At 42.0% G+C, this 57,671-nt stretch carries 40 protein-coding genes and 2 pseudogenes (1 of these 42 only partly in view); 29 read left to right on the top strand and 13 right to left on the bottom strand.

Going from position 1 to position 57,671, the window contains the following annotated elements; genetic code table 11:
• Positions 1-295, top strand: partial view of an RNA polymerase sigma factor SigC gene (gene sigC / locus AACU32_RS38120; protein ID WP_096607412.1) — the 3' end only. 956 nt of this gene lie to the left of the window's left edge; only the last 295 of its 1,251 coding nucleotides appear in the window; its start codon lies beyond the left edge, outside the window; the stop codon is at positions 293-295.
• A gap of 360 nt (positions 296-655) precedes the next feature.
• Complete coding sequence (locus AACU32_RS38115) at positions 656-1,111, top strand: Fur family transcriptional regulator (RefSeq protein ID WP_096607411.1); 456 nt, start codon at positions 656-658, stop codon at positions 1,109-1,111.
• Positions 1,112-1,236: 125 nt separating this feature from the next.
• Here AACU32_RS38115 and AACU32_RS38110 read toward each other — a convergent pair whose 3' ends face one another.
• A complete protein-coding gene (locus AACU32_RS38110) occupies positions 1,237-2,421 on the bottom strand; it encodes a peptidoglycan-binding domain-containing protein (protein WP_096607410.1) in 1,185 nt (394 codons plus the stop codon).
• Between the two features lie 9 nt (positions 2,422-2,430).
• On the bottom strand, positions 2,431-6,564 hold the full coding sequence (gene cobN, locus AACU32_RS38105; RefSeq protein WP_096607409.1) for a cobaltochelatase subunit CobN: 4,134 nt from the start codon (positions 6,562-6,564) through the stop codon (positions 2,431-2,433).
• Positions 6,565-6,653: 89 nt separating this feature from the next.
• Here cobN and AACU32_RS38100 point away from each other — a divergent pair, with 89 nt between their 5' ends.
• The 5 genes from AACU32_RS38100 to ftsH3 all read left to right on the top strand — a co-directional run bounded on the left by AACU32_RS38100 (position 6,654) and on the right by ftsH3 (position 14,160).
• Positions 6,654-8,750 carry a GAF domain-containing sensor histidine kinase gene (locus AACU32_RS38100; protein ID WP_096607408.1) on the top strand — a complete coding sequence of 699 codons (2,097 nt, stop codon included), beginning with the start codon at positions 6,654-6,656 and terminating at the stop codon, positions 8,748-8,750.
• A 207-nt stretch (positions 8,751-8,957) separates the two neighbouring features.
• A complete protein-coding gene (locus tag AACU32_RS38095) occupies positions 8,958-10,172 on the top strand; it encodes an acetate kinase (protein ID WP_096607407.1) in 1,215 nt (404 codons plus the stop codon).
• Positions 10,173-10,541: 369 nt separating this feature from the next.
• Positions 10,542-11,327 carry a hypothetical protein gene (locus AACU32_RS38090; RefSeq protein WP_096607406.1) on the top strand — a complete coding sequence of 262 codons (786 nt, stop codon included), beginning with the start codon at positions 10,542-10,544 and terminating at the stop codon, positions 11,325-11,327.
• A 92-nt stretch (positions 11,328-11,419) separates the two neighbouring features.
• Positions 11,420-12,241 (top strand): aminotransferase class IV, encoded by an 822-nt coding sequence (locus tag AACU32_RS38085; RefSeq protein ID WP_096608354.1) that lies wholly within the window; start codon positions 11,420-11,422, stop codon positions 12,239-12,241.
• Positions 12,242-12,321: 80 nt separating this feature from the next.
• On the top strand, positions 12,322-14,160 hold the full coding sequence (ftsH3, locus tag AACU32_RS38080) for an ATP-dependent zinc metalloprotease FtsH3 (RefSeq protein ID WP_096607405.1): 1,839 nt from the start codon (positions 12,322-12,324) through the stop codon (positions 14,158-14,160).
• A gap of 172 nt (positions 14,161-14,332) precedes the next feature.
• On the opposite strand, the gene AACU32_RS38075 is transcribed toward ftsH3, so the two are convergent.
• Complete coding sequence (locus tag AACU32_RS38075; protein ID WP_339378608.1) at positions 14,333-14,917, bottom strand: Uma2 family endonuclease; 585 nt, start codon at positions 14,915-14,917, stop codon at positions 14,333-14,335.
• 660 nt (positions 14,918-15,577) lie between these two features.
• On the opposite strand from AACU32_RS38075, the gene AACU32_RS38070 reads away from it, so the two are divergent.
• The 5 genes from AACU32_RS38070 to AACU32_RS38050 all read left to right on the top strand — a co-directional run bounded on the left by AACU32_RS38070 (position 15,578) and on the right by AACU32_RS38050 (position 22,277).
• Positions 15,578-17,767, top strand: coding sequence for an Hsp70 family protein (locus AACU32_RS38070; RefSeq protein WP_096607403.1), 2,190 nt, complete (start codon positions 15,578-15,580; stop codon positions 17,765-17,767).
• Entirely contained in the window at positions 17,764-18,270 is a 507-nt protein-coding gene (locus AACU32_RS38065) for a LysM peptidoglycan-binding domain-containing protein (RefSeq protein ID WP_096607402.1), read from the top strand. The genes AACU32_RS38070 and AACU32_RS38065 overlap by 4 nt, the downstream gene beginning before the upstream one ends.
• The gene (locus AACU32_RS38060; RefSeq protein WP_096607401.1) at positions 18,267-20,996 is read left to right on the top strand and encodes a peptidase M, neutral zinc metallopeptidase site; all 2,730 of its coding nucleotides are present in this window, start codon (positions 18,267-18,269) and stop codon (positions 20,994-20,996) included. The genes AACU32_RS38065 and AACU32_RS38060 overlap by 4 nt, the downstream gene beginning before the upstream one ends.
• A 95-nt stretch (positions 20,997-21,091) precedes the next feature.
• Positions 21,092-21,706, top strand: a complete 615-nt coding sequence (gene bamD, locus AACU32_RS38055) for an outer membrane protein assembly factor BamD (protein ID WP_096607400.1) — start codon at positions 21,092-21,094, stop codon at positions 21,704-21,706.
• The gene (locus AACU32_RS38050) at positions 21,699-22,277 is read left to right on the top strand and encodes a nucleotide exchange factor GrpE (RefSeq protein WP_096607399.1); all 579 of its coding nucleotides are present in this window, start codon (positions 21,699-21,701) and stop codon (positions 22,275-22,277) included. The genes bamD and AACU32_RS38050 overlap by 8 nt, the downstream gene beginning before the upstream one ends.
• Positions 22,278-22,559: 282 nt before the next feature.
• Here AACU32_RS38050 and AACU32_RS38045 read toward each other — a convergent pair whose 3' ends face one another.
• The 7 genes from AACU32_RS38045 to hoxE all read right to left on the bottom strand — a co-directional run bounded on the left by AACU32_RS38045 (position 22,560) and on the right by hoxE (position 32,197).
• Positions 22,560-24,146, bottom strand: a complete 1,587-nt coding sequence (locus tag AACU32_RS38045) for a GMC oxidoreductase (protein WP_096607398.1) — start codon at positions 24,144-24,146, stop codon at positions 22,560-22,562.
• A 123-nt stretch (positions 24,147-24,269) separates the two neighbouring features.
• The gene (locus tag AACU32_RS38040) at positions 24,270-25,262 is read right to left on the bottom strand and encodes an aldo/keto reductase (protein WP_096607397.1); all 993 of its coding nucleotides are present in this window, start codon (positions 25,260-25,262) and stop codon (positions 24,270-24,272) included.
• A gap of 647 nt (positions 25,263-25,909) precedes the next feature.
• Positions 25,910-26,251 carry a DUF4342 domain-containing protein gene (locus AACU32_RS38035; protein ID WP_096607396.1) on the bottom strand — a complete coding sequence of 114 codons (342 nt, stop codon included), beginning with the start codon at positions 26,249-26,251 and terminating at the stop codon, positions 25,910-25,912.
• Between the two features lie 108 nt (positions 26,252-26,359).
• Positions 26,360-26,779 carry a hypothetical protein gene (locus AACU32_RS38030; RefSeq protein WP_096607395.1) on the bottom strand — a complete coding sequence of 140 codons (420 nt, stop codon included), beginning with the start codon at positions 26,777-26,779 and terminating at the stop codon, positions 26,360-26,362.
• 39 nt (positions 26,780-26,818) lie between these two features.
• The gene (locus tag AACU32_RS38025) at positions 26,819-28,477 is read right to left on the bottom strand and encodes a NuoF family protein (RefSeq protein ID WP_096607394.1); all 1,659 of its coding nucleotides are present in this window, start codon (positions 28,475-28,477) and stop codon (positions 26,819-26,821) included.
• Positions 28,478-28,673: 196 nt separating this feature from the next.
• Positions 28,674-31,508: a tetratricopeptide repeat protein gene (locus AACU32_RS38020; protein WP_339378607.1), complete on the bottom strand. Its 2,835-nt coding sequence runs from the start codon at positions 31,506-31,508 to the stop codon at positions 28,674-28,676.
• A gap of 164 nt (positions 31,509-31,672) precedes the next feature.
• Positions 31,673-32,197 (bottom strand): bidirectional hydrogenase complex protein HoxE, encoded by a 525-nt coding sequence (hoxE, locus tag AACU32_RS38015; RefSeq protein WP_096607392.1) that lies wholly within the window; start codon positions 32,195-32,197, stop codon positions 31,673-31,675.
• Positions 32,198-32,699: 502 nt separating this feature from the next.
• On the opposite strand from hoxE, the gene AACU32_RS38010 reads away from it, so the two are divergent.
• The 15 genes and pseudogenes from AACU32_RS38010 to AACU32_RS37940 all read left to right on the top strand — a co-directional run bounded on the left by AACU32_RS38010 (position 32,700) and on the right by AACU32_RS37940 (position 50,511).
• Positions 32,700-32,873 (top strand): hypothetical protein, encoded by a 174-nt coding sequence (locus tag AACU32_RS38010; RefSeq protein WP_339378606.1) that lies wholly within the window; start codon positions 32,700-32,702, stop codon positions 32,871-32,873.
• Positions 32,874-32,930: 57 nt separating this feature from the next.
• On the top strand, positions 32,931-33,110 hold the full coding sequence (locus AACU32_RS38005) for a hypothetical protein (RefSeq protein WP_096607391.1): 180 nt from the start codon (positions 32,931-32,933) through the stop codon (positions 33,108-33,110).
• 170 nt (positions 33,111-33,280) lie between these two features.
• On the top strand, positions 33,281-33,688 hold the full coding sequence (locus AACU32_RS38000) for a beta-lactamase hydrolase domain-containing protein (protein WP_096607390.1): 408 nt from the start codon (positions 33,281-33,283) through the stop codon (positions 33,686-33,688).
• 21 nt (positions 33,689-33,709) lie between these two features.
• On the top strand, positions 33,710-33,844 hold the full coding sequence (locus AACU32_RS37995; RefSeq protein WP_339378605.1) for a hypothetical protein: 135 nt from the start codon (positions 33,710-33,712) through the stop codon (positions 33,842-33,844).
• Positions 33,845-34,006: 162 nt separating this feature from the next.
• On the top strand, positions 34,007-37,054 hold the full coding sequence (locus AACU32_RS37990; protein WP_096607389.1) for a cation-translocating P-type ATPase: 3,048 nt from the start codon (positions 34,007-34,009) through the stop codon (positions 37,052-37,054).
• Positions 37,055-37,119: 65 nt separating this feature from the next.
• Positions 37,120-37,308, top strand: a pseudogene (locus AACU32_RS37985) (transposase); the annotation flags it as partial.
• A 277-nt stretch (positions 37,309-37,585) separates the two neighbouring features.
• Positions 37,586-38,137: pseudogene (locus AACU32_RS37980) on the top strand (AAA family ATPase); the annotation flags it as partial.
• Between the two features lie 80 nt (positions 38,138-38,217).
• Positions 38,218-38,391 (top strand): GvpL/GvpF family gas vesicle protein, encoded by a 174-nt coding sequence (locus AACU32_RS37975; protein ID WP_339378604.1) that lies wholly within the window; start codon positions 38,218-38,220, stop codon positions 38,389-38,391.
• 318 nt (positions 38,392-38,709) lie between these two features.
• Positions 38,710-38,928: a gas vesicle structural protein GvpA gene (gvpA, locus tag AACU32_RS37970; RefSeq protein WP_096607388.1), complete on the top strand. Its 219-nt coding sequence runs from the start codon at positions 38,710-38,712 to the stop codon at positions 38,926-38,928.
• Positions 38,929-39,060: 132 nt separating this feature from the next.
• Positions 39,061-40,413 (top strand): response regulator, encoded by a 1,353-nt coding sequence (locus AACU32_RS37965; protein WP_096607387.1) that lies wholly within the window; start codon positions 39,061-39,063, stop codon positions 40,411-40,413.
• Between the two features lie 124 nt (positions 40,414-40,537).
• On the top strand, positions 40,538-40,900 hold the full coding sequence (locus AACU32_RS37960) for a response regulator transcription factor (protein WP_096607386.1): 363 nt from the start codon (positions 40,538-40,540) through the stop codon (positions 40,898-40,900).
• A gap of 14 nt (positions 40,901-40,914) precedes the next feature.
• Complete coding sequence (locus AACU32_RS37955) at positions 40,915-41,451, top strand: chemotaxis protein CheW (protein ID WP_096607385.1); 537 nt, start codon at positions 40,915-40,917, stop codon at positions 41,449-41,451.
• 155 nt (positions 41,452-41,606) lie between these two features.
• Entirely contained in the window at positions 41,607-46,301 is a 4,695-nt protein-coding gene (locus AACU32_RS37950) for a GAF domain-containing protein (RefSeq protein WP_096607384.1), read from the top strand.
• Between the two features lie 15 nt (positions 46,302-46,316).
• Positions 46,317-49,466, top strand: coding sequence for a hybrid sensor histidine kinase/response regulator (locus AACU32_RS37945; protein ID WP_096607383.1), 3,150 nt, complete (start codon positions 46,317-46,319; stop codon positions 49,464-49,466).
• A 19-nt stretch (positions 49,467-49,485) separates the two neighbouring features.
• Positions 49,486-50,511 (top strand): chemotaxis protein CheW, encoded by a 1,026-nt coding sequence (locus AACU32_RS37940; RefSeq protein ID WP_096607382.1) that lies wholly within the window; start codon positions 49,486-49,488, stop codon positions 50,509-50,511.
• A 439-nt stretch (positions 50,512-50,950) separates the two neighbouring features.
• Here AACU32_RS37940 and AACU32_RS37935 read toward each other — a convergent pair whose 3' ends face one another.
• On the bottom strand, positions 50,951-51,466 hold the full coding sequence (locus AACU32_RS37935; protein ID WP_096607381.1) for a hypothetical protein: 516 nt from the start codon (positions 51,464-51,466) through the stop codon (positions 50,951-50,953).
• Positions 51,467-51,894: 428 nt separating this feature from the next.
• On the opposite strand from AACU32_RS37935, the gene AACU32_RS37930 reads away from it, so the two are divergent.
• Entirely contained in the window at positions 51,895-52,368 is a 474-nt protein-coding gene (locus AACU32_RS37930; protein WP_096607380.1) for a hypothetical protein, read from the top strand.
• A 4-nt stretch (positions 52,369-52,372) separates the two neighbouring features.
• Here the strand turns inward: AACU32_RS37930 and AACU32_RS37925 are convergent, their stop codons facing one another.
• Both AACU32_RS37925 and AACU32_RS37920 read right to left on the bottom strand, forming a co-directional pair.
• Positions 52,373-53,446 (bottom strand): ATP-dependent 6-phosphofructokinase, encoded by a 1,074-nt coding sequence (locus tag AACU32_RS37925; protein ID WP_096607379.1) that lies wholly within the window; start codon positions 53,444-53,446, stop codon positions 52,373-52,375.
• A 10-nt stretch (positions 53,447-53,456) separates the two neighbouring features.
• Positions 53,457-53,651: a DUF2949 domain-containing protein gene (locus AACU32_RS37920; protein WP_096607378.1), complete on the bottom strand. Its 195-nt coding sequence runs from the start codon at positions 53,649-53,651 to the stop codon at positions 53,457-53,459.
• 1,159 nt (positions 53,652-54,810) lie between these two features.
• Here AACU32_RS37920 and AACU32_RS37915 point away from each other — a divergent pair.
• A complete protein-coding gene (locus AACU32_RS37915; protein ID WP_096607377.1) occupies positions 54,811-57,447 on the top strand; it encodes a DUF4114 domain-containing protein in 2,637 nt (878 codons plus the stop codon).
• The last annotated feature ends 224 nt before the right edge of the window (positions 57,448-57,671 follow it).

The raw sequence follows: 57,671 nt of genomic DNA, 5'->3' as shown, positions 1-57,671 counted from the left end.
AGAGTTGGGGGAATTACTCGAAACTGATAGTGTCACTCCTGAAGAATTACTAATGCGAGAATCTTTACAAAGAGACTTGCAACATCTGTTGTCAGATTTAACTAGCCGCGAACGTGATGTAATTCTCATGCGGTTTGGTTTGGCAGATGGTCATCCTTACTCTTTAGCAGAAATTGGCCGCGCTCTTGATTTATCTCGCGAACGAGTACGGCAAATCGAATCCAAGGCTTTACAAAAACTACGCCAACCCAAGCGACGTAACTTGATCCGCGACTACTTGGAATCTCTGAGCTAGTGCTTGTGCGCATTAATTAAGTTCGTAGTCAGGACTTGAGTCCTGTCCTGGATTTTTAAGCACACTTTGTGCTGACTACGAACTCACCAAACTGATCAATAACCGAGTTGCTTGATCCCCGTTGCCAAAATCTCTCTTTTAGTTTATGGCAAATTATTTTCACTTAGGTAGGCTAGAACTTTGCTCACTCTAACCTCAAAATGCTTTGATAGCGGGGATCATCTATTACTTTGGTTCTTCAAGATTTGAAAAATTATTCTTTCTTCCTTAGCAAATATTCGCAATAAGCTATGGTTGTTGCAAATTCAGCAAAAAATTTGCTATATTCTCAACTATCAGGCTTTGTTGAGAAAAATTAGTATGACTGTTTACACATCTAGTTCACTCAAAGCAGAATTAAACGATCGTGGCTGGCGTTTAACTCCTCAACGTGAAACAATTCTACACATTTTCCAAGAACTTCCGCAAGGTGAACACCTCAGTGCTGAGGATCTTTACCATCGACTAGAGACTGACGGTGAAGGAATAAGTCTGTCAACTATTTATCGGACTTTAAAGTTGATGGCCAGGATGGGTATTTTGCGGGAATTAGAACTGGGGGAAGGACATAAACATTACGAACTTAATCAGCCTTACCCTCATCACCACCATCACCTCATCTGTGTGAGATGTAACAGCACAATTGAGTTTAAAAATGACTCAATTTTAAAAATTGGTGCGAAAACTGCTCAAAAAGAAGGTTTTCATCTTCTTGATTGTCAGCTAACTATCCATGCTGTCTGTCCCAAGTGCCAAAGGGCACTAATGCCTTTATAGCACTTGGGTGGGATAACAAGGCGGAGTCTCAAACTAACCAAACAATGGCATTTTGAGCAGTTAATTATTCGCTGTTATCGGAGGTAGCAACTAGTTGAAACTTACTCTCAGTTTCTGTGCGGATGCTAAAAGCGTCCGCTCCTTATATCGCTGAGGCTGATCCCGTAAAATTCTTGGGCTTGCTTAATTGCTCTTTTGGTATCATCAGCCATGACACCGTTGAGTTCACCTTTGTAAAAACCCTTTTCTTGTAGTCGCCGTTGAATTTCCAAAACGCTAAACTCACTTTTGGGAGTATTAGTCACTAAGCTATATAACTTAGCTCTGGTAGTTGGGCCGGCGATCCCACTGGGTGCTAAATAACTAGCTGCTTGAAATCGGCGAACAGCATCTGCGGTATTGGGGCCGTAATAGCCATTGGGTTCTCCCTGTAAGTATCCGGCTTTGATCAAATGTGCTTGCAGAATCCGAACTGCTTCACCGCGATCGCCTATACGCAGTTTATCGCGATCGACCACTGCTTTAGGAGTATCTTCGCCACCACCAACACCAGCTGGCGGTAGTTTTCTCAGAGTTGCAGGACCAACAACGCCATCAGCTTCTAAATTGTAAGCTTGTTGAAATCGCTTGACTGCTTCTTCAGTAATCGGTCCGAATATCCCTGTGGCGTTACCGTAATAAAAATTAGCAACACGCAAACGTTCTTGCAGAACTCTTACCTCTTCACCTTCATCTCCTCTCGACAGGTAATTAGGATTGTTACGCTTGCTCGTTGATGCAGTAGCAACAGTAGTTTTTTTCGCGGTTGTATTTGTGCTATTTGGCTTGGTAGTTTGTGTACTGACAACAGTTGGCTTAGTAGCTTGGTTGCTAGTAGGTTTTTTTGGCTGTGTAGTTGTAGCATTTACAGCCTTGGGTCGCCAACTGTCTAATTTTTGCAGCGTAGTGGCTCCCACGACACCATCTACAGGTAAACCAGCGGCTTTTTGAAAACGCCGCACAGCATCTTCTGTGGGGAAGTCATAGATTTGAGTAATGGGAGCTTGATAAAAGCCTACTCTTTGCAACTTTTGTTGTAGATTCCTGACAGAAGGGCCTTGATCGCCGCGTTCCAGTGCCATGACGCTACTAACAGCACTGAGAATAGATAAAGTGAGGGCTAGAGGTAACATATACCGCCAAGCCTTACCCGAAAGCCGTTTCCAGTCTGGTGTTGCTGCTGTGTTTAACAGAGCACTCAGGGAAACCAATTCACTGGGTTGGCTGTCTTCGTAAGCAAAAGCTGAATGGAAATACGCTAGGTTGTCCATATTCGGTTCCTACACCACTGTTTGTTCTTCTATCGCTGCTTCGGCTTGATGTACAAGGTTTCGTAACATTTCTAATGTTTGTATATTTACATCCTGCCATAAACCGCGCTTATATGATTCTAATAATCTCTCAGCAATATCACGCAATGCCCAAGGATTCTTTTTGTAAATAAACTCTGACACACTGGGATCAAGTAAATAAGCTTGTAATACGCCCTGATACATATAGTCTTCCACACATTGAGCGGTTGCATCATAGGCAAATAAAAAATCCATTGTCGCCGCCATTTCAAATGCTCCTTTATAACCGTGGCGCATCATGCCGGTGATCCATTTAGGATTAACTACACGAGAACGATATACCCTAGCAATTTCCTCTTTGAGCAGGCGGACTCGTGGTTGAGCGGTAATTGAATTATCACCAAAATAAGTTTGGGGATTTTTTCCTTGAAGCGATCGCACTGCGGCTGTTAAACCTCCTTGAAATTGGTAATAATCATCGGAATCAAGCAAGTCGTGTTCGCGGTTATCTTGGTTGTGCAATACAACTTGTGTCTGCATTAAGCGTTGTTTCAAGGCTTCAGGATCGGCGATAGGGGATGTGGAAGATGAGGAGGAATAGGCGTAGGAACTCCAGTTGATAAAAGCGGTGGCTAAATCGTTGTCATCTTGCCAATTTTGCGATTCAATTAAGCCTTGTAATCCAGCACCGTAAGCACCTGGTTTAGAACCAAAAATGCGATAACGCGATCGCTCAATTGCTTCCTCTGAAGTTAAACCTTGTGCTGTCCAAAAATCAGTATCTTGGCGAACTTGATCTGCTAGGGGATTTTCCTCTGGTGCTTCATTTAATGCTGCTACGGCTTGGACGGCTGAATCAAATAAATCAATTAAGTTGGGAAAAGCATCGCGGAAAAATCCCGAAATTCTTAAGGTGACATCTACACGCGGCCTTCCCAAAACTGACACTGGTAAAATTTCAAAATCTACTACACGCCTAGCTGCACCATCCCATACAGGTTGCACACCCAACAACGCCAAAGCTTCGGCAATATCATCACCCCCAGTCCGCATTGTGGCAGTGCCCCATACAGATAATGCTAGTGTTTTAGGATACTCTCCATTATCTTGAGTGTAACGCTCAATTAAAGTTTCCGCTGCTCTTCTGCCTATATCCCAAGCTGTTTCTGTGGGTAGGGCACGAATATCGACAGAGTAAAAGTTTTTACCAGTTGGCAGGACTTCCGGGCGACCGCGTGTAGGTGCGCCAGATGCAGCACTTTGGATATATTTACCATCGAGTCCGCGTAGCAAGTTGGTAATTTCTTGCTGAGTTTGTTGTAATGCGGGGAGGAGTTTTGCAGCTATCCAGTTGAGAACTTTGAAGGCAGAAGGCAGAGGGCAGGAGGCAGAAGGAGTAATATTTTTTACTGTAGGCTGTAACCCCGTAGAGCAAAGGTTTAAGATATCTATTGAACTCTTGTTCAGTCTTTTTAACTCATCTGGATGAGAGTCCGCTTCTAACTGTTCCCTTCTGCCATTTGCCTCCTGCCATCTGCCTTCTTCAATAGTTATCAGTTGTTCGACTAGGAAAGCGGCGTATTCTTCTAGGACTTCAACAACATCACCGAGAGTGTAACATTTTTTGCCATTGACTACTGACCACTGACCACTGACCCCTTCGGGGTTCGCCAGTCGCTCATGGGGGAAACCCCCAAGATCGCGCTGGCTCACCATTGAAAAATCTGCTGTCAGGGGATCGAAATCTAAACCCCAATCTTGAGCTAGGGCGCGGGTGATACCGATGGAATGGCGATTAGGGATGCGGGCGATGGCGACTATTAAATCGCGTAACTGTCGTCCTTGGGGACATTGCCCAAAAATGTGCAATCCGTCACGAATTTGCGCTTCTTTGAGTTCGCAAAGATAACCATTGATGGAATTTAAAATTAAATTTTCAAAATTTAAAATGTCTTGTTCATTCGTAATTCCTAAATCCTGATGTAAATTTTCTTGAAGCAGAAGTTCGCGGATGCGATCGCGAATCATTGGTAATCGCACTGGATCTAAACTTTCAGCTTCGTAGTATTCATCAATTAAATTCTCCAGTTGTTGCAGCGATCCATAGAGTTCTGCACGAGTCATGGGGGGTGTTAAATGGTCGATAATTACCGCTTGGGTGCGCCGTTTAGCTTGTGAACCTTCACCAGGATCATTAACAATAAACGGGTATAAATGAGGCATTGCCCCCAAAGCCACTTCTGGATAACAATTACTCGATAAAGCTAGACTTTTACCGGGAAGCCATTCGAGATTGCCATGTTTTCCCACATGCACCACAGCATCCGCCCCAAAACATTCCCGCACCCAATAATAAAAAGCTAAATAGGCGTGGGTGGGTTCTAAATCTGGCGCATGGTAACTCAAACTCGGGTCAAGATCATAGCCTCTTGCTGGCTGAATTCCTACGAAGATGTTACCGAGTTGGATACCGGGAATGGGGAAGGAGGACAAGGGGACAAGGGGACGCGGGGACGCGGGGAAAAATTGATTCTCCGCGTCTCCCTGTCTCACCATCGCCGCGTCCTCTTCTAAACCCCAGCGTTGAGAGATACCTTGTTGTACTGGTTCTGGTAAAGTAGCGAAATAATCTTGATATTCTGACAAAGAAAGACTTTGCGTTACTGGACGCCAATCTCTGCCTTCTGGATCGTTCGTTACTCCAGCCGTGAGACGTTGAATTAATTCATCGCTATCAGCAGGTAAATTTTCCACCAGATAGCCAGCTAACTGCAAAGCTTGGAGAATTTCAATACAACTAGCGGGAGTATCTAAACCTACACCATTAGCTAAACGTCCATCACGGTTGGGGTAATTGGCGACAATTAAGGCAATACGCCGTTCTTGGGGTGGCTTGGAACGCAGGCGTACCCAATTAGCTGCGAGTTGGGTGACGAATTCAATGCGATCGCTTACTGGCTCATAAACTACCACATCGGTTTCTAAATCTTGATTTCGCGTTTGCACTGTTTTAAAAGACACAGCGCGACTAATAATCCGCCCATCCACCTCTGGTAGTGCCACATTCATAGCAATATCGCGGGGAGAAAGTCCTGATAACTGTGACTCCCACTGCTCAACTGCTCCGCCACTGAGAATAACTTGTAACACTGGCACATCCAAGTTTTCCCATAATTCAACCTGGGGTGTTTCTGTTTCCAACCGCGCCAGAGAGAAACTTGTAGTATTTAACAGCAGTGCAATTGGTTCTGAGTCTTTTGGCTGGAAAAACTCGCTCAACTCAACTTGAATATCCGGTTCGCGCAATGAAGACACAAACACAGGTACAGGTTGTAAATTTTTCTGTATCAATGATTGACATAAAGCATCAATTACCTTGGTATTTCCTGATAGATGATGGGCGCGGTAGAAGAGAATGCCGACTTTGGGCATGGGGCATTGGGCATTGGGCATTGGGCATTGGGCATTGGGCATGGGGCATTGGGCATTGGGCATTGGGCATGGGTAATTGTTCTTCTCCCCTTGTCCCCCTTGTCCCCCTTGTCCCCTTCCTCCCTTTTCCCCATTCCCCATTCCCCACTCATACAACCCCATACGCGGAACTAACTGCGGGGAAGGGGGAGCGAAAGAAGTTGACAAGCAAGTATCAGCAATAAACTTGAGTGCGTTAACAAAATTTTCAACTCCACCCTGGTTAAAGTATTGCCAGACTTGGTTAACAATATCTAAAGGCACGTTAGACTGAGAAATTAACAGGGGATCAAAAGCATCGTCCCCTGGCATTACAATGAGGTTTATATTATTTCGTTGAACAATTTCTTGTACAACTTCTAAGCCGTAAGTCCAGTAAGAACGTCCGCCTAAGAGGCGGATAATAATTACCTGGGCAAATTCTAAAACTTGCTCACAGTAAGTGTCTATACTAATTTGTTGCTGTAATTGCAATAAGTTGGCGACTCTTAGAGCCGGGAATATTGCAGGTAGTTTAGGAACCGCAGCTGCCAAAGTTTGAATGTCGGTATCAGCAGCCGTAATGAATACAAAGGGAGCTGGAGTTTGTTCTATAAAAATCAGATCTTCCGACTGATTCCAACCTCCGGGTGTGGCACTTACACGATGCATAATTCTCTATTACCGTCTTAAACTGTTGATTACAATACAAGAACAAACTTTTGAGCTTTAGCAGCTAGCCCCTCACTACAATTTTGAACATGCTTAGTTCTCCTGATTTAAGCTTCTCCCGAACCTTACCCTTAGATAAATTTAATCAGCTTGGGGAATTGTTAGCGCAGATGGCTCAATCTGTGGAAAATGGGGCTTTGGTGGTAACAGAAGCTGTACTGTTAAGGATTCGTGTACCTGATGATTGGGAGGAGCAAAGGTTTACACTACTGGTTTCCGAGAATTTTAGTGCGCTGTTGCTGGGACATATTGTCCAAGAGGAAACAGCAATTAACTCGACAACATCAGTTTCGACAACGGGGGTAAGCCCAACTGGTAGTTTGCTCAATTCGGAAAATTTGCCAGAGGAACTTTATTCTACATCGAACCAGAGAAACGTCTACAGCGATCGCAATTGGGCAGAACTGGCTACTAGCTTGACATTTAATGCCGAGGCGATCGCTTCCTTTGTCGAAAAATTGCGAGATTTGTTTGGGTTTGATTCTAATACTTATCAAAATCTGGAACGTTATCGGCAAATTCCGACTACTAATGATGGCACGCTTCAAGGTCAATTTAGCCTCTTGTTATTAGAATGTTTCTTGCCGCAAATTAATCAAGAGGTGGAATTAGCCCCGACTCTAGACTATAGCAGTAGTTACATCTGTCAGCCTGTAGAAGATGCTCTGAAAAAACAGATTGTCCAAGAACGACTGTTGAATCAGGTGACAAACCAAATCCGCCGCAGCTTGGATTTATCAGTCATTATGGCGACAGCCGTTACCCAAGTACGCGAGTTTCTGGAATTAGACAGATTGGTAATTTATAAATTTGAGGATGCCAAATTTACAACTGTACAACATCCCTTCGACACTGGTTACTTAAATGGCGCAAACCGGAGCAATCGCCTGAGTACTCAATGGGGAGATCCCTTAGAGTCACTCAACGGGCAAAACTCACTAGAAGATTATCAACAGCATGGGGGTTGTATTGTTTATGAAGTTAGGGCTACAGATGCGATTCCCTCAGTCTTGAATTACAGAGAAGAAATGTGTTTTTTGCCGACTTGCCAATGTTGGGATAAGTATCGCCAGGGCTTTACATTAACTGTGGATGATGTGGAAAAAACTTATGCTCTGGAAGAATGTTTGTTACATTTTTTAAGAGAAGTCAAAGTCAGAGCCAAGATAGCCGCCCCGATTATGTTTGAGGAAAAACTTTGGGGGTTGCTAATTGCTCATCAGTGCAATCTTCCACGGGAATGGACAGAAAGTGAAAAAAACTTGCTGACAGCGATCGCCGAACAATTAGCGATCGCGATCCACCAATCAGAATTAATGCGATCTCTGACTCAAGAAAAACATACCTTAGAACAGCGCGTAGTTGAGCGGACAATGGCATTAAGAGACGCTTTACTCGCCGCCGAAGCCGCTAGCCGCCTCAGAAATGAATTTCTCGCCACCATCAGCCATGAATTACTTACGCCTTTAACTTATGTGATTGGCATGTCTTCAACACTGTTACGCTGGCCTTTAGGTGAATTGAGCCAACGCCAACGAGATTATCTGCAAACCATCCATGACAGTGGTGAACATTTATTAGAAATGATTAATGACATCCTCGATTTATCGCAAATTGAGGCAGGTAAAACAGTTTTAAATATTACAGAATTTTCCTTAACAGATGTGGCAGAAAATACAGTTAAGGCGCTAGAAGAAAAAGCTGCAAGCGAACAGCTGCACCTGACACTGGATTTGCAAATCGATCCCAGACGCGATCGCTTTACCGCCGATGCCACAAGAATCGAACGGATTATCTTAAATTTACTAACTAATGCGATTAAATTTACACCTAAAGGTGGTAACGTCACCTTGCGAGTTTGGGTAGAAGACGACTCTGCTATTTTTCAAGTAGAAGATACAGGTATTGGCATTCCCGAAGAACAATTACCATTACTGTTTGAAAAATTTCAGCAACTGGATACACCCTATCGTCGCCGCTACGAAGGTACAGGACTGGGTTTAGCTTTAACCAAACAACTGGTAGAATTGCATCGCGGCCGCATTGAAGTAGAATCTACCGTAGGCATCGGTTCAATTTTTACCGTCTCAATACCAGCCCAGCCGATAACGGTGTTGAAGTCTTGAGCGATGAGTGGAAGGGGACAAGGGGGACAAGGGAGACAAACAATTCAAAATTCAAAATTCGCTCATTCAGAATTCTATTTGACTTTTGACTTTTGAACGCCAGTTGCTACAACGCGGGAGACCCGCGCAACGCACTGGCTCCTTTTGACTTTTGCGCCATACCCCATACCCCATACCCTATAAATCAGCGCTGAGTTTTGAATAATTATGAAAATACTTGTACTGAATGCCGGATCTAGCAGCCAAAAAAGTTGTCTGTATGACATTAGTGATGATGCTTTACCCAAGGAAGCACCTCATCCACTTTGGGAAGGTAAAGTCAACTGGACTCAAGACGAAGGTGTAGCAGAAATTGAAGTGAAAACAGCTACAGGTGAAGTACTGCAAGAATCAATTCATGCAGATTCTCGACAGTCAAATATCAGCTATATGCTTGATACTCTGACTAACGGTGCTACTAAAGTAATTGGTGATCTCTCAGAAATCGATGTGGTAGGTCATCGTGTAGTACATGGGGGACAAGATTACCGTAATAGTACGGTAATTACAGAAGATGTAAAAAAAGCGATCGCTCAACTTTCTACCCTAGCCCCAGCCCATAATCCGGCAGCGGTGGAAGGGATAGAAGCCATAGAACAAAGCTTAGGCAAAGTTAAACAAGTTGCAGTATTTGATACCAGTTTTCATGCTACTATCCCCGATGCGGCAGCTATCTATCCCGGCCCTTATGAGTGGGTAGAACAAGGTATTCGTCGCTATGGCTTTCATGGTATCAGCCATCAATACTGCGCTCAACGTGCAGCTGACATCCTCGGTAAAGATTTAGCATCGCTAAAATTAATTAATTGTCATTTAGGTAACGGCTGTTCTTTAGCAGCAGTTAAAAACGGTCACAGCATTGATACCACGATGGGCTTCACACCCTTAGATGGACTGATGATGGGTAGTCGTTCTGGTTCCGTTGATCCGGGGATTCTTATTTACCTGTTACGAGAATCTAATTGTTCTGCCGAAAAGCTTGATTATGTTCTCAATAAAGCTTCAGGTTTACGTGGAATCTCTGGGATATCTAGCGATTTACGGGAAGTAACCGCCGCGATCGCCCAAGGTAACTACCGTGCCCAACTCGCTTGGGATATTTACGTACATCGCTTGCGTTCTGGGATTGGTTCGATGCTAGCCAGTTTGGGGGGATTAGATGTTTTAGTATTTACCGCCGGTGTCGGTGAAAAATCTCCCGGAATTCGCCAAGCTGTTTGTGAAGGTTTTGGATTTTTAGGGCTGAAAATCGATCCAGAAAAAAATCAAAACAACCCCGTAGATATTGATATTGCCACACCAGAATCAGCCGTGCGAGTATTGGTGATCCAAACTCAAGAAGATTGGGCGATCGCTCAACAATGTTGGCAACTTTTGAAATAATTCGTAATTCGTAATTCGTAATTCATAATTGAAGACTGTTTGGAACTATTACTACACCTGACTTAAACAAAACTCCCTATAAATTCATGGTGTTTCAGTGAAAATTACGAATTACGTAGACACCCTCCAAGTGTCTTCCTCAACTCCTTCGGTAAACCCGTAATTACGAGTATTAATAACTTAGTGCTATGAAATTTTTGCGCATTTATACGCAAAAATTTATTAATTCTCTGCCCTTTGGTTACTGAGCAGAGTCGAAATGCTAACCTCAGCCTTCGGAAAATATTCCCTTGGCTGTTAATTTTTAGTGTGCTGTAATTATATATACATATAACCAGTTTCTAGCTAACCCCTAGTCCCTATAAAGAAATGTTTGTTCTATACCGTCAAACTATTGGTACATCTTTGACAGTTTGTTTGTGTATGTTAGGAGTTGGCTTAATGCAATATCCCCAACTACACAAACTGTTAAATAGCCGAGAAACTGCTTCACCAGAAACTATAGAAGCAGAAATTAAATCAGAAAGAATCCGCCTCAATTTTCTCAAAAATGCCCCCAGTTTTGGCTATGATAATTTAATTGCCGATTGGGTATATATCAAGTTTTTAGAATATTTTGGTGACGATGAAGCCCGGAAAAAAACAGATTACAGTTTTAGCCCAGAATATTTTGAAGTTATTCTCGGACGCGATCCACGATTTTTAGCTGCTTATCTGGGTTTATCCACTAGTACTTCTATGTATGCTGGATTGCCTGAACGCTCCACAGCATTGATGGAGGAAAGTTTAAAATTCTTATCTCCTAAAGTTCCAGAGAAATCTTATTACGCATGGCGTTATAAAGGCATAGATGAATTATTATTTCTAGGAAATTCTCAAGCCGCCAAAAAATCTTTTCTCAAAAGTGCTGACTGGGCGAGCAAATCTGCTGATGAAGAAAGTAAGTATATAGCTAATATTTCCCAGAGAACTGCTCAATTTATCAGTCAAAATCATAATAGTAAATTTGCTAAAATATCAACATGGATAATGGTATTAAATAACGGAGTAGATGCAACCAGTCGTAAAAGAGCAATTAAAGAAATTGAAGCTTTAGGAGGTAAAATAATTTCCACTCCCCAAGGTAACAAAGTGATTATGCCTCCAAAGGATTAGTCAATAGTCAATGGTCAATAGTCAATAGTCCACCTCATCCCCCTCCCCTTGTCCTCTTTGTCCCCCTCATCCCCCTGAAGGAGGTGAGTGTAATTTATTGGTATAACGGTAAATTATTCGAGTCCCAAACCCTAGAATTAAACATTAACGATCCGGGGTTGCTTTATGGGGCGACAATTTTTACGACAATGCGGGTTTATGAGAATTCCCTCGATAGCAAGTTAACTCACTGGAGTTTACACTGCGATCGCTTGCTGTTCTCAATTAAAGCTTTTGGTTGGATTGAACCAGATTGGCACCAGGTACGTCAAGGTGCCCAAATTTTACGGGAACACTTTCCTGTTCTCAGAATTACCCTGTTCCCCGATGGTAGGGAGTGGATCATAGGTAGGTTGTTACCAGCAGATTTAACACCAAAGCAAACCAACGGTATAGTCTGCGCCGTTGCTAGTATAGAACTATCTCGTAGTCTGCCTGCTCATAAAACAGGTAACTACTTGAGTGCTTGGTTAGCCAAAACGTTGAGCCAGCAGTTAGCAGCCCAAGAAGCGATTTTAGTGGATGGGGGAGGAAATTGGCTAGAAACCAGCACAGGTAATCTTTGGGGATGGCGGGATGGCTGCTGGTGGACACCGCCTTTAGCTGTGGGGATTTTGCCAGGAATTATGCGATCGCAACTTGTCAAATGGCTGGAATATCAGCAGCAGGAAGTAAAAGAGCAACCTTGGACAATGGATTTAATTCCCGGATTTGAAGCGATCGCTTACAGCAACAGCGTCATGGAAATCGTCCCCATCCATACCGTTCAGCAGCCTCAAGGATCGTTAGAATATGATCCACACCATCAAAGTTTGCAAATACTCCGGAGTTTTTTTAGCATGACAACGTCACCATTTTGGTATACGTTAAGATAAGTTAACATAATTCTTAAAAATGCTCTCTCTTTCTGAGAAGTTACGCGATCGCACCAAAAATATTAGGAGGATTTACCTCAGTGAATAAAAGATGGAGAAATGCAGGGCTGTATGCGCTGCTGTTTATCGTTGTCATTGCCTTAGGAACAGCATTCTTTGACAAGCAACCGCAAAGCAGAGAGCCGTTACGTTACAGCCAGTTTATTCAAGAAGTTGAAAAAGGCAGAATAGATAAAGTCAGTTTAAGCGCAGACCGTTCTACGGCGTTAGTTACATCCAGAGACGGTAACAAAAAGGTAGTGACATTAGTCAACGACCCTGACTTAATTAATACTCTTACTGCAAAAGGCGTTGATATTTCTGTATTGCCTCAAACCGATGAAGGATTTTGGTTTAAGGCACTCAGTAGCTTATTTTTCCCAGTATTGCTTCTAGTTGGTTTATTCTTCTTGCTACGTCGTGCGCAAAGTGGCCCTGGTAGCCAAGCGATGAACTTTGGTAAATCCAGAGCCAGAGTGCAAATGGAACCCCAAACCCAGGTGACATTTGGTGATGTTGCGGGGATTGACCAAGCAAAACTGGAATTAAACGAAGTTGTAGACTTTCTGAAAAACGCCGATCGCTTTACCGCAGTTGGTGCAAAAATTCCTAAAGGCGTATTGCTAGTAGGCCCTCCTGGTACAGGTAAAACCCTCCTAGCCCGTGCTGTTGCTGGTGAAGCTGGTGTACCATTCTTCTCCATCTCCGGCTCTGAGTTTGTGGAAATGTTCGTAGGTGTCGGTGCTTCCCGCGTCCGTGACTTATTCGAGCAAGCTAAATCTAACGCTCCCTGTATCGTCTTCATCGATGAAATTGACGCTGTAGGTCGTCAACGGGGTGCAGGTTTAGGTGGTGGTAACGACGAACGGGAACAAACCCTCAACCAGCTACTCACCGAAATGGATGGCTTTGAAGGTAATACCGGTATCATCATTATTGCTGCTACCAACCGTCCCGACGTACTAGATGCAGCGCTGTTGCGTCCCGGTCGCTTTGACCGTCAAGTAGTAGTAGACCGTCCCGACTATGCTGGACGTAGCGAAATCCTCAAAGTTCACGCCCGTGGTAAGACATTGGCAAAAGATGTGGACTTAGATAGAATCGCCCGCCGTACCCCTGGATTTACCGGTGCAGATTTATCTAACCTGTTAAATGAAGCCGCAATTTTAGCAGCACGGCGGAATTTAACCGAAATCTCGATGGATGAAATCAACGACGCGATTGATCGCGTATTAGCTGGGCCAGAGAAGAAAGACCGGGTAATGAGCGAAAAGCGCAAAACCTTGGTAGCATATCACGAAGCCGGTCACGCTTTAGTTGGTGCTTTGATGCCCGACTATGACCCAGTACAAAAGATTAGCATCATTCCTCGTGGTCGTGCAGGTGGTTTAACTTGGTTTACTCCTAGCGAAGACCGGATGGATACTGGCTTGTACAGCCGTGCTTATCTGGAAAATCAGATGGCGGTAGCATTAGGCGGTCGGATTGCGGAAGAATTAATCTTTGGCGAAGAAGAAGTTACCACCGGTGCTTCTAACGACTTACAACAAGTAGCCCGTGTTGCGCGTCAGATGATTACACGCTTTGGGATGAGCGATAAACTTGGGCCCGTAGCCCTTGGTCGTCAGCAAGGCAATATGTTCCTTGGTCGCGATATCATGTCAGAGCGCGATTTTTCTGAAGAAACTGCGGCGGCAATTGACGAAGAAGTTCGCAAACTGGTAGATGTAGCTTACACTCGCGCTAAAGAAGTGTTAGTTAATAACCGTCACATCCTCGATCAAATCGCGCAAATGCTGGTTGACAAAGAAACAGTAGATGCGGATGAATTGCAAGAAATTCTTGCAAATAACGATGTGAAAACTGCCGCTTTTGCATAAGCAGTTTTGGCGAAAATTTAAAATCTCATAAAATTGGGGTAATTCAGGAATCTTCCAGAGTTACCCCAATTTTTTTATTCGTACTTTGGGTTGAGGAACTTAGTTTGCTTCCCGAAGGGTAACCCAACATTATTGTTTTTTCTATTTTGGCTGAGATTTTGAATTGATGATTTCAAACAGTAATTTGCGGAAAAATCTGAGATAAATTTAGGGATAAATCGGAAAAATAAGGGATAATAACTGACTGATTAGGTAAGAAAATTCGCTTGAGACGATAAGCGAAATTAAGAGTTAATTCTTGATAAGGTTCGCTATAGCATTCTAAATGTTGAGCAACTAAATTAAATATCCAGTAATCGGCAATTCCGGCTTCGGCATAAAGGGGTATTTTCACTTCTTGGTCATAATTCAAAGAAGAATCAGCAATTTCAATTACTAGTAAAACATCCTTTGGGCTGGGATGAGCAGATAAATAATGATCATCTGTAGAACGCGCAATCACAAAATCCGGTTCTGGTTCGCTACCAGAAGGCAAAGTAATGGGATCTTGACATTGTAATTCTGCCTGACTTCCTACTAATTTTGCCAGTTCTCTAAGTAAATTTCTACAACAAGTTGAGTGTGCGGTTACTTTAGCTGCCATCTGCATCACTTCGCCACGAATCAATTCTACTCGCTCATCTTCATGAAACAATCCGATTTCAGTTAAACGATGATATTCTTCAAGAGTAAAGCGTCTGGTATTTGTAATAGTCATAATATTTTTTTATATTTCCCTATATACTAGAACACATCCTTCAAGAAGCCAAAATCTCTAGCAGTTGATCTCATCTAGAACTTCCTTCTGACAGCGGAACCAATTCTTCTAACGCTTGTTTTTGCGTCCTTCCTTTCCCCAAAACCCTCAGCAGTCGAGAGTTGAGCGGACTTGTACTGAGCGTAGTCGAAGTAGTCGAAACTCGGTTTACTGGTACTTTATTTTCATCCAAGCCCCTCATTAGTATTTTTTCATATCCAGGAATAATATTTCAACGAATGCCAAGGTTTAAGTTTATATATTCTCAATTTGAAAATCTCGCGGATTTTTGAGAGATTATCAGGTTATATTGATATCCCCCCACTCCTCAAATCAGGGGAGAATGTTTTTTTAAATTTTGGCTGAAGTTTTATTGATAAGTGCGATCGCCTAAAATTATGCAGTTAAAAAATAATACAAATACATTTTTGTAAACACCGATTTTTTTTATGCCAAAAATTACTGAAGTTTTAAAGTAAAAATATGTGTGGTTTACGTACTTACTCTGTGGGATTTTGCCGATCTCATCTGTAATAGTCGAAATAAGCTATTGGCTTCTGCTGTGCAATGTTTTTTGATGCAGCAGTGAATCAAAGGTATTGAAAAGGCAGGCAATTAGCAATGGGCAAAGCAATAGGGATTGATCTGGGGACGACTAATTCTGTCGCGGCTTTTAAGTTGGCAGAAGTGGAAGTGGTGACAGCAGATGATAACACACCCCCAGACAGAAAACTAACGCGATCGCTCGTTGCTTACGAGCAAGGTAAATTGTTGGTAGGCGATCAAGCATACAACCAGCTACGGGCGGATGCGGAAAATGTAATTATTTCGATTAAACGGTTGATAGGTAGGGGTTTTGCCGATCCATCTGTACAGAAACAACAGGCAGAATTTGCTTACAAAATTACCCAGCCAACTCAGGGAACAGATAACGGTGTGGCAGTTTGGCTAGGAGGTAAAGAATATCAGCCTGAGGATATTTCTGCGGAAATTCTCAAAAAAGTTGTGCAAAATGCCCAAGCTTATCGCCAAGGTATTGGCAAAGATGAAGTTATAGACCAAGCTGTAATTACTGTCCCCGCTTATTTTAACGATCAACAACGCCACGCTACCCGCATCGCTGCACTCAAAGCCGGATTGACTCCTTTAGAATTGCTACCAGAACCGACAGCAGCCGCCATATCTTACGGTTTTTCTCCCAAGGGAGACGATTTTAAAACAATTTTGGTGTTTGATTTTGGCGGGGGGACATTTGATGCTTCATTAATTCAAGCTGCGGGAACTTCATTTATTGAATCGGGGAAAGCAGGTGATTTATGGTTGGGAGGAGATGACATTGATTCTCGGATGATTAAGTTTGTCAAAGAGCAAGTTTCCCAACAAGAAAAAATCACTGATATTGATGGCTTAATTGCCAAAATGCCCCACTATCAACGCATCCGATTTAATGCTGACTTAAAGATAGCAGTCGAACGAGCGAAAGTTGAATTAAGCACAGTTACAGCAGCGCAAATTTCACCGGCTACCCCATTACTAGATGAATTAGGCATCGCTATTCCCATTGAAGTGACAATTAGCCGCGAACAGTTTGAGGAAGTAATTTCTGATTTAGTAGACCGTTCCATTCAAATTTGCCGCAAAGCTTTAGAATACGCTCAACATCACATGGAAATGGTGGATGTAGTACTAATGGTAGGGGGTTCTTCGCAAATTCCCTTAGTACAACGCAAAGTTCAAGAAGCCTTTGGCGCAAATAAAGTCATGGTACATCCCCGCCCAATGTACGCAGTCGCAGAAGGTGCTGCTATTGTCGCGGCGGGACAGACAGACAAGGTTACTACAGTCTCTCGTGATTACTATATTAAGTTAGTAGATGGTCAGTATAAAGTTATTAGCCGGGGTGATATTCTCCCAGTCACCACATCCCACACATTTAAAACATCGGCTGATGGACAGAGGTTGATTCACTTTAAGTTTTTCAGCCCTGATGAAAATGAATATTATGAAAGTATTGGCGATATGTGGTTAGGGTTAAACCATCACTATCCACAGGGGACAGAAATTCTCGTCAACTTGGTGTTAGATGAGAAAAATGGTGTTTTGGCGATGACCGCTACCTTAAAAAATGACCCTTCAGAAAGAGTGAGTTGTACTTTTTCGCGGGGGCGGTCAGATGAAAAAATATATCAGGAATTAGAAGCAGCGATTGTTGAACTCAATGATCAAGATTTAACTGATTTGGGTGTGGAAGAAGCACTAAAGTTAGCATTACCAGTAGTGCAGTTAAGCAACCAAATTATCGATACCAAAACAGGAGAAGAACGCATTGATTTACGCGATCGCGCGGCGCTCAACCTGCAAAAATTCCAAGTATCCATGTCTAAGGAACGTCTAGAGGCTGATTACCTAGTGCATGAATGCGAGCGCACAGTGAAACTCTGCGGCTTTATGATTCCGGTACTCCAGCAAGAGCGATTGCAAAAGCTGAGTCAAAATTTACAAACGGCGATCAATGCTAATGACATTTCCCGGATGCAGTCTTACAGCGAAGATGCACAACAGGAACTCAATAATTTACCCGAGCAAGTCAAACTAATTCAAGCTAGTCTTGCAGCTATCCGCCAAGCCAATGCAGTTGCACCCACTTTAGCAAATGCTATGTATGACAAGCTGTTTCGGATGCTGGATGCGCTGGAAAACAATGAAGCACAAGAATCCGATCGCTTGTGGCGTGAACTACAACCAGATGTGAAGCGTTGGCTACATGAGGAACCCACTGGCAAAAGCATTGTCACAGGACTCTCACGATGAATATTATTCTTAACTGTCCTGTGTGCGGTTATCAAGAAGTTGCTAGTTATATTTGTCCTAACTGTGATACTGACCTGTCGATAATTCGGATGCTGCAAGAATTACCTTATGTAAAAACCAAAGTTCAAACAGTAAAATTTAAACGTTTCCCTGTAGCCATTGTAGCCATTAGCTTATTGATACTGATCGTTAGCATTTGTTTAGTAGTGGGAAGCATACTGCTTTTCCCGCCACCGCACCTAGAAACATTTACTGTCTCTTCTGAGCATCACGTTGCAACCAGTAGTCCGCTCCCAAAACTATCAATTAATCATCAATCCCCACAAGCAACTACCTATACTGTCCAATCGGGAGATTACCTGAGTGCGATCGCCAAAAAACTTTGTGGCCCAGGAACTTCTTGGGAAATCATGGTGAAAGCTAATCCCCAACTGCTAGGGCGGGAGAATCATATATACGTAGGGGAGGTATTCAACATTCCCAACTGCAAGGAGCAAGTATGAGTATCCTTGATAGTTTCAACACCTTCAGTAAAATTTTGCTGGGTGTGGGGATAGTTGATGTCTGGAAACAAGCAGCAAAAACTAAACAAGCCCAGCAAAAAGCCGAAATACTGGCTAAAAATAAGCACCTGCGGGAAGCAGTCAACATTGCCGAGAAATCCTTTGCTGTTTGGTCTAAAAAGCCCGGTTTTGGGGAACGTTTGCTTTGTCGCTTGTTTATGGGTAATTTATTAGACAAATTGACTCAGCAATTAGAGCAATGGCGTAAACAAATCCAGGAAGCAGACAAACTAGCTGTGAAAGCGAAAAACCTGCTGAAGCAAGATCATGGCGATCCGTTAGAAACTGAAGTCATGGTTAATGCGATCGCTCTTTATCAAAGCTGTCTGCAAATTCTCGACGATCAGCAAATATTACGAGCAATCAACCAGTGTGAACAGGAAATACAACAACGCCAACATTTTCAGACACTAGTCAAAAAAGCACAATCACACGCAGAAAATCGATATTTTCAACATGCGGTCGCCGTTTACCGTCAAGCGGAAAAATTATATTCCACTGAAGCTTTACAACAGGCGAAGAAGGCTGCGAAATCCCAAGTAGCAGAAGAAAAAATCTATGACTCGACGCTCAAAAGAGCGCAACAAGCGCAAAATCAAGGAAAATTAACAGCAGCGATCGCCCTTTTAGAAACTGCGCTGACTAATTTTCCGCGTTCAGATGGACTCGAATTATTACAAGAATTACAACAAGCAATCAAGGGTAGAGAACATTTCCGCCAAGGGTTAGCAGCAGAGAAAATCAACGATCTTAAAACCGCGACATCTTTGTATGAAACTGCTAAATTGTTTTTACCAAACCCCATAGACTGTCAAATCAGGTTAGGAATCGTTGCAATTAAAACGCAAAACTGGGCGATCGCCTTATCTCATCTCATCGATTTACCGGGAGAACAAGCTGCTTATTTGCGGGGATTTGTCTACGCTCAACAAGAGAATTTACAACAAGCTTATCGGGAATGGCAAGGGCTATCTGCTACGGAAATTACTGCACAGCGAGAAATTCTCAATACTTTAGCTCAACGTCAACGCCTGCTCGCAATCCAGAATATTGAAGTATGTGTTAATGCGGAAAATCTGGATCGTGCGAAAACTGCCAGTGAAGAGTTTAGCCAAAAATTCGGCTTTGACCCTTTAGTAGAAACAAATCTCAAAGAATATATTCAGCCGCGCATAGAAGTAGAATTATGGCAAAAATCCGAGCCTAAAAATCTGGTCACGCAACTGGAAAAACTTTGGCTTGCCCAGCCTAATATTACCACTTTACATAATTGGGCAGTAGGGATTTATTATGGCGATCGCAGCAATTTCACCAACATCGCTAACTTGATCATTGCCTTATCCACAGCCTTAGCCAATTTAACTGAAGATCCCATCCTTAAAGATGTACCTTGGTTAGGAAATCAACCAATTGATTTTAAATTAATTTCTTTAGAGTTAAAACGCCGTTTAGAAGCCGAAATTGATACTTACAAAGATACAGATATTCCCACATATTTGACTTTAAGAGATAAATATCGCTTAGAATTAGTAGCCCTCAAATTTATGGGCGAGCCTTCCCGGCGAGGAATGAAGGTAAATAATATATTTATTACACCTGGTTGTTATCAGCACTATATTTCTTACTGGCAAGATATTGTAGTTGAGCGGATAGATTCTAGTCAACAAATTCTCCGTTCCCTTTATACCCCTTGGGGATTAGCGGTAGCCGCTTGTTTAGAAGGAGATAGTCACAGAGCAATTCAACTTAAACCCACAACGAAAAGTACTAATAATCTGGAAATATTTGCCCAACAATTTGTTGCTTATTATGAAGGCTGCCATTATCTCAATCACAAACAATGGCGCAAGGCAATTAATCCTTTAAAATCAGCCAAATCAGAAATTAGCGATAGTCAAGATTGGCAACAAGAAATAGATAGACTAGCCGGATTGCAGCGTCAAGCAATAATAGAAAATGCCGAGCATTTAGAATTTGCCCAATTTTGGTATGAAATCGTAGGTAGTCAATCTGCGAAAAGTTATCTAGCCGAATACAAAGCCGAAAAAATTCGCGAGCAAATTTCCCAGGGAAAAATTTCCTTAAGTAAAGCTTTAAAAGACCTGGAAGAAATCAAAAAAAATGATTCCCAAAATCCGATTGTTCTGGATTTAATTGAGATGATTGAATTCCAGCAAGAAATCGAAGGTATTGAAAACTTAATCAAAAATAATCAATTAGAAGCAGCAGTCACACGGGCTAAACAATCTCAATTGCAACGGATACGTTATATTGTGGCGGAAATTTGCGTAGACATATTAATGAAAGGGTTTAAAAAAGGAGATTTAAGCTTTGAAGAGATTTACAATTTAGGACAATGGGCTTACGAACTTTGTCCTGATGAGAAGACTGTCCAAAATATTTATAGATTTACTCAAGAACTGAAGGAGATTCAGTATTTGATGAAACGCGATCGCTTTGATGAAGCAATTAAGCAGGCCAAATCTTCACAACACGAATCAATTCGCCACTATGTTGCAGAGTTCTTGATTATGACCTTACTTCAAGGAATTCAAAAGAAAAATTTATCTTTGGAGATGATTCAGCAGTTAGGGAATTGGGCTTACGAACTTTGTCCCGAAGAACCGGCTTTTCAAGAAATTTTCCATAGCCTGAAGTTAAGTTGAATAAATGTTATCTTATTCAAAATTAATCAAGCCAGACATCACAAAGGTTTGAGAGTATATATCGGTTCCATTCTTTTTAAAAATTGGTATTATTTATGGAATATAATCCCTATGATATTTTAGGTATCACCCCAGCTGCATCTAAAGCTGAAATTACCAAAGCTGTAGCCGTAGCAATGAAGCGCAAGCAATATCCTATAGATATGATTGCCAAAGCACAAAAAAGCTTAATGAAGCCAGAAGAGCGGATTATAGCCGACTATTTACGTCCGATATTACCGACAATTAAACGCTTTAAAAATAGTGATTTCTCGGCTTTGTCACAGCCAGCACCAAAACTCATCTTACTACCACAGTTAGATGGATTAGAGCAAGCGATCGCTCAAGCTAACCAACAAGAGCGTCTAGAACGAGAGCCTTTACCGATGAGTTTATCAGAATTAGTCACTGAAGGCATCACAGCTTGCAAAGCAGGCCGTTATCCCAAAGCCATTAAGTATCTTGAAGACTATACTCAACGCTGTACAGACCAAAATCATCAAGATTATCTTCAAGCGCAATTGTGGCTAATCAGAGCTTATCATATGAGCGGACAGTTACAAAGAGCGATCGCTCTTTGTCAATTTTTAAGCAATCATCCCAATTCCCAAGTGCAAACTTGGGTAAGTAAAACTTTATCTGTGCTATCTCAAGAGGTTTCTCATGTCTGAATCGCCCCAAACCTCCATCAGATTTTGGAATTGGCTCAAATCTACAATTCTTGGTTTTAATTTCCCAGTATCCTTATCTTCTCAAAATACATCACCATCAACTACAAACCACTATCTGATGACCCAAGAGAAACGTGATTGGCTGATTAGAGAAATTGGGGAAATTCAAAAAGAAAATGTTTTATTACAGCAATCAGTGCGAGAACAACAAACCCAAATCGCAACTAAAACAGAAGATTTATTCTTAGAACTTTTAGAAGTTTCCGATGCATTAGAAAATTTGCTGGAATATTTAGAAAATAACACTGAACCCAACCAAGAATTTCTCCAACGCTTACCCAAATCTGTCGGCGCAGTTCATCGCAAGTTTCTGAGTATACTAAAAAAACGCCAACTTGTACCTATAGAACTAGAAGATACCCAACCAGATTTTAATTTGTGCCGAGTAGTTGATCGAGAAGTACGAAATGACTTAGCAGACCAAACAATTACTAAAATTGTTCGTCAAGGGTTTCGCTTACAAGACAAGATTCTCCGCCCCACAGAGGTAATTACATCTAAAACAGATTGAGAAAGGGACTAGGGCGTGTTTTCAAACTACTCGTTTAGCTTTCTAAATTTCTCGATCCCCCTAAATCCCCCTTAAAAAGGGGGACTTCAAGACTGTTTTAGCCCCCCTTATTAAGGGGGGTTGGGGGGATCTGCGCCCAATTTTAGGAATAATGATTAGTTTGAAAACACGCCCTAGGCTGTGTTATGAACCGTGGAGACTTAAGCAACGAACTGCTTCGCAGTAAGCATTTACGTGTCTAGTTTTCACAACATTTTTCAGTGAAAAATCCGGGCTACTTACCTACTTACCATAAAGCCGTTTAATGTGATCAGCAAGTCTAATTGCTAACGCCACAACTGTCAGAGTTGGGTTAGCATAACTAGAAGTTGTAAATACAGAACTACTGGCAATATATAAATTGCTGAGATCGTGAACTTTACAATTTTCATCTACAACACCATTTTGGGGTGTGCTTGACATTCTCGTTGTCCCTAAATGATGTCCGCCTTGTGGCGCTGGAGATATTGTTGGTGCAGATACAACCTTGCCGATTTCACCTTTTTCTAGTGCTTGCTTGAAGATATCAACAGAACGTTCAATACTTAAAATATCTAATTCGTTAGATCTCCAATCTACTTTGAGTTGATTAAGTCCAAAACTATCCTTTCTATCGCTTAAAGTTACTTGACTATTAGGGTTTGGTACTTGCTCACTATCAATGCGCAATGTATAGAGGTTAGATTTATTTCCGACAATCACAGAAGGTAATTTATTTTTGCTCAAAATTCTTTTGGTAATCCATTTATAGGAAAAACCTAGCATCCCTTGCGGATCAAAAACAATATTTTTGAGATGCGCTGCGAAATCTTGAGAAAATTTTGGTTGTTTGAGCCAAACTTTAGCTAAATAAGTAGCTGAAAGAATACTATTTTGATGGCTGGGATCTCTGAAGTTGGGACGCTCTACAAAAAAACGTTGATTTAATAGTCCATATTGCTTGCGTTTATTTTCCCGAATGGCAATTGAGTGTTGATAGTAATTACCATTTGGTAATCTTTGATAGTCCCAGATAATCGGCTTATTTTCCGAAAATTGAACTTGAATGCGGCTATTTAAATGTCCCATGTAATAGCGACCTAAGAGATTAAAGCGATTCCCAATTCCTTGTTTATGAACATTATTAGATAGTAGTAATAATCTGGTTACTTCTAGCCCTCCAGTTGCTAAAACATATTGTTTTGCCCGCACCATAAAATTATTTCTTCTTAATGAAGAAACATTTAAGTATTCCACTTGATTACCCGTTTCATCAGTGGCAATATTTAAACATGTGGCATATAAAAGCAGATTTATATTTTGCGTATTTTTTAATATATCTAAGTAATGCTTACCAAAATTTGTAGGTGGACTAAATACATACACTTGCTCAGTAGAGATATCTTCTGAGTTTAAACCGGGAATCATCGGTTTTGAGCCATCAGCAGCATAATTGTATGCTCCCATTTCGCAATAAGTATGTGCAACTTCATAATAAGGATCTAAATCTTTCTTAGTAATCGGCCAACCACTATAAGGTATATGGGATTGGTACTCAAAGTCAGATTCATCAAATGGTACACATCTACCGCCCCAGACTATTGTTGCTCCACCAAGCTGTCTACGTCGATTTTCTTCTAAAGAGCTATGAGTTGCAAGGTCTACTTCTCCTTGATTTAATAAATCAAGACTTTTATCATAATTAAGTCCGCCACTTTCCAGTAGAAGAACTTTCATATCCTGGTTACAGAATTCATGGGCCAATGTGATACCAGCCGCACCCGCACCAACTATGCAGATATCACAATCGAGTGTTTCAGCTTCTGCTACATTCCGAGCATCTATAATCATTAACTTAGTCAACTCCTGTGAGATAAATTTGAGATAAACTATCTAAAATAAAACTTACGTATCCATTATCAAATGTAGGGGTAATACATGAATTTCCCCTACGCTAATCAGGTTTTCACATGATTATTGTGTCAGTCCTGTTAAATCTCCAGACAAAGAAGCCATTTCTTCATCAGTCAGAATCGGAGAAGCAAAAGCAGCTAAATTTGTTTCTAAATGTTTACGACTACGTGTCCCCACAACAACTACAGAAACCTGATCAAATTGCAAAACAAACTGAAGCGCAATTTGCGCGATCGCATCCTTTCCCTTTTGATTCACCAGTTCTTGCAATTTTTGGTATTTTTGCGTGTTACTTACTTCGGGAAATAATTCCGGTTTTGCAATTAGTTCAAAGAGTTTACCTGAAGCGAAAGCTTGTCTAGCAATTATCCCTACAGAATCTTTTTTGAGCGCCGGAAAAACTTTGTGAATAGCGTCTTGATTCAGTAAATTAATTTCTATTTGAATTGAAGAACATCCAGGGTAATTTAAACAAACTAATGCATCTTCTACTGTCCGACAAGCTACACCATAGTATCTAATTTTTCCCTGCGACTTGAGTTTTTCCATCGCTGACAGCAAATCACTATTTTGCAGGACAGACATGGGTGGTTCATGAAGCTGAAAAATATCTAAATAATCAGTTTGTAATCTTTTTAAACTAGCTTCTACAGCATTGACAATGTATGCACCAGAGAAATCCTGTCTTAATTGTGAAGACCTGGCTTGTAAAAGTTGCTTTTTTACTGGTTTAACTAACCGGATAATCGGTTTGAGAAAAGGTTTAATTTTAGCGATGATATTGCCAGTATTTGATAAACAAAATCCGGCTTTACTGGCATAAATTACTTTATCTCTTTGCTTGTTAAATGTTTTACCTATAACTCTTTCACTTTCTCCCTGTCCATAGATATCAGCAATGTCATAAAAATTAATTCCACTATCAAAAGACTGTGACAGAGTTCTGATAATTTCTTGAGGTTTTTGTTGATTAATCATCGAGCCAAAGTGTGAACCTCCAATTCCCATTTCAGAAACTACAAGGTCAGTACAGCCAAATTTTCTATATTTCATAAAAAGTTCTTATCCTCAGTGCAGATATTAAATAAGCTGTTTTCCATTTAGCTTATATCATTAGAATGCCTATCTTGCCTATCCTACAAAAGTTAGATGAAATCTAGATATACAAATTCAATAGGTTTTAAACCTCGTCCATTGTGAAAACTGAAGTTTTATATTCAACTATTAAATTCACAGCAAGAAGGAACACACAAGCAATCACTAAGTCTTGTTTTTTGCGCTATATGTGAGTTTGTCTGCTCGAAATTACGAAAGCTGTTTTTAGTAGATGGGTTTTAGCTTAACAATTCTATGTATTGATTGCGCGTTAATGATTCTGACTTTTTGTTTTGTAACTTGTTCCAAATAGAACAATATTTTTAAATGACTTGTATATTCTTCTCGACTTGAAAGCGAGAATAGCTAATATTGCTACCCATAATTTTCAATTTATAATTCGTAATTATTTATGGTTATTAATTTTTTCCGTACCTACTTAAGTGATAACCGATACATTATATCACAAAGCTTTTTTTGCCAACAATTTGAGCTAATGCCAGTGCTTCAGGTTAAAAAAGACACAAAAAAAGCTCTCATCTGTCATGACAAAGAGAACCTGAATCAGGGAGGGGCTTTTGGACGGCAGTTGAGAGCTAAGGGTTTTAAGCTCGTTTTTCAACCACAATGGTGAGATGAGCAACCATTGCGCCAATCACGCCAACAGCAGCGATGACTGGAAATAGAGCCGCACTGATGACACCGCCAACGACTCCAACGGTTAACGGGATTTCAATCAATGTCCCCCCTTCTTCATTTTTGATAATAATGCGGCGAATATTTCCTTGATGAATGAGTTCCTTAAATTTGCTAACTAGAGCATCACCAGTGATGCGAAATTCTTCCACAGCAACCTTTTCCTGAGTATTCGCTTCTGGCTCTGTAGGTACTATCTCAGCTTGAATCTCTTGGATGTTTTCTTCAGGACGATCAATAGGTGCTTTCATATTTTAACCCTCCATCGTTGGTCATATCTAAAGACTAGACGACAATGTTGAGGAGATTGTGAGGTTAGTTCAACAGCGGAGGTTTTTGTTTTCCCAGATGCGAGAACGTTATCCATGCTGTCGAGACTTCTGGTCAAAAACACCCCGAATCTTGGCAGCGATTACAGGAGCTAAGATTAGAAGAACTAACCCAATAGGCATTAATCCACCTTGTAGCAAATTGTAGTCAGCAGCGATTCGCTCCCAGGAATAGCCTAAAATGAATCGTCCCAAGCAAATCTCGAACGCCAGGGTGAGCAGTAGCCACAGCAATCCAATGCTGAGCAATTGCCATGTACGGGTAGCATCAAGCCATTTCACGAAAATAGTTGCGATCGCCACAACCAAAATTGAACCCGTAACAAATGAAATTTGATGTGCCCAAAAATCGCCCAAAGATGGTATGAGCCAGAAATTGCGAACAGTTCCATTCAGGCTTTCCGCAAAAATAAATACTAACCAAACAACAATACTTCTGAGGAAGATCATTTTGTGTATCTCCTTTGAGTTTTGCTCCATGTTCAATACTTAAGGCTTCATGCTTAATCTATTTGCTGGGGTGATTAATGCTAAATATTCATCTCGGAAATAACGCAAGGTACTAAATACCGGATTAGGGGCAGACTGACCAAGCCCACATAAGCTGGTATATTTCACCATGTCGCACAGTTCTTCTAGCAGTTCCAAGTCAGCCATTGAGGCTTTACCTTCCCGAATTTTTGTTAATAACTGATGCAATTGCACCGTCCCCACCCGACAGGGGATGCACTTTCCGCAGGATTCTTCCATGCAAAATTCCATAAAGAAGCGGGCGACATCTACCATGTTAGTAGTTGCATCCATGACAATCATCCCGCCAGAACCCATCATCGAACCAAGTTGAGTGAGTGATTCGTAATCTACTGGACTATTAAAAGCTGATGCGGGGATACATCCCCCAGAAGGGCCGCCAGTTTGCACGGCTTTGACGATACCGCCATCTGGTACACCACCGCCCATTTCTTCCACAATCCGCTGTAAGGGAGTTCCCATTGGAACTTCGATTAAACCTGTGTTGCGAATTTTTCCTGCAAGGGCGAAAACTTTTGTACCTTTACTTTTTTCTGTACCAATGCTGGCGAACCAATCAGCACCTTTGCGAATAATTGGTGAAATGTTGGCGTAGGTTTCAACGTTGTTAATTAAGGTAGGAGATCCCCACAAACCAGACTCAGCGGGATAGGGGGGACGGGGTTCGGGAGTACCGCGTTTACCTTCAATAGAAGCCATGAGTGCAGTTTCTTCGCCGCAAACATAAGCACCCGCACCAATGCGGATATCAATTTTAAAATCAAATCGAGAGTCAAAGATTTGACTACCCAAAATACCGAGGCGTTGTGCTTGGCGAATTGCAGTTTGTAAACGGTTGATGGCTACAGGATATTCAGCGCGAATGTAAATATAGCCTTGGTTTGCACCAACAGCATAGGCAGCGATCGCCATTCCTTCTAAAACCCGATGCGGATCACTTTCTAAAACACTGCGATCCATAAATGCACCTGGATCGCCTTCATCGGCGTTACAAATAACAAATTTGCGATCGCTTTGCTTACCTTTGGCTTTAGCAACCGTCGCCCATTTCACACCTGTAGGATAACCAGCGCCACCCCTTCCCCGTAAACCACTGCGAGTTACAGTATCTACGACTTCCGCCGGAGTCATCTCCCGCAGCACATGATAAAGCGCTTGATAACCTTCAGCCGCAATATAAGATTGAATGCGTTCTGGATCAACTTTGCCACTGTTTTCCAGGACAATTGGCATTTGCTGGGTAAAAAATGGCTGAGTTAAATCACCTTTTTGAACTTTCGTTTCTCCTCCATCAACAGCAGCGATAATTAAAGGTGCATCTTCAGGGGTAACTTTTTCATAAAGTGTGCCGAGACTTTCTGCTTTATTGCTAGAGTCGGCTTTTGTCGTTCCCTTGACTTCCACTAATGGGCCATTACAACACAAGCGCATACAGCCAACACCAGTTACTTGCACTTGTTCTGCTAACCCAGCATCTGTAACAGCTGCTTCTAAGCGCTGTTTAACAGTTTGGGAATTGGCTGAGAGACAACCTGCTGCAACACAACAGCGAATTTGCACTGGTTTTTCCGAGAAACGTTCTTTTTGGGCAATTTCCTGTAATTCAGCGAGATCCATTTTCTAGCCGCCTCCTCTGGCATCATTGCTTTGGCTCTATCCTGAGGTTAGGAGAAAATATTGAGGAACTTGTGAGGAAATTAATTGCTAAGGAAAAAAGAATAGTTGCGTAAGTCTTGTGTTCATGTTGTTGCTAATCTTTATTTTTCATTGTTTTCTATAGTTTAAAAATTAAATTCTTTATAGATTTATTTTTTTAATCTAAAAGTTTTAAGATAGTCGTTACATCCTTTAACATAACTTTTACCCATCCTTTTTTTTGGCAATTTTGAGAATCATTAATGCATTTTAAAATATCACGTCTAGATGCATGATCTTGTTTTTTGACAGCAGCAATTGCATATTCATAAATTTCTTTACACGGATTTTTCTTTTGATTAGATGCAATTTCTGAGGCTTTTTCCCAAGCATTGTATACTTCATCTATATTTATATCTTCTTGAGCTATTTGAATTTGAGCAAGAGTAATTAAACCAAGATTCCAGTAAATGTAAGCTTCTTTATCTAGAGTAATATTAGCAGCTTTATCTATCTCACTTCTTGCTTGTTTTAATTTGTTTTTAATTTTTTGTAAATGTTCCCTATGACTGACATTGAAAAGTTCTTTATATAGGGTATCTTTTTGAAAATCACAAAGCTTTTCTTCCTTTTTTAATTGAACTTCTTGGTTTTTAAATTTGTCTAATTTATTTTTACATTTTTTTATGTTATGTTGTATTACTATTGATAATAGCAGGTTGTTACTTCTGTTTAAATTTAATAACTCTTTTTCTAACTCTTTTTTTAATTTTTTTAATTGCTTAATTGTTCTTCGCACATAAGGCAAAGGCTTTTTAATATCAATAGCTTGAAAAAGATATGTTAAAGCTAGTCCACTGTGAACTGTATGCAATTCCTGGGCATCTTTTAAGTATTTGTTAACATCTTTTGCTTCTGTAAATTTTTTTTCAGCCTTTAGATAGTCGGTTAATTTTTCTACATCTCCATATAAGTATATAAGTCCAAGATTATGGTAAGGTTTCCAGAAATGATCGTGCCAGTATTTATTATTTTTTTGACAAGCAACGTCATACTGTTCACGAGCCTTTTTAAAATTCCCTTGCTGAAAATATACATTACCAAGTCCATTTTCAGGATAGGGAAAATCTTTATTGACTCTTTTAGCAAGCTCATATTGATTGATCGCATAATCGAATTGGTCTTGTGTGTAGTAGACATTTCCCAGTCCATTATAAGAATATTCACTTTTAGGATTAACTTCTAAAGATAACTGAAAGGCTATATTAGCATCCCAATATAATTTTTCTTCAAAATAAGCTCTGCCAATCTTATAGAATAAGTCATCAAGTTTCTCATGTTTTTTTTCTGCTTGGTATGCATTTTCACAATTCTTTTTAGCATTATCAAGATATTCTGTATCTCCAGTTTGCTGATATTGATAGTAGCTATAAATTGCTTCAGTAAAAAACTTGAAACCCTCCCATGTTTGAGCAGTAATATCTGGTGCTAAATATTTAGCAACCTTATAAGCTAGATCCTCAATTTTCTCAGTCATTGGCTGTGTATGATAATTTTCCCACGTCACCTCCCAAGCCTTTACTTGATTTTGATAGTCTAATCTGACAAACAAACGAGTTGTCGAGCCGTAGTTTTGTAGGCTTCCAGAGATTACCCTGTCCACACCTCCAAAAGGCCATAGATGTTTGAGGGTTAGAATTATGCTTCCAACAGAGAAACTGGTTTTACCAACTTCAAAAGTCGCAACATTAGTAAGATGACTCTCTAAATTTTCTTGTGTGGAAGTTAACGGAGGAAAGTTAAATTTTCCCAATCTCTGTAACTCAATATTTTCTTCTCCTGTCTTGATAGTCTGAGACATCTTAGTGTGGATGTGACTAATTTTATGAAGTTCCTCAACTAATGAATCAGCGATCGCTTTACCCTGATTAGATGTTTGTCTAGAGTTGTTATTTGGTGCTTCAGATTGTGATGCAGTTGTATCATCAAAAGGAAGAACTACTGTACCTCCTCTACTGCTGGATAGCCAATTAATTAAAATAGACACAAATACAAACAAGAGGAGCAATCCAATAATATTTAAAACAGTATTTACGTACTTTCTTAGTTCTTCTAAATCGTCCGTATTTAAATAAAAATTACTATAGAAAAATATATGTATTAACCTGATAAATAATGTAAAAATTAGCAGTATAATTATTAATTCAATTCCTAGCTTGCTAAATAAAAATATAACAATTTTCTTTAAACTGTTAGTTAATTTACATAGCAGTGATGCGGATTGATGTATATGATATGCCCATTGTTCTTGTCGGTATTTTATATATATGTTTCTAATATTTTTTAGGCATCTCCTGACATAAATATCCCATTCTCCGTCTTTGCAATGATAGAAATAACAATGTGTAACCATCACATAGGCTAAACCAAGAGAAATTGGATTGAATAAAATTAAAATAATTAACCAATTTTTAACTATAAAATGCCAAATTTTTTCAACATTAGTTGCTATAAAATAATTATAAAAGCAAACTATTTTATTCTCAATTATTTGAACCTGATTTTGAATAAAATAAATATGCATATTTATTCTATATTTCCTAATAGAAGTTTGAATTTTTTTTAACCATCTAGTGGCTAATGATTTTCTATTTATTCGTGCTGCTATACCATCAGCATCTGTCACAACGACAAGTATTGTATCTTCTGCCATAATATTGTTTGTGTCATTTTTTTCCTCATCTTTACCTTCCTCAACTTTAATAGAATAAATTGAAATTGAATAATTATCAGCAATGTTTTGGATATTTTTAGTAATTTCTGCTGCTCGTCGTGAATTTGTGTATGGATCTTTGCTTTTAATAGTAAATATTTCTTGCCTATCTAAGCACACAACACCGTTCTGCTGGCATGAATTAGTTGTTTGGGAGTGAGCAGATAGAGGTAATATAATAGTAAAAGATACTACTAATACGAAAGTGATAAATACAAAAAAATATTTATTCAATTTCATAACTGATCATCCTAAGTTATGAGCCAGATTTAAATTGCAGGAGGAATGTATGTAAAAATTGTGATTTACATTTCCTCCCGCAGGTTTTTTAAATTTTCATGTTCGCTAAAGAGGAAACTGAATATTAGGATTGAGGCGATCGCTCTTTTACCTCTAGCCATGCTTTAATGCGTTATACGTAGCCATTCGCAGACTGATTCAGCAGTTTGATTACCTAAGACTGTGCCATCAAACACTACGGCTGGTGCAATTCCACATGCACCCAAACACCTGGCGGTTAATAATGAAACTTGACCATCAGACGTAGTTTCACCAGCACGAATATTTTCCGACTTTTCTAGCTCTGTCAAAATAGTTTGAGAACCTTTGACGTAACAAGCGGTACCCGTACATACCACGCAGGTATGCACGCCACTAGGTGCAAGTGAAAATAAATGGTAGAAAGTAGCCACCCCATAAACTCGACTAGGCGGCAATTTCAAACTGTGAGCAACGTAAAGTAATACATCAGTTTCTAAAAATCCAAAGAGTTCCTGCGCTTTATGCAGTATTTCAATCAATGCATCTTGCTGATACTGGTAGCGTTTGATAGTTGCATCCAGCATCTTAAAGCGTTTATCACCGCTAGAGTGGTTTGCTGAAGGCGCTTTTTTCGGGTTTTTCGTTTGAGATGCAGATGCTGGATTCATAAATTTGAACCTTTGTATAAGCAGTTCGATATAGCTTCCGCGCACTTAAGTTTATAGGGCAATAATTTGAGGAACTTGTGAGGATGCAAGAATTGGGCATCCCTTCGGCTTCTCTTCGAGACGCTACGCGCTAAGCGAAGCTATGCCGAAGGCTTTACGCTCAGGGCAAGTGGGCATTGGGCATCCCTTCGGCTTCGCCTAACGGAGACGCTGCGCGAACGCTCAGGGCAAGTGGGCATTGGGCATGGCGAAGAGATGCTGGAGATGAGGAAGAAAACTCCCCACACTCCCTCATCTCCCTTGTCCCTCTCATTCCCCTCATTCCCTTGATCCCTCACAACTTCCTCAAATTGTTTTCATAAGATGAGAGTCAAGCCAACATAAAATGACTACCAAAATCTGGAAGGGACAATGCATCGTTGTAGCGCTACTGTGCTTGGCGCAATAGCGCTAGCAGCAAAAATTTAAAAAAGATTATTGACAGAATGTGCAGGAGCTAGCCATGAAAACCCAACATGATTATTTCAGACACAATGAAGTCCTCATAGGTTTGGTGCTAGTTCTGCTAACGGTAGTAGGAGTAACTTCTTGGTGGACGTGGCACACCACAAAACCTGACTATCTTACACCGTTTACTGTTCCTTCCGCACAAGAGATATATCAGGTGTTTGTTTAGGTTTGTTAGTGAGTCAATTTTCCTGTAAAACTTTTTAACGATCAAGGAGAAGAATCTATGTCTACTACCAGCAAAATTGGTCAATTTTTCCAATCTATTGGAGAATTAATTCAAAAAGTCATTCAATTTATTTATAGTGCAGCCGCCAGAACTTTTAGCCCAAATAATGATGATTACCCAGAGTCAGGAGTACAACCATACGAAGGTGATCCTTCCGTAAAAGGCAAACATTATTAACTAATTCGTAATACTTCGACTTCGCTCAGTACAAGTGACGCTCCTTCTCCCAAGGGGAGACGCTAACGCGAACGTCGCTAACGCTGCGCTAACGTAATTCGTAATTCGTAATACTTCGAGATTATCAATTACGAATTATTTTAATACCCACGCCTAGAGAGGAGGGAGGGATGGATACAATCAAAAAAATTAATGATGATTTGGCGATCGCAGGACAAGTGGCTCCTGAAGAGTTGAAACTATTGGCCCAGCAGGGATATAAGTCTGTACTTAACTTGCGATCGCCTGATGAACAAGGTTTTGAAGATGGTGAGCAACTTTATACTCAGTTATTAGGATTGCATTACGCAAATTTACCCACAAAAATCACCGAAATTAATCCCCAACTTGCTATCAAAGTCCTACAAAAAATTGCGGAAATGCCTAAACCAACCTTGATTCATTGTGATAGTGCAGTGAGGGCGATCGCAATGGTGTTAATGTATATCGCTACCAAACAAGGTGTGTCTTTAGAAGCGGCTTTTAAGCAAGCAGAAAATTTTGGTTTACTAGATGATGTAATGAGTGTGAAATCGTGAAAAATAAAGGCTCTAGGGCAGATGGTCACTGAGCGTAGTCGAAGTGACCAAGCAGAAGGTGAAATAAGTTTTACAGCAAGTTATGGTAGTAAACATTATTTACGCGATCGCTTTTTTAAGTTAACTGAAAAAGCCAAAATAAATCTCACTATTTAAAAATAAATTTACCAAACTCAAACCCCTTCTGCCATCTGCTGCCTTGAAAGAGTCATTTGTTATTTCCCCGCGTCAGTGCGTCTTTTTGTCCCTCTTTTATGCATGACGATGAAAAAATTTTCATCGGGACTGCCTTGTTATTATCCAACACCAAAGAAGATCATGGTATCGTCGCATCAACCAATCTGGGCATTACCTGTTGAAGAAGTCTATGAGTCACTAGGTAGCGCTAGTGATGGCTTATCGACAGATGAAGCTGAACGAAGATTTGCACAATTCGGCGCAAATGAGTTACCTGAACCGGCTACACGTCCCCTGTGGCTGCGTTTTACTGACCAACTAACCCATTTTATGGCTTTGCTGCTCTGGGTTGCAGGGATTTTGGCGTTTATTTCCCGGACACCTGAACTCGGTTGGGCAATTTGGGCGGTAATCTGGATTAACGCTATCTTTAGCTTTTGGCAAGAGTTTCAAGCAGAACAGGCGCTAGCAGCTTTAAAAAAAGTATTACCGATGCAGGTGAAAGTGTACCGGGATGGCGAACTCAAGCAAATCCCCTCACGGGAATTGGTGCGTGGCGATGTTATGCAGCTAGAAGAAGGCGATCGCATTTCTGCTGATGCACGTTTGGTATCTGCTGACAACTTGTATTTAGATGTATCGGTGATGACGGGGGAGTCTCTGCCTGTGGGGCGGAGTCCTTACCCAGTAAGGCTACGGGAAACTGTACCGATTCGCGGCGGGAAAACTTTGCTACGTCCGGGGGAGCAACCTTTACAAGAAAATGTGAATCCCTCAGAAATCGCCAACCTGGTTTTAGCTGGCTCGACTGTAGCAGCAGGACGCGCCGTGGCTGTAGTTTATGCCACAGGTGCCCAGACAGAGTTTGGGCAGGTAGCCCATTTGACGACAGTGGTAAAGCGGGAACCAAGTACATTAGAAGTCCAGGTTGCCAGTATCGTGAGGATTATTACTGCGATCGCTGTCAGCATGGGAATTATTATCTTTTTGCTGGCGTACTTCCTGGTGGGGATAGAGGTAAAAGAAAGCTTTATTTTTGCGATCGGCATCATTGTCGCCCTAGTACCAGAAGGATTATTACCAACTGTCACCTTGTCTTTAGCGATCGGTGTCCGCCGGATGGCGCGACGGAATGCCCTAGTAAGGCGGCTTTCATCGGTGGAAACTCTCAGCGCTACAACCGTGATTTGCACAGATAAAACTGGGACATTAACTAAAAATGAAATGACGGTGCGCTATCTCTGGCTACCTCAGAATGGTTTAACTGATGCTTCTAGCCCCAATTCCTTAATTGAACTCACAGGGGCAGGTTACGATCCGACAGTTGGTAAAGTAAATTTACCATCAGATGCTGCTGTAGCGTGGAAAGCGAAGATTTTACTTATCGGCTCTGCCCTTTGTTCTAACGCCCGCCTGATTCATCTTACCGCCCCTAGTCGCTGGCAAGAAATTGGCGATCCGACGGAAGCAGCTTTGCTAGTAGCAGCCGCGAAAGCGGGACTGAATTTAGAAAATTTGCAACAGCAGTTACCGCGCTTACGGGAAATTCCCTTTGATTCTCGCCGCCTGATGATGACGGTGGTGCTAAATTGGCAAGCCGGGGAGTTATGGACAGATGAAAAACTCCACCCACGGATCGGAGTTTTTGGGCATGGGGAAGAAATTACCAATGCCCAATGCCCAATGCCCAAAGCGGCGGGGCGGTTGTCCCTCTCCACCCACGAGGGGATGGAGTTTCCCGCCGCTTTCAATGAATTACCTTATCTAGCTTTTACCAAAGGTGCGCCTTTAGAAGTTTTGAAGCATTGCCATACAATTCTCCACGATGGCACGGTGCAGGAATTAACCCATGAGGCTTGGGATGATGTAGTGCGGGCGAATGATGATTTAGCTAGGCAAGGATTTCGTGTTTTGGGGTTGGCGGCGCGTAGGGGTAGCCAAGATTTGCTGGATCTCAAGGCACAGGATTTAGAGCAAAACCTGATTTTTATTGGTTTGGTAGCCATGTTCGATCCACCCCGAGAAGAAGTTGGGGATGCGATCGCTAAATGTCATCAAGCTGGCATCAAAGTCACAATGGTAACTGGTGATTATGGACTGACTGCGGAAGCGATCGCCCGCAACATCGGTTTGGTGAGCGATAAGGTGCGCGTTGTCACTGGGGAAGGTATGGGACACATCTCTGATGCACAACTGCGGCAAATTGTCAAATACCGCGCTGGTTTAGTGTTTGCCCGGATGTCACCAGAACACAAACTGCGCCTAGTGCAAGCATATAAAGATATTGGGGAAGTAGTAGCAGTCACAGGCGATGGCGTGAACGATGCGCCTGCTCTGCGTGCTGCTAATATCGGGATTGCGATGGGGTTGAATGGCACAGATGTTGCGAGGGAAGCCGCAGACATTGTGCTGACAGATGACAACTTTGCGACAATTGTGGCGGCGATTGAGCAAGGGCGCTCAGTCTATCAGAATATTCGCAAGTTTATGACCTACATTTTGGCATCCAATGTTGCCGAACTTGTGCCATTTCTGGCAATGGTTACCCTAAAAATCCCCCCAGCGTTGATCATTATGCAAATTCTGATTGTGGATTTGGGAACCGATATTATACCAGCCCTAGCATTGGGAGCCGAGCGTGCTGAAGCAGGTACAATGCAGATGCCGCCTCGTGCTAAATCCAAACAACTCCTCGATCGCTCTTTGCTCTTGCGGGCATACTGTTTCTTAGGATTAATCGAAGCAACATTGGGGATGATCGGCTTCTTCATGGTTTGGCAAAGCTACGGTTACAATTTTGCATCATTGCAAGCGATCGCACCAGCAATTCTCTCTCGCACCGCCGAGCCAGCAATTACCCTAATTTATGCTCAAGCCACCACAATGACTTTGGCAATTATCGTTGCTTGTCAAGATGGAAACGTTTTTGCTTGTCGTTCGGAACGCACTTCAATCTTTAAATTAGGATTCTTTTCCAATCCTTTCATCTGGCTGGGAATTGCCACAGAATGGGCATTGATTATTGCCATCATTGACATCCCTCCCCTGCGCCATATCTTCTCCACCTCACCACTGACACTGTTGCAATGTTTATTTTTGCTCATCTGCCCACCAATTTTACTAGGTGCAGAAGAACTACGCAAAGCACTACTCCGTAAACCTCGGCGGCGTAGCCATTTTCAAGGTTAAGTTTCTCAAGGGCGGGGTTTGTTGCCCTACAAATCAATACAGTTCAGTTAGCGCCAAAAACCTGTGCGGTAATTGAGTGGGTGAATGACCATCTCAAAAACCTGTGCCAAATAGAACATTCTCGCCATCGTAGTGTATTTAACTTCTTGGTCAATTTGATGGCAGGTTTGGTCGCTTATACTTATCTTCCTAAAAAACCCTCGCTTGATATTTATCCAAAAGACCTACCTGCTCTACCTCCTGCTGTTTTTTAATTCGTCGAACTCACGTCGTTTATGTTTGCAGTTCGCTACAGGTAATAGTAAGAAGCGCATAAGCATATTAATTTACTCTTGTGTGGATTTATTAAAGCTGTCTTGCAAGACCGTAATAATCCTGATGACATAAATATTAAAGATTACTTAATCTTATGTTGATGCCAAAAAGCGTTGGATTGGAGTTCAGTTAATGCTTATTGACATCTGTATTTTATATTCCAGATGTACAAAAAATTACTTTTACAAAAAGAACTCTTTAAGAGGTACTTAGAGCTTGACAACAGTATTAAATGCATCTCCCGAACAATTTGTCAATACACCTGCTGTTCAACGCATCGCTCAACGTGCTTTGCGCTATCTACAGTCAGGTTTTTCAGTATATTTACGTGGTTCTGCCAAAGTCGGAAAAAGTACTCTGGCAATGCATCTAGCTGATTTGCTCAACCAGCCTATCATCCTCTTATTTGGAGATGATGAGTTTAAAACCTCAGACTTGATTGGTAATCAATTAGGTTACACCCGCAAAAAGGTTGTTGATAACTTCATCCATAGCGTTGTTAAAGTTGAGGATGAACTCCGACAACATTGGGTTGATGCCCGATTAACCCTAGCTTGTAAAGCAGGATTTACGCTGGTTTACGACGAATTCAATCGATCGCACCCGGAGGTAAATAATGTTTTACTCTCCTCAACGAAGGAGAGTTTGTTAGTATTGCCAACAAACCAACATCGAGCCGAGTATATCCGGGTTCATCCTCAGTTTCGGGCAATCTTAACATCAAATCCTCAAGAGTATTGTGGAGTCCATGCAACTGTCCAAAAACTCCACCCAGATGGGGGTGGAGTTTTTCATTTCAAGGCACGCTCAACTCCATTGCGATCGATGTAGTGGAAAATACTCCCCAAATGGACACAATGATCTACAACGCCGCTTACCTAATTCCTTGGGAAGCAGAATCACAATTTAGCGAACAGGTTGAAGCACTCGATCATCAATTTGAAGAACGTTTGCGAATTCGCTACAACAATTTCACTGCCCCCTTTAAATTTGCTCGTCTGCGATTATTCAGTTCCAACTAAACAGCAATAAAAATTGATATTATACCAATTTGAAAATGGATTCACAGAAGTTATATACAGAAGGCAATTCATAAACCGTATGGGAAAGTTTGCTCAAGCTCGTAAATTTGCGAAAATAATCGGAAATCATGTGATTTTTTATTTATTTTTTCTAAAAAAATATTGTAAACTTTTCAGTCTTTTTTGATTATTTGCTATTTATTTTATATTTTTGGGAATACTAAATCCAGGATGAATAAAACACATTGTGTAAATTTTACCTACTGCTCAACCAGAGCAAGATGAAACCAATAATTAAATTTACTTGAGGAAGAGAAAATGGCTGTTGAAAAAGTTAACGCATCTTCTAGTCTGGCTGAAGTTATTGACCATATTTTAGACAAAGGAATTATAGTTGATGCTTGGGTGCGCGTTTCTTTAGTCGGTATTGAATTGCTAGCACTAGAAGCTCGCGTTGTGATTGCTTCAGTTGAAACTTACTTGAGATATGCCGAAGCAGTTGGTTTAACATCTCAGGCTGCTGTTCCAGCTACTTAACACCACACTAGAAGAAGGTAGTCTTTTTGGCTCCCATTTAATGTTTCTAATTAAAAAAATAGGATATTTTAGCTGATGTCTCTCAAGAATTTATGGGAACAAGAGCGCGATATATAAAGAGGTGCGATCATTGTGTATCAATTGTTCAACCAACTTCAAACTAAATTATTCACAGGCAAGCTGAATATTGAAGCAAGGGATGGTCCAACTTGGACGCTATATTTTCGTTTAGGACGATTAATTTGGCAGGCTGGCGGTTCTAATGCCGATGAGCGATGGCGACGACACTTGTTGCAGTACTGTTCTAATCAGTATGTGACAAAGTTGGAACAGCTGATCTCTCCCCAGGAAAGTTATCGCGAGTATTACATTCTTGCTAAGTTGCGAGAACAAAAATTAATCGAACAACAACAACTTGTTAACCTGATTACAAGCTTAATAGCTGAAGTCCTGTTCGATATAATGCAGTACATTGAAACCAAAAGAAATGCCAGCAATCCAGCAGGGAATTTGTCTCATACTACCGTTGTTGGTGAAGTTCCTGGGTTTCTCCTAGCTGTAATACCAACTGAGGAAGTCTTGAAACAGGCTACACAAGCTTGGCAAGAATGGCGAGATGCAGGACTGGCTAGTTTCTCCCCAAATTTATTTCCTGTCATTCAAAAACTTGAGCTACTCCAAGGGCAAGCGTCCTCTAAAGTGATTATTTCTTTAGTTGATGGTACAAAAACTTTACGATATCTAGGGCAAAAAACTGGTCGGGATGTCTTAGCTTTGACTCGGTTATTGATGCCATTGGTAAAAGCAGGGGCGATCGCTTTTTCACCAATTCCAAGCTTGAGAAATGTTGGGATTAGTAAAGAAACTGACAACCCGTCCAGTGCAGTTAATAATTCTAATTCTTCACTGAACACAGAAGAGAACACTTTTTTACAAGTTGCACCCAATATCACAAAGACTGCCCCCCCAGCGACTAGCAAAGAAATTGTCAATTCGTCCAGTGTAGTTAATCATTTAAATTCTTCACTGAACACAGAAGAGAACACTTTATTACAAGTTGCACCCAATATCACAAAGACTGCCCCCCCAGCGACTAGCAAAGCAATTACTGATGTCTCAAGACCTTTAGTAGCCTGTGTGGATGATAGTCCGGTGATCTGTCGCACTCTGGAGGGACTTTTGATCCATCAAGGTTATCGCTTTGTTGGCATTCAAGAGTCCTTGACGGCAGTTTTAAAGCTCATTAAAAGCAAGCCCGACTTCATTTTTTTGGATATTTTAATGCCAACAGTGAATGGCTATGAAATTTGTGCTCAAATCCGTAAAACTCCCAGTCTCAAAGATGTGCCGATTGTCATCTTAACGGGGAAAGACGGACTAGTAGATCGGATGCGAGCAAAATTAGTGGGGGCAAGTGATTTTTTGAGTAAACCCATAGAGCCAAATAAAGTACTCGATGTGCTTGAGAAGTATTTAAAAGTTTAGGTTGAAGCCACAGCCTTACCAGTGGCTCCCCTATACCCATTTTCACGGCAGATTTTGAGTAGGTGTTAATTTATTTGTCGCAATCATTGCTTCAAATTCTGGATGAAAATATCAGTAAATAAAAATGAAAAAAGTTCTTTTAGTTGAAGATAGCCTCACAGAATCCGAAAAGATGACACGTTACCTGGAGCAAGGAGGATATTCAGTTTATGAAGTTCGCAGTGGTGAAGAGGCTCAACTCAGGTTGAAACAACAAAAACCTGACTTGATCTTACTAGATTTGATTTTGCCAGGACAAAGTGGATTTGAGTTCTGCCGCAAGTTGAAAGCCGATCCCACAACAAAAGTAATCCCGGTAGTGATTTGCTCAACTAAAAACACAGAAGTTGATAAAACTTGGGGCACTATGAGTGGTGCCGATGGTTATTTAATCAAACCTGTAGATGAAAAGATTTTGCTCCAGACTGTTAGTAAATTTATTCGCTAAAGGAAACTGGGGCAATGGTACAGGTCAATGATAGCTTTAGAGCGCTACCCATTAACAGCCAATTTCGTCTTGTTGAAAACTCTCCCCAAGGAAACAAGCAAAGGTTTTTAAGATTTCCGTTGAATGGAAAGGTGAATGGTTTACTCCCACTAGCTGATTTGCGGGGAGTAATTCACGTTCCACTCACAGAGATTTTACCAGTACCACAGGTAGCAGAATGCTTGTTAGGCATAATGAATTGGCGGGGAGAAGCTATCTGGATTCTTGATGTAGCAGGTTTACTGGGAGCAATACACTGGTGTCGGCGAGAAAGCGTGCGAAAATCTGGCATGGCGATGCTTGTTCAAGTCCAGAATCAAACTGTCGGGCTGTTGGTGGAGCAAGTCCATACCATTGAAGTGTATAACCCCCAAGAGCGGTTTGCGATTTCGGCATCAATGTTACCCGCCCGACTAGGCTCGTTCTTGCAGGGTTACTTTATAGATTCTCAAGGTAGCCCTTTGATGTTAATTGATACCCATGTTGTGATTCAAACTTTTCAGTCTCTTTAAAGTTCAGAGCTTCCTACCCTACTTTGTAACTACGGTAACGCCAAGGGCTGACGCAGAGAGCCTTCTGTACATTGAAGCTATTCTAGAAAGGTTATAGTAGCCTCCGCTCTACCTTCTAGTTATTGACTCCGACAACCTTAATAGCAAGAAAAATTATGGTAAAGCAACACAATCTTACACCCAGCCAACCACATTCAAATTCTAGCAACGGTAATAAGGACACCAGTAACGGGCATACCGTTGATGTACCAGCAAAACAGCAAATCATCTCCACTTTAAAAGAATTGCTAACCGAACTGGATCAAGCTGATTGGGCAGAAATAGAGCCATTGCAACAGAGAATCTACAAGTTAAAAGAACTGGTAAATGTGTTGCCGTTGCCATATCAAGACACAGATGGATTAGAGGTAGAGCAAGTACAGGAGATCGCCAGTAAAATCCGCCAATTTTCCGATCTAGATACCTTGCTTGCCACTGCTGTCATGGAGATACAAAGCGCCCTGCAAGCCGATCGCGTGGTGGTGTATGAGTTTACCAATCCGACGCTAGGGATAGTTGCTGCGGAGGCTATGAGAGATGGCTTTACCCCAATGCTGAAGGAAAAACTGCCCGCCGTCACTTTTGGGTTAAGTTCTACCACACTTTATCAACAAGAAAAATTAGTAGCGATCGCGGATACCTACACTGCAAGCTTGTCTCTTTACCAAAAGCAGCTCGTGGATCGGTTTCAGATCAGAGCTTGTTTGAGCTTGCCGATTTTAACAAAAGATGGGGTTTGGGGTTTGTTGGTAGTGCAGCAATGCACCGCACCTCACCAGTGGCAGAATGCGGAAATTCGCTCACTAAAATTGCTCGCACAGGAATTAGAAGCTCAACTGCAAGTTGCTGTGATTCAAGCTACATTGCAACAAGAAGTGGAAAAAGACCAAATCCTGACCGGTGTAGCCAATAAAATTCTCCAGTCCAAAGATGCGGATACCATCTTTCGCGTTGCCACCCAAGAAGTGCGACAGTCATTAAAATGCGATCGCGTGGCAATCTATCGTTTCCAGCCAGATTGGAGTGGGGAATTTGTTGCTGAATCTGCTGGTTCTGAGTGGGTTTCTCTCTTAGAAGAACAGCGAAACAATCCAGCAATTGTCAAGAACGTTAACTATTGCAGTGTGAGGAACCTTGCAGACGCGGGGGGATTAGTTGGGTCAACAGGGCGATCGCACGATAGCTACATTCAACACACCCAAGGCAAAACTTTCCATCGCGGACAAATTTATCGAGTTACTAATGATATCTACAGTGCTGGTTTTTCAGACTGCTATATCAAAGTTTTAGAAAGCTATCAAGCCAAAGCATACATTATTGTTGCCATCTTTCAGGGAGAACAATTGTGGGGCTTGCTTGCTGCTTATCAAAATTCCGGCCCTCGTCAGTGGAAAGATAGTGAAGTTCGACTGATGGTGCAGGTGGCATCTTTGTCTAGTATTGCTATTCAACAGTTGCAATATCAGCAACAACTTTATAACCGTTCTGAAGAGTCAGCCAAACTAATTGAACGAGAACGTACTGTTTTCCGCATTATCGAAAAGATTGGGCAAGCAACGGATATTCACAACATTTTCCGCACTGCAACCCAAGATTTGCGTCGATTTTTAAAATGCGATCGCGTTGTCGTTTATCAATTTTATCCAAATTGGAGTGGCGAAATTATTGCTGAATCTGTGGCTGCTGGTTGGTTGTCACTGTTGGAGATGCAGGAACAAGACGGCATTTTAAAAACAGGTCTGATGTCTTCAGAGCGTTGCACTGTTAAGGAATATGGCTCCCCTGTGAAACCTGATGCCGATACCTATCTTAAAGAAACCCAGGGTGGAATCTACGCCAAAGGAACGCGCTTCCGTAAAGTCAACGATATTTATGCTGCTGGTTTTTCACCTTGTTATTTAGAAACATTAGAGAAGTTCCAAGCCAAAGCGTACATTATTGTTCCCATCTTCCGCACTGGTAAGCTTTGGGGTTTGTTAGCAGCTTATCAAAATTCTGATGTTCGCAAATGGACTGAAGAAGAGACTGGTGCTTTGTTGCAGATCTGTGAACCGTTGAGTATTGCCCTCCAGCAAGCTGAATATATCGAACAGCTACGGTTAAAAAATCTAGAAATGACCCAAGTAGCTGAAGTAGAAAACGCCATTGCGCGAATGGCAGAGAGAATGCGTCAATCCCAACAGCTAGAAACGCTCTACCGCACTACTTTGGTAGAATTGCGGCAGTTGTTTAAATGCGATCGCCTCGCAATATATCGCTTCAACTCTGACTGGGGTGGTGAATTTATTGCCGAATCTGTAGGAAGTGACTGGGTGCCTCTGGTTGGCCCCGATATCAAAACCGAATGGAAAGACGAACACCTACAGCAAACCCAAGGCGGACGCTATCGCAATAATGAAACTTTTGTCGTCAATGACATCTACACTGTTGGTCATGCCCAGTGCCACATCGACCTGCTGGAACAGTTCCAGGTTAAAGCCTACACCATCGCTCCTATTTTTGCTGGCAACAAACTTTGGGGTTTGTTAGGAGCTTACCAAAATAGCGGCCCCCGCCAGTGGAATTCTGATGAGGTGCGATTGCTGACCAAATTGGGCATTCAGTTGGGGTTAAGCGTCCAGCAAGCAGAGTATATCGAACAGCTCAAGAAGAAGAACACAGAGTTAGCGCGAACCGCAGAAGGGGAACGAGCCTTGACAAGGCTGGCAGAAAAAATTCGCCAAGCTCAAGAGCTAGATACAATTTTCCGCAATGCCCTACCAGAGTTGCGATCGCACTTGGAATGCGATCGCCTGGCAGTGTATCGCTTCAATCCAGATTGGGGTGGGGAGTTTATTGCCGAATCTGTAAGTCGTGAATGGGTAGCTTTGGTTGGCCCCGATATCAAGACTGTGTGGGAAGACGAACACCTACAACAAACCCAAGGTGGACGCTATCGCAACAATGAAACTTTTGTAATTAATGATATTTACACTTCTGGTCATGCCCAGTGCCACATAAAAATTCTCGAGCAATTCCAGATGAGAGCCTATATCATCACCCCGATTATTGCCGGAAACAAGCTCTGGGGTTTGTTAGGGGCATATCAGAATGACGGGCCAAGGCAATGGCAAGATAATGAAATTAGCTTTGTCACGAAAATCGGCACGCAGTTTGGAGTTGCCGTCCAGCAATCCCAATACTTACAACAAACCTTAAGCAAGAATGAGGAACTGACAAAACTGGCAGAACGGGAAGTAGCAAACGCCCGATTTTCCTATCGCCTGCCAAGTCGGTTAACAGAGATGGCCCAAAGTCATGGTGATGTTCTGGAATTTGTCCAGTTCGCAACCCACGAACTTCGTCAACTGCTCAAAGTAGATCGAGTTGGAGTTTACCGTTTTGAGCCTGATTGGTCTGGAGAATTTGTCGTTGAGTCTGTGAGCGGGGATTGGCCTAAGCTTGTGGGAACTAGCCTTGCCAGAGTTAGAGATACCTATCTCCAGTACAACCAAGGAGGGCGTTATGCCCGCAAGGAAAGTTTGCGGGTTGACAATATATATACTGTCGGTCATGACGAATGTCACATCCAATTGTTAGAACTGTGGGGAACTAAAGCCTACATGATTTCTCCGATTTTTCAAGAAAATCGGCTCTGGGGGTTGATGGGAGTTTATCAAAATAGCGCCCCGCGCCAGTGGGAGCAATCCGAGGAAGATGTTCTCAACCAAGCCAGTGTCCAGATTGGTCTTGCCCTCAATCTTGCAGATTACCTAACACAGGTGCGTACTCAAGAGCAGCAACTAGCAGAAGCAGCAGAGCGCGAACGCACTGCACGGGAAAAACTGCAACAAGGAGCAATCCGCGTTCTCATGGCTTTAGAACCATCCTTCAGAGGCGATCTCACCGTTCGCGCTCCCCTATCTGAAGATGAAATTGGGACGATCGCCGATGGTTACAACACTACGATCCAAAGTTTGCGAGATTTAGTGCGACAAGTGCAGATTGCTGCTGGCAGGGTAAGTGAAAATTCCAGCAATAACACTACCTCAGTAGTAAAACTATCTGACCAAGCTCAACAGCAGGCAGAACGGCTCGAACACGCTCTGGAACAATTACAAATGATGGTAACTTCCACCCAGATAGTCGCTGCTGATGCCCAAAGAGTAGGACAGGCGGTTCAAAGAGCTAATAATACCGTCCAAGCTGGTGATTCCCTGATGGAAAGAACCGTAGATGGCATTTTGGAGATTCGGGAAACCGTGTCGGAAACAGCGAAGAAGATTAAACGCCTCGGTGAAGCTTCTCAGAAAATCTCGAAAGTAGTGAGTCTGATTGAAAACTTTGCCACTCAAACTAATTTGCTGGCTCTCAATGCTGCGATCGAGGCTACCCGTGCCGGAGAGTATGGCAAAGGCTTTGCGGTGGTTGCAGATGAAGTTCGTTCCCTGGCTTATCAGTCCGCTAGTGCCACCACAGAAATTGAGCGACTCGTGCAAGAAATTCAAGCTGGTACCAACGAAGTTACCGAAGCAATGGAAATAGGGATTACCCAAGTTGTCCAAGGCTCGAACTTGATCGATGAGACTCGTCATTCCCTCAGTGCGATCGTGGTAGCTACCAACGAAATTGGTGGACTGGTGCAAGGAATTACCCAAGCAGTTTCCCATCAAAGTCAGCAATCCCAGATGTTGACAGAGGCGATGATGGATGTTTCGGCGATCGCCCGCAAGACTTCAGAAAGTGCCATCCACATTTCCGAGTCTTTTGAGGAACTACGGATGACTTCACAACAACTGGAAACCAGCGTTAGCCAGTTCAAAGTTGACTAATCTCGCAAAACTGTTATGAACCCCGATCCCAGTAGTCAAGAGCAGCTAGAGCAGGCTTTTCTTGCTGAAGCAGCAGAGTTGTTGCAAACCATTGAGCAGAGTCTTATCGGTCTACTTGATGAAAAAACAGTAGAAAGAGTTCACGCCTTGATGCGCAGCGCCCATACACTCAAAGGGAGTGCTGCCAGTGTTGGACAGGAAACGATTAAGACAATCGCCCATCATTTGGAAGATGTATTCCAGGCGTTATATGCTCCTGAACTAGAAATCGATCCAGAATTGGGCGCTTTGCTTCTAGATGCTTATGAGTGCCTGCGAACTCCATTGAGTGCAACTCTGATGGGCTTAACCTGCAATGAGGCAGAAATACTCGATCGAACTGCCTCAATCTTCGCCCAACTCCAACATAAACTAGGCGACTTTTTTGGTCGTGAGGCTCCGCTTCCCAGTTCGGAAGAACTTGGCTTTGATGTGGTAGAGTCAATCTTTTCCGGGAGTGTACTCCAGGATTTGCAACAGCTTGAAGCTGACATCCAAAGCCAAGATCCGCAACAAATTCAAACAACACTCAACTCCCAAGCAGAATTTTTTGCCGAACTAGCAGCATCTTATAGCTTATCTGGATTGGAAGAAATTGCTCAGGCGACCCTAAAGGCGCTGAACCACCATCCAGACAAACTACTGCAAATCGCTGAGGTGGCTTTAGAAAATTTTAAAGCGGCTCAAGCAGCAATACTTGCAGGCGATCGCACTCAAGGGGGAGAGATATCTCCACAATTGCGAGAATGGGCAGGACTAACTACTCTTATCCAAGAGCTGCAAGGGCAGCCAGTTTCAATTGCTACTCAAGCAACACAAACGGCTACAACTGAGAACAAGGAATCGCCCTACTCTAGTGCTGTCGAATCCGAATCATTTTGGTCGTTTTTCCCGAATCGAACTGATAACTCCGTACCGAAAGCACTGGAGGTACTGGAACCGATTTCTCAGGATTCGGTAGTAGCCCCCTCTGCCATAGATCGGATTTTACAGTCAATCTGGACAGGAGATCCACAGACATCCTACCGATACTCATACTCAGAGCAGCAAGCCTCTCCAACACCAGCACCAAGCCTCCAGGCTCAGTCATCGGCATCACTTCCCAGTATCCGAGTAGCGATTGAACAGCTTGATCGCCTCAGCCACACGATTGGGGAATTGCTAATCAACGAAAACCAACAAAACCTGCAATCTAACCACATCCACAAAGCAGCTCAAGACACTCTACTACAGTTTTTGTACTGTCAACAACAACTTAGTAAAGTTTTTACTTGGTCGGATCGACATCTGCTGCTTCCCGAACGCAAGCAGCGACATATACATGGCTCTCCACGCTCAGTTCCAACTACCGAGGCACAATCCAATTTTGATGCCTTAGAAATGGATAACTATAGCGAGTTGCACATTCTCCTGCAAAATCTTACAGAAGACATGGTGCAATTAGGAGAACGGATTGAGGCTGTTAATGGCTTAGTTCAGCAATCTCGCTTCAGTCTCGGAAAGCGCAAGCAACTGCTTTCAGGAGCGCAGGAAGATTTGCTGCAAGCCAGAATGGTTCCACTGGGAACAGTGTTGAATCGATTACCCCGCCTCCTGCAACAGATGGTAGCAACTTATCATAAGCCTGTTGAACTCAAGCTTGGCGGTACGAAGGTACTGGTGGATAAAGCCATTTCTGAGCAGTTGTACGATCCTTTGCTGCACATGATTCGCAATGCTTTCGATCATGGCATTGAACCGGTAGAAACCCGCCGCCAGCAAGGTAAACCAGAAACCGGAACAATTACAATTCAAGCGTATAATCAAGGTAACCGCACTACTATTGAGGTACGGGATGATGGTCGAGGCTTAAACTGGGAATCGGTTCGGCAGCGAGCTATAGAAAAACACCTGCTGACTCCCGAACAAGCCGCCTACGCCTCAGAAGACCAACTGGCAGAGTTATTATTTGAACCAGGCTTTTCTACCGCCAAGCAGATTGGTGAGTTATCTGGCCGTGGTATCGGCTTAGATGTGGTTCGCACTCAATTGCAAGCTTTACAAGGTTCGATTGTAGTGCGATCGATTTCCGGGCAGGGAACCACCTTCATCCTGCAATTGCCTCTGAGCTTGACAACAGCACGCTTGCTCGTTTGCCAATCTCAAGGTATTACTTATGCCTTGCTATCTGAAGGAATTAGCCAGGTTTTATTACCACAGCCAGAGCAGATTCAAGCCCAGCAATCTTTACACGGGCAAGGCATCCAAGAATTCTGGCAGTGGGAACAAGGGGAAAGTCAGCAACTAGTTCCCATCCGCCCGCTGGCCAATTTGGTGGATTACAAATATCCTTTATTCACCCAAGACCAAAATTTAACTCTAAGTCCTTTTCCAGTCAAACAACGGAACACCGTCGAACCTCTGCTGCTGTTGCAAACAGAGCATCAATACCTGTGTTTGCAAGTCGAGCAGATTTTAGTCGAGCAGGAATTAGTGATTAAATCCCTCGGTAGAGTCCTGACTTTACCTAGTTACATCCAAGGCTACAGTGTGTTGGGAAATGGTAGCCTGACTTTAATCATTGACCCGTTGGAGTTAGTTCGTCAAGCCTGGGAGACAGATATGATGCAGACTTCCCCAGCATCAAGTTTTGCAAATAAACTATTGCCCGCGCCTGAGCCTGTGCTTGCTCTAGAGGGGCAGCAATCCCAGCTAACTCTAACACAACCACAGCAACAAGCAATGGAAGTCAATACAGCCGTTGCGCAACCTAGCCGAATGGCGGTGTTAGTGGTGGAAGATTCGGTTGTACAAAGGCAAAGTTTGGTGCAGACGCTCCAGAAAGCTGGTTATCAAGTGTTGCAAGCCGGCGATGGTCGAGAGGCGATCGCGCAAATGCTTCAGCATGGTGATGTTGATTTAGTGATTTGTGACATTGAAATGCCGCAGATGAATGGATTTGAGTTTTTAGAACACCGTCGCCAAGACGAGCGTTTGTCGGAGATTCCTGTAGTGATGCTGACTACTCGTAGCGGACAGAAGCACCGTCAATTAGCTTTCGCTTTAGGGGCGAAAGCTTATCTGACCAAACCCTATTCAGAACAGGACTTCCTAGCCACGATCGCTGAACTGGTTAATACCCCTTAGCCCCCACCCGTAACTTGCTATGCTTAACACTCCCTTTCCGTTTAAGCGATTATCTGGCGCTGTGAGCGAGCGCGACTCATTACGAGTCGTTGTTTTTGCGATCGCAGACTATTTATTTGCGCTGCCAGTTGGTGCAGTTCTCAAGGTGATTGCTTGTCCTCCTATTAGGAGTACGGTTGAAAGTGGTATCGGGATGGTTGATTTGGGAGCGCAAACCATCACAATTGTAGACTTGCGCCAGAAGTTCATTTCGCAAGTACAAGCCCAACAGGCGCACCAAGTTCCCTCTGCGGTTGACACTTCAGGGCGTTTCTTACTTCTGACTCAAACACGGACTGGAGAAATTTGTGGCATTCCTGTAGACAAGCCTCCTGCCTTAATCGATATTCCTTTGTCAGCTGTACGCCCGGTGCCGTGGTCTTATCGGCAAGTGGCGGAGTTAAACTTTGTTAGCCATATGGCTGTCTTGTCTGTGGCACCAAACGAGGAACCACTCACAGTACTTCTTCTAGGCATGAGCCAGATATTAACTAACAAGTTGGAGTTGTTCGGAACAACCCCAACCTTGGCTCCTGGACTGACATCAAGCGAACAACGGCAAAGATTTCTGCGTTTTTCTTTGGGAAATCAAGGAAATGGATTACTACCATTCCACTCAGTACTGGACATTCTTCATGTCGCTACCCAAGAAATTTCCCCAGCCCCATCCTTACCAAGTTGGATTTTAGGATTCTATCCTTGGCAAGGACAGATGCTGCGGCTGGTTGACTTAGAACAATTGCTTGGTTATGCACCGCTTTTTAAGCGGCAGTCACGACCAGAAAAGCCAATGGTTCTGGTTCTCGATCTGCAAAATCAGGTAGTTGGGTTTTTGGTCGCTCATATCTTAGATGTAGAATGGCAGGATTTACAGCAAGCACAATCAGCACCAACCGACTTTTCCCCCAACAAACTGCTAAATTTTGTTCGAGGTATTCTGCCAGGCGATCGCTGGATTTTAGACACCAGAGCGATCGCCCAGACATTGCAATGGCAAACCTACTGATTTAACTTGATGCTGCCAAGGAGTTTTCCGTCACGATCGCCACCTTAAACCCTGATTTTGAAACCCAGCCTGTTGATAATCAAATCCAGATAGAAGAAATTTTGGCTCATGTGGCTGTGATCAAAGCAGTCTTTCAATCTGCTAAGGGAATAGTAGCTCCACCTGCTCAACATCTGTCATCGCCTCCCCAAAAGCTTGAATCCTTCGATCGCTCACAGTTACTAATGCCAGAATGAGCCAAGATCATAAACAGACTTTGGACAAAAAAATTGGAAGTCCCCAATATCGCGGAAATGTTGGGTTTCGTTCCTCAAACGCCACTTGCACGACTGCCGGTAAACCCGTAAGGGCGCAGGGCTGCCCCAACCTACAATTTATCTAGGGTAGGGAAATCCTACCCGAATAAATGCATCTAACAGATTCTTGTTTTTAATCGTTATTACGCCCCGGTAGGTTCTGTATAACCTTGAATATTTTCCGGTTCAAACTGACGCAACACACGAGTAGCTTGGCGAGTTAATTCTTCCGTACCCTTAACCACAATCAAATACTTACCTGCATTCAAACGATTACGATAAGGTAAAGCATCGCCACTGCCTTCAGTTAAACCTACAGCACCACCAACAAAGTAAGCACCTAAAACACCAGAAATAGCACCCAAAAGTCCAGCAAGAATGTGATTACCAAAAGCATTAAACGTCGGGAATATTTCAATTCCTGTGAGAAAGTTAAAAGTATAACCTGCGAGAAATCCTAAAGGTACAAGCCAGTAAATTAGACGTTTGGCTCCTTTACGAGCTTGTTTTTCCGGGTTAATTAACCCATACTCATCAGCACTTTTATAGCCACTGCCTAAAATGTCAATTTGGTTATCAGGTAAGCCTTCTTTTTCTAGCGCTGAATAAGCTGCTTCAGCTTGCATCCGGTCTGGTAAAACTGCCACAATATAATTCATAAATTACCTCAACTTATTGCTGAATGAAAATCGATTGAGGGTTGAAGAAGTAGCATAATTAATCCCACCAATACGAATGATAGGCTAACCCAAAGCAAAACTAGATTCAGTCGCATCTTTCTTTCCTATTTGATTTATACTGGACAATAAAAAATTGCCCAGTCGCTATTTAGGCAACTCAATAACACCTTATTTATTGCAGAGTAAACAATATAAAATATCAAAACCTCTTCCTTAAGGCTCAATAATTTGTACATGCAAATAGCCAGTAGTAGCAAGTAGGGTGTGTGATGCCGCAGGCTCACGCACCAAAAATCTCAGATGGCGATATATTATTTTTCTGTTTCCGTCTTCAGCCAAAAGATGTTTTATATATCAAACTAAAAGTATAATTGATTTTAGTTAATTGATTTGGAGGTTAATTAACTGTGTGGTTTTGGGAAGAAGACTCGATTGAATACGAAATATTTAAGCAATACGAAAGAGCGTTAGTAGCCGTCGGTGTGAATTTTTCCTTGGAGGAAGTCCAAAATGCTCTAGAAATTTGTTCCTCTGGTTTAGAAAATGCCTTGAGAAGAACAATTGAGTATGTACTGTGGTTGCATGAGCATCAAAGAGAGATTTTTCCCAATGCAATTTTAATTCGAGCCTTGCAAGAACAATGGCAGCCTGTAGCATGGCGTGATGAATACTTGGAACTACCAATGTTGCAATCGTCAGGACAAAGGTGGTGGAATGCTGCTGCAAAAATGTGGGGACAAGATTTACGTAATCGCCTGGTAGCTGATGTATTTTATGATAACGGTCAAGAATTTATTAAATTTACCAATGGCAAAGAATTAGTAGTGGAAACTGCATGGCGTTGGGAATGGGAACGGGTACTAAAATATGCAACTAGTTAGTAATTCATTTGGAGAAATTCCCAATATAAATACCAAGCGATCGCGCTGTTTCTACGAGATAATTATTTGGGTCTACCAGTGACGGACTTTTAGCTAATACCGCTTCTAAAGGAACTGCGACAACTTCCCCATTTTGCCAAGCTACCATTTCTCCCGATTTGCCCCCAGCAATTAAATCTACCGCAGCTTTACCAAAAGCGGTAGCTACCAACCTGTCTAAAGCTGAAGGAATACCACCGCGTTGAATATGACCTAAAACTGAAGCGCGAATATCAATTGTGTCATGGCTGCAATTGCTGAGTTCATCAGCAATCAACTGTCCAATACCGCAGGATAGTTTTTCACAAGATGCATAATTAGCTGAATCTTCGGGAATATGAGCGCCTTCTGCTACTACTACAATGGCAAATCTTCGTCCCCAGCGATCGCGTAATTCTGCTAGATGTTGACAAGTATCCTTAATAGTATAGGGAATTTCTGGAATCAAAATTACATCCGCACCGCCTGCAATCCCAGAATGCAGCGCTAAATGTCCGGCTGTGCGTCCCATTACCTCAACAATCATCACGCGATCGTGACTAGCAGCGGTAAAAGTGAGACGATTGAGAGCATCCACAACTGTATTTACAGCAGTATCAAAGCCTACGACTCTTTCTGTCAGCGCCACATCATTATCTATAGTCTTAGGAATCGCAATAAACTGCCAATTGCCCTTTTGTTGCAATTGGTTAAGAATTCCTAAACTACCATCCCCTCCAATTCCAATCAAAGCATCCAGTTCTAAAGCCTGGTAGCCCGCCATAATCTCATCCACATGAGCGAGAGTATCACCTTTATTGATACTACCGAGGATAGTACCGCCCATGCTTAATAAAGGATCTATCCCACGTAAATCTAAACCGTGGAGAGAAAGCGGAACCGCTTTGATTTCCAGCAAACCTCTGGTAGCATAAGGAATCCCCACTACTTGCCAGCCATAGGTAAGCGTAGCATGGCTGACAACCGCGCGAATCACCGTATTCAGTCCCGGACAGTCGCCGCCACTGGTAAGAATACCCAATCGTTTTTGTGTGGTCATAGCACTTGAGCTAAAACACTCTATTTAACCAATCAAAAATTTCATCCAGCTGGTTTAAAGTCACCAGCCCATATTGCCAAAGAATCATGGGTAACAAACTAGGGTTTTGTTCAGGATGTCGCAACGCCAGTTGCAATCCATCATCTGGAATTGCCAAATCTTCTTGCAAAAAATGCAGGAATTTTGCCAGTCTTTTGGTATCCATTGTAGTTACCCCCTGTTTTGGCTATAGGAAGAGGTTAGGTGAAAAATCTGAGGAACTTGTGAGGATTGGATATTGATAATTACAGGCGATCTTAGCGCATACAAATTTGAATACTAATAAGATTTACGCAAGATGTCACCGAAAACTTGATTCTTGCGTAGCGTTCATTGGTGTCAACTTGAGCTTCAAACGCTGATTTCACAGACATTTTACCCCACCCCCAACCCCCAATATTAAAAGTTTTTCCTGATCTTCCCCCTCTCCACCTTAAGCGCAAGCGATACCTACTAAGGCGGGCTACGCCGGAGCAACGCCTGGACTTTTGGTCATGTTTTAGTCGAGTACTAGACTAAAAACCTCACAATTGAACAACTCCGAGGGCGATTTAATTACTAACCTCAGATGTCGATTGCTAAATAAATTTTCTGCGTAGACAAATTAATATCCAAACTAACACATGATGCAATTATGATGCAATTATTATGTTAGAGAATGTGTTAAAAGTCCTCTCCTGCGTAGCAAAAAATTATAGATCCCCCTAAATACCCCTTTCCAAGGGGGACTTTGAGAAATTTCCCCCCTTTTTAAGGGGGGCTAGGGGGGATCAGCAAATACCTAAAATCACAGCAAACAACTTTTCAAACAACCTCTTATATATTCTCCGGTGTCAGATTGATCATCCAGGCTGATAGTCTGATACGGATAAATTTTCCAAGCCTGTAAGTACGCGGCATTTATATGGTCAATTACTGGCATAATTTTAGATTGAATGTATTAGATAATGTTGCATATATTCAACAAAACGTGTTATTTCGCCAAAACAGTGCTTGATATTTCTACTTACCTGAAAAAGGCTAAATCAAGGGGATTTGAAAGGCATCTCATCGAGTATTTGTATTAGCGATCGCTCATATGTAAAAAATTGACTTGACTTTGATGAAGAGCAGGTAAAGTTTTCCATGTAGATGAGCTTTAAACTATAGTAACAAAATAATTATTTAATTTTGTCTTAATTATTTTATGAAGTTAGCCTTCAAATAACAAATAAATTTCTTGAATCAAACTTTATATAAAAAAACGTATAAATACAGTTAGCTTTTCAGTATCAGAAGCTACAAAATGTCATGTAAAGGTTTGTAAAAAATCAGAGCCAAAAAACATGACGACAATTTCTCACTTGAATAACGGAATTTTTACTGTTGATGCAACAGGTAAAGTCAGCGTCGATTTTCTTTATGATGGTGGGCAGAAGAAAGGAGAGATAGCCATCTTCAGCCTTGAAGGTATGGAAAATCTAGAGGTAGGTTCCACAGCCTTTATTCAGGAAGCTACTAGACGCGCTCTCAGTAATTCTAGTTCTGGTTATGTAGTGGTAAGAGATGAGATTGATCGCGCTCGGTTCACCAATCTCAATGATGAATTAGCCTGGGAAAAAGATTATAACGGCGGTATTTATCAAGGAACGCAAAAGTTCCAGATGGTGGCTGGAACTAAGTTTGCGATGATGTTAGTTTCAGACACCACAGTTGCTAATATTGCACAAACTTCCTCTCCTAGCACCAGCAACGTTCTGTTTTCTTTCGGTTCAGTCGATTCAACAGGACAAGTTTCCAGTCAAATTGCAGACATCACAGGTAAAGGAAATACCTTCGGTTGGGAAGATATTAATACTTTAAACTCAAACGTAACCGATCGCGATTTCAACGATATGGTAGTTCAGGTGTTGGGCGCAACAGCCATCGCACCCAGTTTCCAAGATTCCATTTACTCTAATCGCAACTGGTTAAATACCAATGTTGGCAAAGAATTAACACAATATGCTAACCGTCCTCAGTTTAATACAGGTACTTTCATAGTCGATGGTACAGGCCAAGTTCAACTTGACTATCTCTATGATGGCGGTTGGTATCAAGGAGAAGTAGCTGTATTTAGTCTCAAAGGTATGGACAAATACCAAGCAGACTCCTTAGAGTTTCGCCAAGAAGCTATAGCGCGTGCTTTAAGTAACTCCACACAAGGTCATATCTTCATCAACGATGCCACAGAAGGGGCACGTTTTACCCAGAATAATGCTAGTTGGGAAGATAACTTCGGTGGTGGTAATTACCAAGGCGTTAAGTCTTTTAAGATGGGCGCTGGGGATGAAGTAGCATTTATGCTAGTGCAAAATACCACCTTTGATGAAGTTTATAGCAAACCCTCCATTACTTCTGAGTGGGGTAAGGATGTTATTTTCTCTACCAATCAAAGACAGATAGTTGCAGTAGATAATAATGGGACGATAGCATTTGAAGATAACAGCGTTAGTGCTGGTAAGGCTGACCAAGATTTCAATGACCTGATTTTCCAAGCCAAAGGACTCAAAAGCAATAACACCAACAGCATCAACACAGAAATTAATTCCGGCAGAGATTGGCGAACCACTACTAGTGGACAAGAATTACTCAAATATACTAGCCAATCTACATATACCGAAGGAGTATTTCAAGTTGGTGAAACTGGTCAAGTAACCTTTGATTTTCTTTACGATGGCGGCTGGTATCAAGGAGAGATGGCTGTATTTAGCCTCGCAGGAATGGAAAATTACCAAGCTGGTTCTGAGGCTTTTATTCAAGAAGCAGCTCAGCGCGCTCTCAGCAATTCTAAATTAGGTTACGTCTTATCTGACGACTCTTCAGAAGGAGCGCGTTTCACTGAAAAAATGCCTTGGGAAGATAATTTTAATTCGGGAAATTATCGAGGAATGACAACTTTTGAGATGAATCCAGGAGATAAATTTGCCTTTATGTTTGTCCCTCATACTAATGTTGAGGAAATCAAAAATGCTCCGTGGCTCAGTAAAGACAGCCAGATGTGGCAATATGGTAAACTCCCTCTCTTTTCCATCCCCGAAGCTAATCCTAATATGGCTGTCGGACAAGTTGTAGATGTAGATGGTAACGGAACTTTTGCCTTTGAGGATATTCCCACTGGTTCTAGTACTTCCGATCGCGATTACAACGATTTTGTTTTCCAAGTCAAAGGTGCTAAAGGAATTGTTCAGTCAATTGATAATTTCTCCAACTTTGAGAAGGATTGGCGCAAAACCAATGTAGGACAACAATTACTTGAATATTCTAACCGGGGACTGTTTGATGAAGGAGTTTTTGTTGCTAATCAAACTGGCCAAGTTAAAATCAACTTCCTCTACGATGGCGGTTATTATAACCAAGGGGAAGTCGGTATCTTTAGCCTGCAAGGAATGGATATGTATAAAACCGGCTCTACAGCTTTCATGACAGAAGCAGTGCGCCGTGCTAATAGCAATACTTCCAGTGGCTACGTTGTGGTTCAAGATCCTCAAGAAGGGGCGCGTTTCACGGACAACGCTAACATTCTCAACTGGGAAACTAATTTTAATAATGGCTCGTATAAGGGCGAGAAAATTTATCAGATGCAAGGGGGAGATACTTTTGGTTTTGTTTTTGCAGCCAATGGAACTCTTAATGATGCTTTGACTGGACAAGGTGGGACAAGTAACAAACTTTTCTTCTCGATGTCGGCTGCTAATTTAAACAATACTGTACAAGTAGCAGACTTCTTTACAGGATCTAAAGGCGCGGTTATCGGTTTTGAAGATGTAGCTATTGATAGTGGTTCTAATCGCGACTACAACGATTTTGTGATTAGTCTAGGCGGAATTAAGACTGTCGGTGTCTCCAATATCCAAGATGTCATGGCTTACAACCGCAATTGGGTGAATACAGCAGTTGGAACTGAGATTACTAACTACTTTAATAATATGACTTTAGTTTAAGCATCTGTGTTGTGTTCTAGATTTGTGGTATGAGAATTGTTTGGTTTGTTATCAGGTTCGACTAATCTCTTAAATGGTCTCAAATGTGCAATACCAAATACTATCTGCATCAAACAATAGCAAGGTGAGTAATTTCGGAGTTAGGGCTAAAATCCTAACTCTGAAATACACAAAAAGGCAAAGTTTAATTTTCTGTGCTAAACGCGAACTGCCTCCTGCCCTCT

This window comes from Calothrix sp. NIES-2100 (assembly GCF_963875285.1).
Taxonomy (GTDB): domain Bacteria; phylum Cyanobacteriota; class Cyanobacteriia; order Cyanobacteriales; family Nostocaceae; genus Aulosira.
Note: the sequence above shows the minus strand (reverse complement) of the source record. Positions and strands in the feature narration are given on the sequence as shown.

Coding starts and splice junctions, on each gene's coding strand:
- AACU32_RS38115 (WP_096607411.1), top strand. CDS start 656: ATGACTGTTTACACATCTAGTTCACTCAAAGCAGAATTAAACGATCGT.
- AACU32_RS38110 (WP_096607410.1), bottom strand. CDS start 2,421: ATGGACAACCTAGCGTATTTCCATTCAGCTTTTGCTTACGAAGACAGC.
- cobN (WP_096607409.1), bottom strand. CDS start 6,564: ATGCATCGTGTAAGTGCCACACCCGGAGGTTGGAATCAGTCGGAAGAT.
- AACU32_RS38100 (WP_096607408.1), top strand. CDS start 6,654: ATGCTTAGTTCTCCTGATTTAAGCTTCTCCCGAACCTTACCCTTAGAT.
- AACU32_RS38095 (WP_096607407.1), top strand. CDS start 8,958: ATGAAAATACTTGTACTGAATGCCGGATCTAGCAGCCAAAAAAGTTGT.
- AACU32_RS38090 (WP_096607406.1), top strand. CDS start 10,542: ATGTTTGTTCTATACCGTCAAACTATTGGTACATCTTTGACAGTTTGT.
- AACU32_RS38075 (WP_339378608.1), bottom strand. CDS start 14,917: ATGACTATTACAAATACCAGACGCTTTACTCTTGAAGAATATCATCGT.
- AACU32_RS38070 (WP_096607403.1), top strand. CDS start 15,578: ATGGGCAAAGCAATAGGGATTGATCTGGGGACGACTAATTCTGTCGCG.
- AACU32_RS38065 (WP_096607402.1), top strand. CDS start 17,764: ATGAATATTATTCTTAACTGTCCTGTGTGCGGTTATCAAGAAGTTGCT.
- AACU32_RS38060 (WP_096607401.1), top strand. CDS start 18,267: ATGAGTATCCTTGATAGTTTCAACACCTTCAGTAAAATTTTGCTGGGT.
- bamD (WP_096607400.1), top strand. CDS start 21,092: ATGGAATATAATCCCTATGATATTTTAGGTATCACCCCAGCTGCATCT.
- AACU32_RS38050 (WP_096607399.1), top strand. CDS start 21,699: ATGTCTGAATCGCCCCAAACCTCCATCAGATTTTGGAATTGGCTCAAA.
- AACU32_RS38045 (WP_096607398.1), bottom strand. CDS start 24,146: ATGATTATAGATGCTCGGAATGTAGCAGAAGCTGAAACACTCGATTGT.
- AACU32_RS38040 (WP_096607397.1), bottom strand. CDS start 25,262: ATGAAATATAGAAAATTTGGCTGTACTGACCTTGTAGTTTCTGAAATG.
- AACU32_RS38035 (WP_096607396.1), bottom strand. CDS start 26,251: ATGAAAGCACCTATTGATCGTCCTGAAGAAAACATCCAAGAGATTCAA.
- AACU32_RS38030 (WP_096607395.1), bottom strand. CDS start 26,779: ATGATCTTCCTCAGAAGTATTGTTGTTTGGTTAGTATTTATTTTTGCG.
- AACU32_RS38025 (WP_096607394.1), bottom strand. CDS start 28,477: ATGGATCTCGCTGAATTACAGGAAATTGCCCAAAAAGAACGTTTCTCG.
- AACU32_RS38020 (WP_339378607.1), bottom strand. CDS start 31,508: ATGAAATTGAATAAATATTTTTTTGTATTTATCACTTTCGTATTAGTA.
- hoxE (WP_096607392.1), bottom strand. CDS start 32,197: ATGAATCCAGCATCTGCATCTCAAACGAAAAACCCGAAAAAAGCGCCT.
- AACU32_RS38010 (WP_339378606.1), top strand. CDS start 32,700: ATGAAAACCCAACATGATTATTTCAGACACAATGAAGTCCTCATAGGT.
- AACU32_RS38005 (WP_096607391.1), top strand. CDS start 32,931: ATGTCTACTACCAGCAAAATTGGTCAATTTTTCCAATCTATTGGAGAA.
- AACU32_RS38000 (WP_096607390.1), top strand. CDS start 33,281: ATGGATACAATCAAAAAAATTAATGATGATTTGGCGATCGCAGGACAA.
- AACU32_RS37995 (WP_339378605.1), top strand. CDS start 33,710: ATGGTCACTGAGCGTAGTCGAAGTGACCAAGCAGAAGGTGAAATAAGT.
- AACU32_RS37990 (WP_096607389.1), top strand. CDS start 34,007: ATGGTATCGTCGCATCAACCAATCTGGGCATTACCTGTTGAAGAAGTC.
- AACU32_RS37975 (WP_339378604.1), top strand. CDS start 38,218: ATGGACACAATGATCTACAACGCCGCTTACCTAATTCCTTGGGAAGCA.
- gvpA (WP_096607388.1), top strand. CDS start 38,710: ATGGCTGTTGAAAAAGTTAACGCATCTTCTAGTCTGGCTGAAGTTATT.
- AACU32_RS37960 (WP_096607386.1), top strand. CDS start 40,538: ATGAAAAAAGTTCTTTTAGTTGAAGATAGCCTCACAGAATCCGAAAAG.
- AACU32_RS37955 (WP_096607385.1), top strand. CDS start 40,915: ATGGTACAGGTCAATGATAGCTTTAGAGCGCTACCCATTAACAGCCAA.
- AACU32_RS37950 (WP_096607384.1), top strand. CDS start 41,607: ATGGTAAAGCAACACAATCTTACACCCAGCCAACCACATTCAAATTCT.
- AACU32_RS37945 (WP_096607383.1), top strand. CDS start 46,317: ATGAACCCCGATCCCAGTAGTCAAGAGCAGCTAGAGCAGGCTTTTCTT.
- AACU32_RS37940 (WP_096607382.1), top strand. CDS start 49,486: ATGCTTAACACTCCCTTTCCGTTTAAGCGATTATCTGGCGCTGTGAGC.
- AACU32_RS37935 (WP_096607381.1), bottom strand. CDS start 51,466: ATGAATTATATTGTGGCAGTTTTACCAGACCGGATGCAAGCTGAAGCA.
- AACU32_RS37925 (WP_096607379.1), bottom strand. CDS start 53,446: ATGACCACACAAAAACGATTGGGTATTCTTACCAGTGGCGGCGACTGT.
- AACU32_RS37920 (WP_096607378.1), bottom strand. CDS start 53,651: ATGGATACCAAAAGACTGGCAAAATTCCTGCATTTTTTGCAAGAAGAT.
- AACU32_RS37915 (WP_096607377.1), top strand. CDS start 54,811: ATGACGACAATTTCTCACTTGAATAACGGAATTTTTACTGTTGATGCA.